Below are 54,737 nucleotides of genomic sequence, written 5' to 3' on the forward strand. Positions count from 1 at the left end.
GAAACGCACACACGAGGAGCCGAAGATGATCACCTGTTTCATCCGCTACGAGATCGATCCCTTCAAGAAAGAGGAGTTCGCCGCCTATTCCCGCAACTGGGGCGAGGCGATCCCGCGCTGCGGCGCCGAGCTGATCGGTTACTTCGGGCCGCACGAAGGCTCGGCAACGACGGCCTACGGCATCTACAATATCGACAGCCTCGCGGCCTACGAGGCTTATCGCGCCCGGCTTGCTGCCGATCCCCTCGGTCGCGAAAACTATGCGTTCGCGCGCAAGGAACGGTTTATCCTGAAGGAGGATCGTATCTTCCTGAAGAACGTTTCGTCATCGGCTGGAAGGGATTGAACTCATGATCGCCGTTATCTTCGAAGTCCTGCCGGCCGAAGGCTGTCGCGAGACCTATCTCGGCATTGCCGCCGACCTGCGCCCGCTGCTCGATGGCATCGACGGGTTCATCTCGATCGAGCGCTTTCAAAGCCTCGCCGATCCGAACAAAGTGCTGTCGCTGTCGTTCTGGCGCGACGAGGCGGCCGTTAAGGAATGGCGCAATGGCGCTGAGCACCGCGCCGCCCAAGACGCAGGCCGCCAAGGCGTCTTTGCCGACTACCGCCTGCGCATCGCCTCGGTGGTGCGTGACTATGGCTTGAACGAGCGACACCAGGCCCCGGTCGACAGTCGCGCCTTCCACGCCGCTTGACGGCCCTCGGCAGGCGAAGCGATTGGCCTCGCATCGTTAATCGGATTTTTTCCTGGCGGCCTTCAGGCTTTGGTAACCATCTTCGGTAACCATACGCTCCATAGTCCGTCCCGAGTAAGCGTATTTGCGAGTTGTCCATGTCATCAGTTGTTTCGCTTGCCGAAGTCTCCCGCGCCGCCCGTCCGTTGGGCTGGCTCGATTCCATCATCAAGGGTGACTGCGTGGCCGCGCTCAATGCGCTTCCCGACAATTCGGTCGATGTCGTTTTCGCCGACCCGCCCTACAATCTTCAGCTTGGCGGCCTGCTGACCCGTCCCGACCAGTCAGTCGTCGACGCCGTCGATGACGAGTGGGACCAGTTCGCGTCCTTCGAAGCCTATGACGCCTTCACTCGCGCCTGGCTGCTGGCCTGCCGCCGCGTGCTGAAGCCGACAGGAACGCTCTGGGTCATCGGCTCCTACCACAACATCTTCCGCGTTGGCGCCATCCTGCAGGACCTGCATTTCTGGATCCTAAACGACATCATCTGGCGCAAGACCAACCCGATGCCGAACTTCAAGGGCCGCCGGTTCCAGAACGCCCACGAGACCCTGATCTGGGCGACGCCGAACGCCAATGCCAAAGGCTATACCTTCAACTACGATGCGATGAAGGCTGCCAATGACGACGTGCAGATGCGTTCCGACTGGCTGTTCCCGATCTGCTCGGGTCACGAGCGCCTCAAGGGCGACGACGGCAAGAAGGTGCATCCGACCCAGAAGCCGGAAGCGCTGCTCGCCCGCATCATGATGGCCTCGACGAAGCCCGGCGACGTGATCCTCGATCCCTTCTTCGGCTCCGGCACGACAGGCGCCGTTGCCAAGCGTCTCGGCCGTCACTTCGTCGGCATCGAGCGCGAGCAGGATTACATCGACGCGGCATCGGCGCGCATCGACGCCGTCGAGCCGCTCGGCAAGGCCATGCTGTCGGTCCTGACCGGCAAGAAGGCAGAGCCGCGCGTGGCCTTCAACACGCTGATCGAAAGCGGATTGATCAAGCCCGGCACCGTGCTCACCGACGCCAAGCGACGCCACAGCGCCATCGTGCGCGCCGACGGCACGCTCGCCTCAGGCGGCGAGGCCGGCTCCATTCATCGCCTGGGCGCCAAGGTCCAGGGTCTCGATGCCTGCAACGGATGGACATTCTGGCACTTCGAAGAAGGGAACACCCTGAAGCCCATCGACGAACTCAGAACCGTCATTCGAAATGACCTGGCAAAACTGAACTGATCAACCAGTTCCGCCAGGTCCTTCGAAAGCGCTCTGACCGGTTTTTGTACCTTCAGTCCCGGAAGGAACGCTTTAAACGCCCGGAATCCGCAAGGCTTCCGGGCGTTTGTATGTTTATCGCCGCCTCAGGGAACTCCGGTTATCCCGGGACGGTCGCCGGTTCGGTGTCAGGGAGCAAATGGTAGATGGCGCGTCGTCCGGTTTCCTCGAAGCCCGCCTCTACGAGAGCAGGACCGACTGTCGCGACGTCTTCGTCATCAAGGTGGAACATGGCCGTGCCGATGACGGGATCGATCGTGTGCACTCTTTGAAGCAGCGAAGCGATCAGCGTCGATAGTTCCGCGCTCCCTGCATCCCGATGGGTGAGCGAGATGCACATTCCGTCGCGCCAGGTAAAGGCATAGGCTTCGGCGGTCAGCCCCTTCGCCCGTAGGAGCGCCTCGGTGTAAAGGCTAGCGTCGCGTCGAGCCATTTCTTCGGCGATCATCGCCTCGTCCCAGATCGTCGTGCAGCCGGCTTCACCGCATTGCTTGACCCCGGCAGCGGTGTAGAACTGCGCATACTGCGACAGCAGGGTATCCGGCAGGGGCGCCCGGACTTGTACGGTGGAAGCCGGGCGGGAGGTCATCCAGGCTGCGCCAGCGATGTCTTGGCGCTTGCCAGATCCCGAACAGATCCTGACGGACCGTGGCCCCGACGTCGGCGGCGATGCGTTCCTGAATGTCGCCCGTGGTCGCCGCCCAGTAGATGCCATCTGCGGCGGAATCCGCCCTTGCCATGAGCAGCAGTTGGGCCAGGCAGGCGGTTTCCTCGTCTGCTGCGTGGAAGGCGACACGCCTGCCAGGCTGCTCGTCTTCCTTACGTCTTTCGCAGATCTGGACCCAGGCGACGATGCCGCCGTTGCGCCGTCCCAGGACGACAGAGCCCTGCTCGAACTGATGCCTGTAGTCTTCAAGTGATACCGCGGCACGGAAATCCGCGTCCGCGGTAGCGTATATTTCCGCAACAAACCGATCGAGCCCATCGTTGTCGCGAACCCATTCCAAGTCGAAATCGACCATGTATCCACCTTCTATGTGTGCAATCAAAGGTGGTATTGGTGCTTTGTGGTGAAATTGGAACGGAGGCGAGCGGATTGTCAGCGCTGGATGCCGTAGGCGGAAAGATCGGCCTTCAGCTTTTCCGGGTCGGTGAAATGCACCGCGTGCCAGCCGGCGAGCCGCGCACCCTCGACATTGGGCATGCTGTCGTCGATGAACAGTGTCGCCGACGGCTCGAGGTCGAAGGCGCGGGCATGGGTCTCGTAGATCGCCACATCCGGCTTGATCAGGCCGACGTCGCCCGACACGGTGACACCGCGCGGCATCGTCAGGAACGGATAGAGCAGCTGTGCCTCGCGAAAAGTGTCGGAGGCGAAGTTGGTCAGCATCGTCACGTCGCGCCCTTCGGCGATCAGGTTCTCCATCAGCGAAACCGTTTCCACATAGGCGTGCGGCACCATCTCCTGCCAATGTTTGCGGAAGGCACGGATATGTTCCTCCCGTTCGGGATGATCCTTGATCAGCAGCGCTTCCGCTTCCTCCCAGGGACGGCCGCGGTCCTGCTCGATGTTCCAGTCGTGGGTGCAGACGTTGGCGAAGAACCACTGCCGCTCGGCTTCGTCGGGAATGATCCGGCTGAAGGGCAGGTTCGGGTCGTAATGGATCAGCACCTTGCCGATGTCGAAGACGATATGGCGGATTTCGATGCTGCTCATGACACTCTTCCTCTTTCGATCTTCTCAGCGCTCGGCCTTGAACGCGTCCGGTATCGCCTGGGCGATCGCTTTTTTCATAACCGTCGGCAATGCCTGGGCTTTCAGCGACGAGACCGGCTCCCACCATCCGTCGTCTCCGGTTTCGGCGCGCGCGACATTGGCCCGGTAGACCGACAGGCGCAACTCGAAATGCGTGAAGACATGGCTAATGGTGCCGCAGTCTTCCCAGGCCGCCGCAAAGGGCTGGGCCGCGACCGATGTGTCGCCGTCTTGGCGCGCGGTCCAGGCGGTGCCGGGCACTTCTGTCATGCCGCCGAGAAGGCCGGTCTCGCCGCGCTTGCGCAGATAGACCGTGTCGCGGGCATCGATCGCCACGAAGGCGGCGCCGAGCCGGAGCGGCTTGTCCTTCTTCTTCGCCTTGCGCGGAAAGGTCTCGGGATCGGCGACGGAAAGCGCCAGACAGTGTGGCCGGAACGGACAGAGCGAACAGGCCGGCCGCTTCGGCGTGCAGATCGTTGCGCCGAGATCCATCATCGCCTGGGCGAAATCGCCGGGTCTGTCGGCGGGCGTCAGGGCAGCGACGAGGCCGCGCATTTCCGGCTTTGCCGCCGGCAGCGGCGTTTCGATCGCATAGAGCCTTGAGACCACGCGCTCGACATTGCCATCGAGCACGGCGCTCTGGCGGTTGAACGCAATGGCGGCAACGGCGGCGGCCGTGTAATCGCCGATGCCGGGCAGGGCCTTCAGTCCTTCCTCCGTGTCGGGGAAATGGCCGCCATGATTGCGCGCCACGGCCTCGGCGCATTTCTTCAGGTTGCGGGCGCGGGCGTAATAACCAAGCCCCGCCCAGGCCTTCATCACGTCCTCATTGTCGGCGGCCGCGAGATCTTCGACCGACGGCCATAGCGCCAGGAACTTCTCGAAATAGGCCTTCACCGCCTGCACGGTCGTCTGTTGCAGCATGACCTCCGACATCCAGATATGGTAGGGATTTGCAACCACACCTTGGCGCGCCATCGACGGCGAAACCCGCCACGGAAGTTCGCGGTGGTGCCGGTCGTACCATTCAAGAAGGAGCGGGGCGGCCTTCGCCGCCGTGATCGTATTGTCCATGATTTGCCGGAGGTTCCTTTTCCGGCTTATACTTGGCGAAGGCGAGCCGGCGCATCAAGGCTCAATCGACATTGCATACAGAAAGTCGCGTTCGTGAGTGAACAGAAGTCCCGCCGGGGTGTGATCCAGATCGCAGAGGTCGCCAACGGGCTGATCGATCCGGTGCTCGCCAAGCGCGCCGGCATCAACACCATGCTGCTCGGCTCCTGGGATGAGATCGCCGGCGCTGATTTTGCCGATTGCACCCGACCGGAAAAGATCGCCTGGCCGCGCCGCGCTTCCGAAATTGCCGGCGAGGGCGGGCACCAGCCTGGCGTTCTGACGGTTGCCTGCGAGGGCGCGCGCGCACTTTTCCTCACCCATGCGCAGGGCGAGTTGATCCAGCGCATCAACGGCTTCTTCGGTTTTTACGCAATCGGCCAGCTACGGATCGTGCAAAAACCGGTCTCGCCGCCGACCAGACGCAATCGCACGCCACGACCGCTCACAGGTGAACCGGCCCGCAAACTCGAAACCATGGTCGAGGGTATCGAGAGCGAGGAGCTGAAGGCGGCGCTGCGGCGGTTGGGCACCGCGGTCATGTCGCCACGCCGACGTTAGGCCGCACCATCAGCCGGTCACAATTCTTTGAATTCTGTTGAGAAGCTGCCTCTTGCCGCCCTGCGCGCGGCAAGATATCGAATCCGCACTGCAAATCCCTCCGAACACGGGTAAAATTCATGTCCGCTTCCGCAATGACCCTTTCCAAACGCCTGCTCAGCGGTGTTGCCATCGCGACCGTCGCTCTCGTGCTTGCCGCCTGCAGCGACGAGAAGAAGGAGCAGGCTTCGGCGACCCCGACCGAAACGACGGAAACGGCTGCCAAGACCGATGTTAAGCCAGCCGACGCGATGACCACCGCTTCGACGACGGCTGCTGCGACCACGTCCACGGAAGCCAAGCCCGCCGCAACCGAAGTCGCCCAGTCGACGGCCGCTCCGGCAGCCAAGGTCGATCTTCCCTCATCGGAAGGTTCCGTCGACACGGCCAAGCTGATGGAGCCAGGTGCCCTGCCGGAAATGGCGATCGGCGATGCCAACGCCCCGGTCACGATCGTCGAATACATGTCGATGACCTGCCCGCATTGCGCCGCCTTCCACAACAACACCTTCGAAACGATCAAGACCAAGTATGTCGACAGCGGCAAGGTTCGTTTCGTTCTGCGCGAATTCCCGTTCGATCCGCGTGCGGCTGCCGCCTTCATGCTGGCGCGTTGCGCGCCTGAGGGTCAGTATTTCCCGATGATCTCGATGCTGTTCAAGCAGCAGCAGCAGTGGGCCGCTGCCCAGAACGGCCGCGATGCCTTGCTGCAGATGTCCAAGCTTGCCGGTTTTACACAGGAGAGCTTCGAGTCCTGCTTGACGAACCAGAAACTTCTGGATGATGTGAACGCAGTTATGCAGAAGGGCGCAAAGGACTTTGGCGTACAATCGACGCCGACCTTCTTCGTCAATGGAGAGCACTATTCTGGGGATATGTCGGTTGACGTTATGTCGGCCCTCATCGACAGCAAGCTCTGATCCTTCGCTTTTCCTGAAAACGGGCGACGGCGGCAGCCGTGCGCCCGTTTTTTATGCCCGACGATCTGCTGACGAGGGGCGTTCGGCGCCAGCGTCGGCCGCATGAAGTTCAACAAGCTTCGCCTGCTCGGTTTCAAATCCTTCGTCGAACCCAGTGAGTTCATTATCGAGCGCGGTCTGACTGGCATCGTCGGCCCGAATGGTTGCGGCAAGTCGAACCTCGTCGAAGCCCTGCGCTGGGTGATGGGAGAAAACTCCTACAAGAACATGCGCGCGTCCGGCATGGACGACGTGATCTTTTCGGGCTCCGGCAATCGTCCTGCGCGCAACACCGCCGAGGTCGGCCTCTTCCTCGACAACAGCGATCGCACCGCGCCTGCCGCGTTCAACGACAGTGACGAAATCCAGGTGACGCGTCGCATCGAGCGCGAGCAGGGCTCCGTCTATCGGATCAACGGCAAGGAAGCGCGCGCCAAGGATGTGCAACTGCTGTTTGCAGACGCCTCCACCGGTGCCCGCTCGCCCTCGATGGTCGGGCAGGGCCGCATCGGCGAACTGATTTCGGCGAAGCCCCAGGCGCGCCGCCAGCTTCTTGAAGAGGCGGCCGGCATTTCCGGCCTGCATTCGCGCCGGCACGAGGCTGAGCTGCGGCTGAAGGCGGCCGAGACCAATCTTGAGCGCCTGGACGACGTCACCTCGCAGCTGGAAAGCCAGATCGAGAGCCTGAAGCGGCAGGCCCGCCAGGCAAATCGCTTCAAGATGCTGTCCGCCGACATCCGCAAGCATGAGGCGATCCTGTTCCACATCCGCTGGGTGCAGGCCAAGGAGGCCGAAGCCGAGGCGACCAGCCAGCTCAACCAGGTGACGGCGCTGGTTGCTGAAAAGGCGCAGGCGCAGATGCAGGCGGCCAAGGATCAGGCGATCTCCAGCCTGAAACTGCCGGAGCTGCGCGAGAACGAGGCAAAACTGGCGGCCGCTTTGCAGCGACTGCAGATCGCCCGCTCTCAACTGGAGGAAGATGCCGGCCGCATCCTGCGCCGCCGCGACGAGTTGCAGCGCCGCCTTGCACAGCTGGCTGAAGATATTGCCCGCGAAGAGCGGCTGGTCGCCGACAATGCCGGCATTCTCGCTCGCCTCGACGAAGAAGACGAGGAACTGCGCGAACTGCTGGCGGAGGCCGACGATCGGGCAAGCGAAGCCCGCGAAAGGCTCGAAGAGGCGAACGAAAAGCTATCGTCAAGCGAAGCCGATCTGAGCCGGTTGACGGCCGAGCGCGCCGAGGCGCAGGCCGGCCGCAACCAGCTCGAACGTGCGCTGCGCGATCTCTCCGAGCGGCAGGCGCGGCTGGCGCGCCAGCTCTCCGATCAGGCCCGTGACCTCGACGAACTAGACCGGCAGATGTCGACGCTGCCGGACCCGCACGAGAAGCAGGGCCAGGTCGAGGTGGCCGAGGCCGCGCTCGAAGAGGCCGAGGCGAATGTCGCCGATATCGAGGAGGCGCTGGCCGAAACCCGCCGCGCCGAGGCCGACGCCCGTCCGCCGGTCGATCGGGCGCGGGCAGTGTTGAACGGTATCGAGACCGAAGCGCGCACGATCCGCCGCATGCTCGAAGCAGCCGGGGGTGGAGACTATCCTGCTGTCGTCGAGGAGATGAAGGTCGATCGCGGCTTCGAGACGGCGCTTGGCGCAGCGCTCGGCGACGATCTTGATTCGCCGCTCGATAGTGCCGCTCCCGCCCATTGGCGCACTCCGGGCGACCATTCCGGCGATGCCGCCCTGCCGCAGGGCGCGCGCTCCTTGATCGAGCATGTTCGCGCACCGCAGGCATTGACACGGGCCTTGAGCCAGATCGGCATCGTCGACAGCGAGGCCGAGGCCGAGCGGCTGATGCCGTTGTTGAAGCCCGGCCAGAGCCTGGTGACGAAGCAGGGTTCCGTCTGGCGGTGGGACGGCCATGTGACCGGGTCCGAAGCGCCGAGCGCTGCGGCGCTGAGGCTCGCCCAGAAGAACCGCCTTGCCGAACTCGATGCTGAAGCCGACGACGCCGGTGAGGCGCTGCGCCGTGCCGAGGCCGATCTTGCCGCCGCCGGTTCGCGCATCCGCGCCGAGGACGAGCGGCTGCGGCTTGCCCGCGACGCGCAACGCATGATCACCCGCCAGCTGGGCGAAGCGCGCGATGCGCTGGCTGCTGCCGAGCGCGCCTCCGGCGATCTCTCGCGCCGCCGCGCCGTCGTTGCCGAAACCAAGAGCCAACTCGAAAGCCAGCTGGAAGAGGTGGCCGGACAGATCGAGACGGCCAACGACGCGCTTGCCGATGCACCCGATCTTTCCGAACTCGAGCTGAAACTGCGCACCCAGACTGCGGATGTCGCAACGGATCGCGCCGCGGTTGCCGAAAGGCGCGCCGCCCACGATGGCCTTGCGCGCGAGAACGAGGCGCGCCAGCGCCGGATCACGGCGATTGCAGGCGAGCGCCAGACCTGGAAGGCGCGGGCAGCCAGCGCCGACGAGCACATCGCCACCCTCAGGGACCGCGAGGCCGAAGCGCGCGAAGAGGTCGAAGACCTGATGGACGCGCCCGACGAGTTCGACGACAAGCGCCGCGCGCTGATGAACGAACTGCAGAAGGCCGAGGCTTCGCGCCGCGAGGCCGCCGATATCCTGGCCGAGGCCGAGGGCCGCCAGCGCGAAGCCGATCGCATGGCCGCCACCGCGCTCTCTGAATTGGCAGAATCGCGCGAAAAGCGCGGCCGCGCCGAGGAGCGGCTGGTCTCGGGCCGCGAGCGCCGCGTCGAGATCGAGGCCCGCATCCAGGAAGCACTTTCCTGCGCCCCGCACGAAGTGATGCGGCTGACCGGACTTGCCGTCGACGAGGCGTTGCCGGACATGCGCAATGTCGAGCGCGAACTTGAACGGCTGAAGATCGAGCGCGAGCGCCTTGGCGCCGTCAACCTGCGCGCAGAAGAGGAGCAGAAGGAGCTTTCCGACCGGCTCGCTCTGCTCCTGAAGGAACGCGACGACGTCATCGAGGCGATCCGCAAGCTGCGCAGCGCCATCCAGAACCTCAACCGCGAGGGCCGCGAGCGGCTGATCGTTGCCTTCGACGTGGTCAACGCCCAGTTCCAGCGGCTTTTCACCCACCTCTTCGGTGGCGGCACGGCCGAACTGCAACTGATCGAGAGCGACGACCCGCTCGAAGCGGGTCTTGAGATTCTCGCCCGCCCGCCGGGCAAGAAGCCACAGACGATGACGTTGCTGTCGGGCGGCGAGCAGGCGCTGACGGCAATGGCACTGATCTTCGCCGTGTTCCTGACCAACCCGGCGCCGATCTGCGTGCTCGACGAAGTCGATGCGCCGCTCGACGACCACAACGTCGAGCGCTATTGCAACCTGATGGACGAGATGGCGGCTTCGACCGAGACCCGCTTCGTCATCATCACCCACAATCCGATCACCATGGCCCGCATGAATCGTCTGTTCGGCGTGACCATGGCGGAGCAGGGCGTCTCCCAGCTTGTTTCCGTCGATCTGCAGACGGCCGAGCGCCTGAGGGAAGTGGTGTAGGTCACTCGAATTCGAGAATGAGACCACCCGTTCCGTCGGTTACCCCTCGTCTCATCCCAAGTGTCGACCTAAGCGGACTTGGTGTCGGCTTTCCCTCGGCGATGCGCGATGGCGTCAGCTTTCAACGCACGCATGCATTTCACGTCATGCTGCTCTTCGAAGCTCGCTGACGCGATGTTCTTCGCGCCAGGACGATGGGCTCTTGCCGGTGACGCGCAGGAACTCGCGGTTGAAGTTGGATTTCGTCAGGAAACCCGCCTCGAAGGCGATCTGCGTGACCGCCTCATTTGTCGTCTGAAGCAGCCGGCAGGCTTCCTCGACCCGGTAGGTGTTGACGTATTGCGAGACGCTGATGCCGTGGATGCGGTTGATGGCGTTGGAAATACGCCGTGCGGGTACGCCGAGCTTGCGCGCGATCCGCGAGAGGTTGAGTTCGAGATCCTTGTAGAGCCCCTTCTTGTGCATCAACTCGTCGATGCTCTGCACGATTTGTGCGTCCTCTTCGCTTGCAGCGCGCTCTTCGGGCAGCGGCTCTTCGTCCTGCCGTTCGCTGTCTGTGGATGTGTCGAAGCTGGCGATAGAGGCGGCGGACCCAAGAATGAGCAGGGCGAGCACGTTGCCAGCCGCGACGATTGCGCCGGAGTAGGCGCCGCCGTTGCGCGTCTGGTCAAAACCGATAGCGACGTCGCTGAGGGCTGACGCGACGAGCGCCCACCCGGTGATCTGCAGCGCACGGTATGATCGAAGCACACCGTCGAGGCGGGACGTGACCAGTGCGTTCGGCCCGAGCCGCGCAAGCCACAGCAAAGCAATGCCGTAGCCGAGAAAGAACAGGATAATCGCGGTGCCGACCGCATCTCGCCAGGCAAACATCATCACCCCGACGATGAACGCGGGCAGAAGATGCCAGCCGATTTGCCTGAGGCGTGGCTGGCTGTCGCTTGCAAGGCTGCTGAAACAAACCCAGGCGAGCGCCGCGTTGAACGTCGCAAGCATCGCCTGAGCCGGGAGGATGGCGCGAATGTCGTAGCCCCACCGGATGCCGATCAGCACGGATTGCAGCGCATAGGCGCACACGAGCAGGAGGAACAGGCGTTGCTCGAACGTCATGGTCTCGTCCCGTTGCGACAGCATGCGGACGATCACGATCGTCAACAGGAGGGAGACGACGAAGGGTAGAGGTATAAAGAGCATGGAGGGATGAATTCTTCGGAGGAGGTGTGGACGCTTCGATGATGCCCTTGATTGCGTTCGTGGTCGACCCGAAACGCGATCGAGGTCGCGGCTGAGGTCGATTTCAGGCGAGCTGTTCCCGTCCGGCGATGGTGCCGGACCAAACGAACGGAGCGTCACATGTCGATCGCACTGCCTGCAATGGTCCTTGCCCCCATCCTTCTCGTCGCCATGGCGAGCACTGCCGAGACATCGGCGACGGACATCGATATCACCGGTGTCACGGCAATTGTCGCGAGCGGCGAGGCAAGCGCAATCGAACTCACCAGCGACGACACCTTGCCCTACAGCGCGTCGGTCGAGAGCCGCCGTTCCGGCTGGTTTGCGCCCTTCTATTCCAGCTGGTTTTACAGCGACTGCGTAGCGCAAACACGGATGCGCGTCGAAGGCGCCACCCTCTACGTCGACGTGGCCGCGCCGTCCTGGCCGGAACTGGAGGAGTGCAAGACCCAGCTTCGCGCCAACCTCAAACAGGGAGCATCGATCTCTATCGATCAACCGGCGTTTCAAGCCAAGCTTGAGGGGGAGTTTTCGAGTGTCGCACTCAGGGGCAAGGCGGCGGATGTTTCGATCGACGGGCACGTCGGACAGGTCAGGCTCGATGTGGACGCCCTGCGGGCGCGGCTGATCTACGAGAAGACCCGGCAGTCAGAGACCGTCGAGATCTCCGGAAAGGCACTCGATGTCCATCTTGGCTTCGATGCGGCAAGTTTCATCGATTATCAGGTGACGGCGACAGCGTCCTGGGTGGACAGTTCGCGAACGGCGATCCCCGGCGCCAGGCCACAGGTTCGCATCAAGGGGGAGATGGTGCGAGTGACGATCCGTTGAGCCGCGGCCTGCGGCGCCTTGCGTCCGGCCGTCGCAAAAATGATGCGCTGCAGCATAAATCTTCGGCGGGTGCATTTCCAGGCCGAAGCATATACTGTAAATCGTCATAAAAGACTGTTTCTGGGTGGAGAGCAGGCATGACGAAATGGGTTTACACCTTCGGTGGAGGCAAGGCCGAAGGGCGGGCGGGTGATCGTGATCGGCTGGGTGGCAAGGGTGCGAACCTTGCCGAAATGTGCAGCCTCGGTCTGCCGGTGCCGCCGGGGCTGACCATTATCACCGAGGCCTGCAACAGCTATTTCGACAATGGCCGCGAAATCCCCGAAGGCTTGCACGATCAGGTGCGCGAAGGCATTCGCCGGATGGAGGAAGTCACTGGGCGGATCTTTGGCGATACCAACCGTCCGCTGCTGCTTTCGGTGCGTTCCGGCGCTCGCGCCTCGATGCCGGGCATGATGGACACTGTTCTCAATCTCGGCCTCAACGATCAGTCGGTGCATGCGCTCGGTCACGACGCCGGCGACGCGCGGTTTGCCTGGGACAGCTACCGCCGTTTCATCCAGATGTATGGCGACGTCGTCATGGGCGTCGACCATGATGTTTTCGAAGAGATCCTCGAAGACGAGAAGGCACGCCTTGGCCACGAGCAGGATACCGAGCTTTCCGCGGTCGAGTGGCAGCATGTCATCAGCCGCTACAAGGAAGCGATCGAGGAAGCGCTCGGTGAGCCATTTCCGCAGGATCCGGAAATCCAGCTCTGGGGCGCCATCGGCGCCGTCTTCTCCAGCTGGATGAACCCGCGCGCCATCACCTACCGCCATCTGCACTCGATCCCCGCGGCCTGGGGCACGGCGGTAAATGTCCAGGCGATGGTCTTCGGCAATCTCGGCAATTCATCGGCGACCGGTGTCGCCTTTACCCGCAACCCGTCGACCGGTGAGAACGAGCTTTACGGCGAGTTCCTCGTCAATGCCCAGGGCGAGGATGTCGTTGCCGGCATCCGCACGCCTCAGAACATCACCGAGGCTGCCCGCATTGCCTCCGGCTCCGACAAGCCGTCGTTGGAAAAGCTGATGCCGGAGGCCTTTGCCGAATTCCGCACCATCTGCGACAAGCTCGAGCGCCACTATCGCGACATGCAGGACCTCGAATTCACCATCGAGCGCGGTACGCTCTGGATGCTGCAGACGCGCTCCGGCAAGCGCACAGCCAAGGCTGCGCTCAAGATTGCCGTCGATATGGCCGAGGAGGGGATGATCTCGAAGAACGAAGCGGTCGCTCGCATCGATCCCGCCTCGCTCGACCAATTGCTGCACCCGACGATCGATCCGCATGCGCGCCGCGATATCATCGGCTCCGGCCTGCCGGCGTCGCCGGGCGCTGCGACAGGCGAAATGGTCTTCACCTCGGAAGAGGCCGTTCAGGCCGACAAGGAAGGCCGCAAGGTCATCCTCGTGCGCATCGAGACCAGCCCGGAAGACATTCACGGCATGCACGCCGCCGAAGGCATTTTGACCACCCGTGGCGGTATGACCAGCCATGCCGCAGTGGTTGCACGCGGCATGGGCACGCCTTGCGTTTCAGGCGCCGGCGGCATCCGCGTCGACCTGCGCAACGAATTGCTGATCACGCCGAGCGTGACGCTGAAGAAGGGCGACATCATCACCATCGACGGCTCTTCCGGCCAGGTGCTCAAAGGCGCGATCGCCATGCTTCAGCCGGAGCTTTCTGGCGATTTTGGCAAGATCATGGCCTGGGCGGATGCCAGCCGCCGCATGACGGTGCGCACCAATGCTGAAACGCCGGCCGATGCGCGCGCTGCCCGCTCCTTCGGCGCCGAGGGCATCGGCCTTTGCCGCACCGAGCACATGTTCTTCGAGGACGACCGCATCAATGTCATGCGTGAGATGATCCTGGCGGAAGACGAGGCCGGCCGACGCCTCGCGCTTGCCAAGCTCTTGCCGATGCAGCGATCGGACTTCGTCGAGCTGTTTTCCATCATGCACGGGCTGCCGGTGACGATCCGCCTGCTCGACCCGCCGCTGCACGAATTCCTGCCGAAGACCGATGAGGAAATCGCCGATGTCGCCGGCGTCCTGTCGCTGGATCCCTCAGCCCTGCGCCAACGTGTCGACCAGCTGCACGAATTCAATCCGATGCTCGGCCATCGTGGTTGTCGTCTGGCCATCTCCTATCCGGAGATTGCCGAGATGCAGGCCCGCGCCATCTTCGAGGCAGCGGTTGAGGCCGCACGCGAAACCGGTGCTCCCGTCGTGCCTGAAATCATGGTGCCGCTCGTCGGCCTGCGTGCCGAACTCGACTACGTCAAGGAGCGCATCGATGCTGTGGCAAAGGCGGTGATCGGCGAAGCCGGCATCGACATCGACTATCTCGTCGGCACAATGATCGAGCTGCCGCGCGCGGCGCTTCGCGCCCATGTGATCGCTGAAGCGGCAGACTTCTTCTCGTTCGGCACCAACGACCTGACCCAGACGACGTTTGGCATTTCGCGCGATGACGCCTCGCAGTTCCTCGCGACCTATCAGCAGAAGGGCATCATCGAGCAGGACCCCTTCGTCTCGCTCGATTTCGACGGTGTCGGCGAACTGATCCAGATCGCGGCCGAGCGCGGACGTAGGACCAAGAACGGCCTGAAGCTTGGCATCTGTGGCGAGCATGGTGGTGATCCAGCCTCGATCCGCTTCTGCGAAGAAACCGGCCTCGACTATGTCTCCTGTTCGCCCTTCCGCGTGCCGATCGCCCGACTCGCCGCCGCACAGGCGGCTATCAACGGCAAGGCGTAGGGCCGTCCGACGCAGCCTACAGGATCGACGCCCCGGAGGTACCTCGGGGCGTCGCCACATGGCTTCTGACTTTAATTCGCCTGCACGATGACCGGGCGCGCAATCACAACAGGGCGGTTCCAGCCCCACATCATCGCATCGTTGTTATAGCGGAAGGCGCGCGACTCGGCGCGGCGGTCAAGCTCGATGCGCTGCAGGCAGGTGGCAAATGCGTCTGTTCCTCGACGGAAGCCGTAGGAGGCGCAGGTATTGCCATCGGCGGCGCGCCGCTCCTGCGGGGTCATCGTCTGGCAGGCCGCAAGCAAAAGCCCGACGGCGCAAAGGGTCAGCAGTTTGGTCTTCATCGTATTCATGCCTCCTGAGCGGATGCAGATCGGCTCGGCGAAAGACCGTCTTTGCTTGTGCGCTGACCTCGTCCTTGTCAGGAGGTCGGACATGCCGCGTCGCTCAGCTCTTTACCGCCGCCTGCAGAACAGAGCTCTGCCGCATGGCGGGCTGTCGTGTCCACCCTGATTTTTTCGGGTATTGCCAAGAAGACCGGCAGGGCGGAGCGTGCAATCGCCGACCGAAACGTCGGCGCAACGCTCGGCCAGACGCCGGCGTTCCGGCATGTGCGCACCACAAGGATTTTGTATTCACGATTCAATCGCATGGAACCATGGTGGGCCTGCCGGCGGACAGCCGTCAATCCGTTTCCGTACGCCTCGATTTTTACATCCGCTCGAGCACGCCGACAAAGGATTCGGCAAAGCTTTTCAGGTCCTGGGTGGCCTCGCCCGGATGCTCGAGCCGAATCGTCGAGCCTTCCTCTTCGAGGCAGACGAACAGGATTGGCGACGTTTCGCCCTCCGTTTCGCCGAGGCGAAGGACCGCGATACTCAGGCAATTCTCGATCAGGCCGGAGGCGGGGAGCGCGAAGAGGAATTCGCCGCCGACATTGTCGGCAACCGTGCGGATGAAGGCGGTGAAATCATCCTTGCTGCCGGAGAATCCGTCGAGGGAAAGCTCAAGCTCCAGCAGCGCCATCGGTATGCCGGTGTCAGCCGGTGAGGGCGGTGCTGCGTGGGTGGCAGTTGCCACGGCTGCTTGCGATGCGACCATGATGTCTCTCCGTCTTGCCGTGCTGGATCACTTCCCAGCCGTCGGCCATTGCCTCCGGTTGACTGTTCCCTGCGGTCTTTGCCGCCGTGGGGCATATTCCTAATGTCTGATAGGTGGTTAACGAGAATGGCGATTTTGCGGCAAGGGTCCTGACGCGCCCACCCCATGCTTCCTTGTCAATTCTATTGCCTGTTTTCACGGCCCCGGCCATGGTCTAAGAATGCGGATCTGTTTCGATGCAGGGGATTGATTCCGTTACATGATGGTCCGGTACGAGCGCCCCTATTCCCATGCCGCCCATTGGGCGCGCCGCTTTGCCCGCATCGCTTTTGCGATCTTCGCCCTGTCCTTGGCTGCGCATCGCTTCGGCCCGTTGACGACGCCGCACTTCCTCGGCCTGGTCGGCCTTTCCGGTGTTTTCGCTCTGCTTGGGGTCCTACTTGCCGTCGTCGGGCTCGCGCGACTTTGGCAGGTCGCCGCGGTCGGCGGGCTCGCCTCGGCTTCCGCCCTTGTCTATGCCGCGCCGACCCTCGGTTTTATCGGCTTTGGTGTCGAACAATACCTGACTCGTCCGGCGATCTATGATGTCAGCACCGATACGGTGACGCCGCCACCCTGGCTGAAAGTACCGCAGACGGAGGAAAGCTGGCTGAAACGCAACCCGACCGTCACTCCCGAAGATCGTGAAGCGCAGATCGTCGCCTATCCCGGCCTGACCGGACGGCGTTACGACGGCGCTCTCGACCGCGTTTTCCAGGGCGTGCGCAACGTCGTCGAGAAAACGCGTGTCGGGATTACCCAGGAACTCGGCGTCGAAAATACCCGCGCCGATCTCGAGGATCTGGCGGTCCGGCCGAATGCCGGGGCGGACGCCGCTGTCGAGCCGGAGAATGTACCCGTGCCGGAATCGCGGCCGGAGATCGCGCTCGAAGGCGCCATTCCGGGACGGCGGTCCAGCGATGTCGTGCTCCAGGGAGAATGGCGCACACTGATCGCCGGTTTTCGTTTCGACGTGCTGATCCGCCTGCGCGAAGAAGCGGAAACGACCTTCGTCGATCTGCGCGTCGCGTCCCGCTACGGCCAGCACGACCTCGGCATCGGCGCTGCCTTCGCCGACCAGTTCTTGCGCGCTCTCGATGCGGAGCTGCTCGGCATTGCCGGCGACTGATCAGGACAGGCCGAACGCCTCAGTCGTGCGCGAGGGCGCCGAGATTATCGGACTTGGGAAGCGTTTCTCTCGCGATCGGCGCTGTCGGCTGGTCCGCTGGCTTGAGCCAGCCGCGATACCGTACGATCAACCCGGTCATCGGACTTTCGACCTCCACATGGAAGTGAAACAGGCCGTCGCGATCCTCCTCGAACGTCCGGCCGCCCGGCGCCAGGAATAGCGGGAGCGGGAGACCGAGGAAGGACCAGCCTCGAACCCTCAGGTGCAGGCGGTTTTCCTCGGGCTCTAGGGCGCAGAGGATGCGAAATGGTCCGAAATGCTCGGCGAGCAATCGTTCCTCGCGGCCTTCCGTTGGCCGCTGTGAGCTGCGCAGAACCTTGTCGCCGAAGCGCCGGGTCCACACCTCGCGACCATCGACGCATGCGAAGCGGATCTCCACTGGGACATCCTCCCCGGCCGCGGGAAAACCGGCGATAGAGGCTGCGAGACGGGCAAATGGCCCCCGGCCGCGTTCGACGACCGCACGTCCCCTGAATGTGGCGTTTCCCTCCGACATCTCGTGCAAGCTGCGGATCGCTGAGGGCAGGCGATCCCAATCCTTGCCGAGAACCTGTCGGTAGAGGCTTTGCCGATGGGCCAGGCTTTCAGCGGCGTTGCTCTTCATGCGATGAAGCGCCCGCGCTCTTCCGCTGTTGGCACCATGCAGGTCTGGCGGCGCCCGGCGATCCGGTAACGGTTTCTCGCAACGAGATCGTAGAGCGGATCGCGAAGGGCGGCTGGCAGGATACGGCAGATGTTTATCAGCGACCACGGCAGGCCAAGACCTGCAAGCGTGCGGATCGATCCGTCGGACTTGAAGCGCGCGATGCCATCCTCGATCAGGATATTGCTCTCATAATTGTGGTCATCGAGGCCATAGTACCGGTAGAGCGCCCCGCCGAGCGGCGACTGCGCCGTCAGGTAACGGTAGCGTGCCTTGTGGTCGTGGCGCAGCATGAAGCGCACCCAGCCCGAGCAGAATATGCACTCGCCGTCAAAGACGATCACCGGACGATCGTCGGGAAAGTCCGGCACCGACGGATCGCTGCGGTAGCCATGGGGTTGCTGCCGCATAGTCAGCCGGTACCTCCGGGCGCCAGCCGATAGTCGCCAAAAAGGGAAGGCGGCCCGTCGGTCTCGACACGCCCCTGTTCTACCAGATCCTCCAGGTGCGCCAGCACGGAGAGGGCGGCCGCGCCATGCAGTCTGACGTCTGTCGTGGCGTAGATCACCTTGACCATGTCGGGGATCTTGCCGTCGCCGGCACGTACGCGCTCTAGCACCGCACGTTCGCGCATTCGGCGGTGGGCGCGCAGGCCCCTGAGAAACGAGGCCGGTTCGATGACGGGGCCGCCGTGCCCGGGCAGATAGAGCCGGTCGTCGCGCTCAAGCAATGTCTCCAGCGAGAGCATGTAGTCCGCCATGGCGCCATCCGGTGGCGCGACGATCGTCGTCGCCCAGGCCATGACGTGATCGGCGGAAAAGACGGTGCCGGTGCCCTCGAGCGCAAAGGCCATGTGGTTGGCGGTGTGGCCCGGGGTGGCGAGCCCTGTCAGCGCCCAGCCGTCGCCTTCGATCCGCCCGCCATCGGCAAGCACGATGTCGGGCGAAAATTCCATGTCGGAACTTTCGGCGAAGGGGTTGATCTCGCCTTCATGCAAGGGGCGGGCGGCCCGATGCGGCCCTTCGCCGACGATCGTTGCGCCCGTCGCGGCCTTGAGGCGCTGTGCCAGCGGCGAGTGATCGCGGTGCGTGTGGCTGACGGCGATGTGGGTCACTTCCCGGCCCGCAAGCGCCGACATCAACGCCCGGAAATGCGCTTCGTCGTCGGGCCCTGGATCGATGACCGCCACCGAGCGTCCGCCGACGATATAGCTGTTGGTGCCGTGAAAGGTGAATGGCCCTGGGTTGTTGACGGTAATGCGTTGGATTCCGTCGGCAACTGTGACGGCCTCTCCATGCGCCGGCTTGAAGTCGAGATCGAAGTCGGGGCCATGCATGCGTCTTTTCCTGGCCTTCACTTGTATTCGATCTCGATGAAGGACATCGGCTCGCTGCCGGCATTGACGACATTATGCGCCATGCCGGCCTCGCGCCGGTAGGCAGCCCCCTTGGCGATATCCACCCGGCGGCTGCCGCCCGCTTCTTCCAGCAGGAACTGGCAATCGGTCATCGGCACGACGACATAGCCGAGCCCATGGACATGGTGACCGGTATCGGCGCCGGGTTCGAAGTCCCATCGGGTAATGCGCACCATCGCGTCGTCGAGAAGAATGCTGGGCACGGCAGGCGGACGGGCGCGAAACTGGCTCATAGAGGTCTCCATTCACGCCGGAGAATAGGAGGGGATGGTGGCGAAGGGAAGGGCGCTTCGGCGTCAGACGCCGGCCTTTCGCCGAAGGCGCGGCGCACGCGCGTGAACAAAGCCGAACAAAACCGCGCAAACCGCAAACTTAATCATTGTGACGCGGCACGAGCTTTGATAATCAGGCGCTCGATTTGGCGAGAATGTTCTCGGCAATTCTGTTGGGGCGTCGCCAAGCGGTAAGGCACCGGTTTTTGGTACCGGCATTCCCAGGTTCGAATCCTGGCGCCCCAGCCACATATTTTTATGCCATATAAATCAATGACTTAGAAGGCGGCGCGTGCCTCGGCTTGTACCGCGTTATGTACCTCAAACTGCGCCTTCCGTCCTCACCATGTCCAGCCGCGAGATCGCAGAGCCGGTCGACACCGACGATGCTAACTTCCTGCATGGATGCCTCCTCGTCCTCTGTTGATGACGTAACGCATCAACATCGTGGCACACTGCGATGCCGGTGGGAGGGGCATCCAACCCATCAGTGGAAATCAACAGACGTGGCAGAGGAGCTGGAGAAGTTCCCACCGTACGAGCTGGACTGATCACCTGTAGTCCCGCATTCTTTCCCTCAAGAGGAACTGGAGCGGAAGACACGCTAGGGAGATTGAACCATGGCAGGCCACACTGCGGAACGTATCGAGCCGGGCAAGGCAACGTGGCGATTCAAACTCGGCATTCTGTTGCTCTGTTTAGTAGGAGCTGCGTGGCTGTTAGTACCAGCACTGGCGTGGGCCGGGGCTTCTGCCGCGACCATCGCGACAGCCACCGGGATAATCTTCATCTGGAACAAGGTGGTCATATTGATGACCGTGGCGGTCATGGGAAAACCGGGGTTTCAGCAGCTCAAGGGGGCGATCTTCGGAGCGTTTCGCCTCCCGCCTGAAAGCATCGTCGGGCCGCTGCGCTACAATATCGGCTTGGTGATGTTCCTCGTCCCACTGATGGCCGCAGTACTCGAACCTTATATTGACGCTGCATGGCCCGCACTTCGTCCCAACCTTTGGCAACTCCAATTGATAGGCGACTTGATCTTCCTGGCAAGCTTCCCAGTGCTTGGTGGGAACTTCTGGGAGAAATTTCGCTCGCTGTTCATCCGAACTGTACAAGTGCTTGATGCGAAGGAGGAGGTTCCGACGATCGCGAGGTGAGCAGTCGACATCCTTTCAGTGCTTAGGGCGACACGCCTAGCAGGACACTTGAGATGAACCAGATCATCAGAATGCTCCGAAGGTCGAGCGCCAAGCTGGTCACGTCTTGCTTGTTGGAGGCGCTCACGCTGCTGCCCTCGATGGCGGTATGGCTGACTCGCCCAGAGCGTGCCTCCTCGATACTTTGTAAGAACTCAGCAACGACTGCGTGCTTCCGCTTGGTCGCCTCTGCTTGGCTGTGAGTGTCGAGAGAACGCTTCAGTCGTGTCCTGCCTATCACCTTGACGAAATCGCGCGGCACCGGGACAGAGACCCGCCAGCCACCGTTATTCATCTGCTCAAGGTAGGTTGGCGCTCTTGTGCGGGTATTTGTCCCTGCCGGAAACGAGCATGGTCGTTTCGGCGGAGTCAGCCCGCGCTGCGCGGGTCGTTCACTCCGCTAGCTGCGCCGAAACACAAAACCCGCCAACGGACGCTGGCGGGTCTGGAATGTCTTCCTTGTGATGCGCTTTACTATCAGCTCGCCGGCGTAGCCGCCTTTTCCTGCTTAGCGCCGCCGAGGAATTCTTCGCACCAGCTTGGGCCGTCGGCGCGCTTGTGGTCGCCGAGGAGGCGGATCGAGCGGATGACGTAGTCGGAAGAGACTGTCAGCTGCACCGAGCAGCTCAGATACTCCGTGCGGGCCGAGGAGATGCGTTTGCCGCGCTTGCCGTCCTTGCCGGTTTCATACTGGGCCGGAACCTTGCGGGTCTTGTAGCCGCCCTTCCAGTTGTAGACGGTGGAGCTGCCGCTTTCGACGTCGGAGAGCGGAGGGCCAAACTGGGCAAAGAAGCCGCCGGCCGGCTGACCGAGCCAGCGGGATTCGACCGCGTTTCTCGAAATCGCCGTCGTCGTGGTGCAGCCTGCGAGCGCAAGCGCGACGCCTGCCACCGTCATCATGCGGAAGTTCATGTTTTCGTCCCTTTGGCTCTCGTTCGGAAATAGGCATGGCGCGCCGGCCTCAATCCCCTGAGTTTGCGCGCTTTCCGCTGAGCCTCTAGCGCCAAAAGCCTGCAAAGAAAATCCGCTGTCTGCATTCTATTTCAGGAAAATGCGAAGCGTTGCAGAAAGGCCCTACTTGGCCTCGCAGCCTCACGGCAAACTGAATGGCTAGAGTGGTTTCCGGCCCCTTCGTCCGCCGCCATGCACATGGGAACGGTTGCGGCAAACCGATTCGAACAGCTCTTCTCGAAAGGTCTGGTGAGCAATGCCCCTGGTGGGGCGTTAACACTCTTTGCGTGCTGCGCGGGCGCGCTCTGCTCCGATGCGTCCGGCGAGGGCAGCTCTGCTGTGCGGCCTATTCGCCGATCAACTTGCAGCCGATCTTGGTAGCGCTCCCGGCAATCGCCTTCAGCGGGCCGTCGTAGACATCGCAGTCGAGCAGGTTGTCCGGGCCGCTGCGACGGGCGGAGTAGACGTTGATGTTGACGAGAGGCTCACCGTCCTTGACCCAATGCAGCTTTGCTTCGATATCGCCCTTGCCCGGAATTGCCACCGTCGCCGGTTCGCCGTCTCGTTCGGTCCTGTCTTCGCCGAGATCGATCATGCCGATCTGGTCGGCGTGCTCTTCGGCGCCCGGCGCCGGCTCGCCGGAGTAATAGGCAGCAATCACGACCCCTTCCTTGAGCGCCTGAAGTTTGCTTGCTGCGGCTTGTGAGAAGGATAGATCCACTTCGAAACCCCAGGGGGCTGCAATATCGGCACCCGCCGTGCCGGGCACGAGGCCGGCAACGACGATCGCGGCAAGCGAAACAGATCGGATCGGCGGCATTGACGTACTCCTTGGCGATGGCGGGCAATCCCCTGAAGCCGGCGCATTAGACAAGCAACGCAGACAATCCCCGTCAAGGGGCGTCTCGCTCGGCAGCGATCGTCGTCGATTGTGGCCGATATTTGGTGTGAAGGCCGTAGCAAAGAGAAGGCGGATCACGGTTCCCGCCTCAGTTTTCCACTGGTCCTAGTCTTTATTGTCGTGACCGAGAATGTTTTTCGCAATAGGCGCTTGTGCAATCCAAATGCCTGTTCTATAGAGGCGCCGCTGGTCACGGAGTGTAGCGCAGTCTGGTAGCGCACCACGTTCGGGACGTGGGGGTCGGAGGTTCGAATCCTCTCACTCCGACCAGCTAAATAAATCCTTTAATTCCCCATTCTGCCCCGGACCGCATTTCGATGCGCGGCAATGCATGCTTTTTCAGGGCACGCAAGTCGTTGCCTTGCAGAAGGCTCGTCTCGCACGCGGATAGGCCCGCTCCAAATTCTGCGCAGGCAGCCCATCCGCTTTCTCACCCGACATTTCCTCCAGGCCATGGAGGAGGGCGCGCACTTTGCAGCCCGATTGCGCCGTTTGTCGAATATCCGTGCGTGACTCGATCTTCGGCTTGTTTCCCCATAACTAAGGGTTGTAGTCTCGGTCGCTACATCATCGTGCTTATCGAAAGGTGGGGGAATGTTGATCAGGCGGGCAATAGCCGCATCGGCGATGGTTCTGGCGAGCCATGGGTTGGCGCAGGCACAGAGTTGCGAAAAGAATTTCAAGGTATCCGGTGTGCCGTTGGTCACGGCCATCAGCTACAAGACCTGGCAGGAATTCGCCAAGCTGAAACCTGAAACCGCTTTGCAGCGATTGGCTCAAGGCGTTGCCGCCGAAGGGTTCTCGGGCATCAAGGTCGATAAATCGTTAGGTACCGTCGACGCATTTCAGGAAACGACCGGTTCCGGCCGCATACAAACGTTGCGGGTCGTCGCTCGCAAGCGCGGCGCCGGCACACGCGTCGATGCCATCTTCGATATTCAGGCCGGGCAGATGACCTCCAAGGACATCGTGCGCGATGGTCTCTGCAACATCATCCGATCGGCGACAGAATAGTCGCGGCTCCCTTCCACAGACGACGTCCGCACACTGATGCTTTCAATCAGGAAAAAAACGGCAGCGATTCCGTGCCGTTTCCGGGGTCGGCGCGTCCAGCCGGGTCGAGTAGCGGGGCCAGTCTGACCGGTGCGGGCAGGTCTGCTGCCGGCTATATCTCAGCCGGATTGCTCAGCCCTGCTTTTCCAGAGCCTTGAGCACGGACTGGCCGATTGCTTGCGCCTGCAGCATCGAGGAAAAGTTGCCTTGCGCCGGATGGGTGACGCCGCGATACTTTACGACAAAGCACCATTTGCCATTCGCGCGCTTTTCGATAGTCACGGCCGTTTCCGGTTTTTTGTCCGTGGTCATCTTCGTCTCCTTGAGATCCTGCGCGTTGTCGCGTCAGACCTGCCTGATATCCGCATGATGCGGCTGATGTCCAGATGCGTCTCGTTTGTGTCGGCTGTCAGGGCGTGATCGGCACGATGTTTGCGGCACGCGGCAGGTCTTTTGACGCGCGCCGAAGCAACCAGGTCTAGCGCCTGGACAGCCCTCATCGCGCCCTACATCGTCACGTTGCTCGGCATCGTCGTGTTCGGTATGGGGCTCACGATTTCGCTCGACGATTTCAAGGAAGTCGCCAAGCGCCCGTACGAGGTCGGCATCGGCTCTGGCACAACATTTCCGGCGCGCTGCTTGCCAATTGCTTTGCACCCGGTACGGAAGACGGGAGTAGCGAGCCGGCGGTCAGCGTCCGCTGATCGGGAAACATGTCTTGAATGACAGGAGAGGGCTCGCAAGGGCCCTTTTTGTCGTGCGATCAATGTCTGGAAGGAGCAGTGGTCAGGCGGACTGTCCCACGACGTTTGGAAACGGTGAAACAGCCCTATCGATCATCATGACCGATGCGGCCAACTTACAAATGCATCGGCATATTTAAACCCTCAAATTTTATGGCCGCTGCTCAAGGTGAAGCAATTGTATTCTGTGTGCTGTTTCGGCACAGGGTGGCCCGGCAGACGTTTGCGGGCGGTTATCCGAGCGATGACATCTTTCGGATCGGCAAGAGGCTGCGATGAAGGCATGCTTCGAGCGCAGAGGCCAGGAACCGCATGCGCACCTCGTGATCGGGCCAGTTGCTGTTCAATTGGAAACGGCCTGTTCACTCGGCGACGTCTTATCGGAGTGAACAACAAGGGCGATATTGCCTTCAAGAATCGTTCTCTCCGTGAGGCTCAGATGTTGAAGGAACCGATATTCACATTCCGCGAGATCGCCATATGGTCTGCCATTCTCGGCAGCGTGGTCGGCTACCAGCTTTGGCAGCACGCCGATCCTGCGCCGCTGACGATGGTTCTTCCGAGCATCGAGCAGCGGTCGTGAATGCCGCATTCCTTAAATCGGAATCGATTGAGGGACGAAAACACGCGGCAATTTTAAAGCATTAGAGCGCAAGTCGATATTATTCCTCCGGCATGCCATTGCGCCGCGCAGCCTGCAGCAACTCGATCTCGCCGGCTGTCGGGCCGAACTGGCCCTGAAGCCGTCTTGTTTCCTCCGCGTCGAGCCGGTACTTCCGCGCGAAAGCCTCGATCGTCACGGCCCGCCCAAGAAAGCCCCGTCGCGGTGCGTCTTCCCGTTCATGGTCCAGCATCATGGCCGCTCCTCCTTCCCGGTCCAGGGAAGGTAGAGCAGCAGTCAATTTCGGGAAGATGCGTTGGCGCAATTCACCGGGGCGTCGTGCAGATCGGTCGAAAAGAAAAGGGCCTCGTGGGCCCTTTTCTGGTCATGGGTGGCTGCCGGTCACCCGTCGATCGTATCGATGATCTCGCTTGCCTTGCCTGCGCTGACGCGGCGAACTTCCGCATCCTCACGCCGAGCCGCAAACAGCTCGGTTGCCATCAACTGGTCGGCAAGATCGGCGGGCAGCGACAGGATTACGCGCGCATCTTCGGTATGAATGCCGCCGAGCGCTGAGCGCTTGGCCGTGATCATGCCGCCGGCCACCGTGTTGTTGGTGTCGGGGTCGATCAGGATGAAGGCGCCCGTCGTCCGGTTTTGCTCGTAAGGGTCGAAGATCGCCTGTTCGTCGAAGGCCAGGTGAACCTTGCCAATGGCGTTCATCGGCAGTTGCTCGGCCGGTTCCCACTTGCCGGTCTTCAGGTCCAGCTGGCTTGCGGGCTGAACCTGGACGCGCTGGCGACGGCTGCCGCTTTTCAGCCAGTAACGCTTGCCCGGCTGGATGCCGTCCGCCTGCAGCGCAACGATCTGGGCGTCGAAGGCAAGGCCGGTCAGCGGCTGGCTGTCGATGGCAACGATCATGTCGCCACGCGAGACATCGACCTGGCGGTCGAGCACCAGCGTGATGGCGTCGCCTGCCACCGCCGCATTGCGCACGAGGTCGAAGGTGACGATCTTGGTGACGTTGGCGACCATGCCCGAAGGCAGGATGACGACGCTGTCGCCCGGCTTCACCGAGCCGCCGGCAACCGTTCCCTGGTAGCCGCGGAAGCTCTCGCCCGGACGGGAGACGCGCTGCACCGGCAGGCGGAAGCCGACCGTCTGGGACGACCGTGTCGTCGCCAGCTCAAGCACTTCGACCAGTGTGGGGCCGTCGTACCAGGGCATGGAGGCTCGACCGTCGTAAACGACGTTTTCGCCCTTCAGCGCCGAAAGCGGAATAGCCGTGACCTGGCGCACGCCCAGCGACAGCGCCAGCTCACGAAACTCGTGGCTGATCTGTTCGAACCGGGCCCGGTCATAGTCCGTAAGGTCGATCTTGTTGACGGCCAGGACGAACTGCTTGATGCCCATCAACGTCGCGATGGTCGCGTGGCGCCGGGTCTGCTCGAGCAGGCCGACGCGGGCATCGACCAAAAGCACTGCGAGATCGGCCGTCGAGGCGCCGGTTGCCATGTTGCGGGTGTACTGCTCGTGGCCGGGCGTGTCGGCGACGATGAAGGAGCGCCGGTCGGTTGAGAAGTAACGATAGGCGACATCGATGGTGATGCCCTGTTCGCGCTCGGCCTGGAGACCGTCGAGCAGCAGCGCGAAGTCCGGCAGGCCTAGATCGTTCTGCTTGCCGCTGGAATCACGCCTGAGAGTCGCCGCCTGGTCTTCCTTGACCGCCTTGGTGTCCCAGAGCAGCCGGCCGATCAGCGTCGATTTCCCATCGTCGACCGAGCCGCAGGTGATGAGGCGAAGGGGCCGGCTGTCGCGCGTGGCGCGTGCCGTTTCGGCGGCCGGAAACGCCAGAACCTGGCCGGCTGCGTCTTCCTGAACGGCATTCGCGGTTGCTGGTGCGGTCATCAGAAATATCCTTCGCGTTTTTTCTTTTCCATCGAGCCGGATTGGTCACGGTCGATGGCGCGGCCCTGACGTTCGGATACGGTCGCGGTTTCAAGTTCGGAGATGATGTCGTCGAGCGAGGTGGCTTCGGAGCGGATGGCGCCGGTCAGCGGGAAGCAGCCGAGCGTGCGGAAGCGGATCACTTCCTCGCGTTTGGTTTCGCCGGGCAGCAGTTCGAGACGCGGATCCTCGGCAAGGATCATCATACCGTCGCGTTCGACGACCGGGCGTTTCTTGGCGAAATAAAGCGGCACGATCGGGATGTCTTCGGCCTGGATGTAGCGCCAGATGTCGACCTCGGTCCAGTTCGACAGCGGGAAGGCGCGTACGCTCTCACCCTTGCGCACCATGCCGTTATAGACGTTCCAGAGCTCGGGACGCTGGTTGCGCGGATCCCAGCGGTGGTCGGGGGTGCGGAACGAGTAGATGCGTTCCTTGGCACGGGAAGCCTCTTCGTCGCGGCGTGCGCCACCGAAGGCGGCATCATACTGGCCGGCGTCGAGCGCTTGGCGCAGGGCTTCGGTCTTCATGATGTCGGTATAGAGCGCCGAACCGTGGCTGAACGGCGTCACGTTTTCCGCAGCACCGCGCGGATTGACGTGCTCGATCAGGTCGAGGTCATAGCGCTTCACGATTTCGTTGCGAAACGCGATCATCTCGGCGAATTTCCAGCCGGTGTTGACGTGCAACAGCGGGAAGGGGACGCGTCCGGGATAGAAGGCCTTGCGCGCCAGGTGCAGCAGCACCGAGGAATCCTTGCCGATCGAATAGAGCATGACAGGACGCTCGAACTCGGCGGCCACTTCGCGGAAGATGTGGATCGCTTCGTTTTCCAGCGCCTTCAGATGCGGGTCAAGCGGCGGCTTGGTGCTCTGCGGGTTGTGCAGTTCCGTTTCCGGATGGGTAAGAGGCATTTCAGTCTCCGGGAGGATCTTGTCTTTTGAGGAGTGCGCCTGCCCTCAGGCGACGTTGCTCGTATTCGGGATGGCAGAAGTGGCTGCCTCGGGGACGTGGAGACCGCATTCGCGCTTCTCGTCGTTTTCCCACCACCAGCGGCCGGCCCGTTCGGGCTCGCCCGGCTTGATGGCGCGGGTACAGGGCTCGCAGCCGATCGAGGGATATCCGCGGGCATGCAGTGGGTTTACCGGAACGCCATTCTCGACAACGTAAGCACGGATGGTTTCGATGTCCCAGTCTGCGAGCGGGTTGATCTTGATGAGGCCGCGCTCATTATCCGCTTCGGCAAACGGCGTCGTTGCCCGATTGCCGGACTGGCCGCGGCGAAGTCCCGTGACCCAGTATCCGGCGCCCTCGAGTGCACGCGCCAGCGGCTTCAGCTTGCGCACGTCGCAGCAGGCATGCCTGGCTTCGACGCTGTCGTAAAAGCCGTTGGCGCCGTACTGCGCGGTATAGGCGTCGACATCGGCACTTTCCGGGTGAAAACGCTTGATAAGGATGCCGTAGGTCTCTTCCGTCTTGTCGATCAGCGCCACGGTTTCATTGAAAAGGCGGCCGGTCTGCAGCGTTGCGACCTCGATGGAAAGGTCGTTCGTGCCGATGGCGGCGGTAATCACCTGATCCTCGATGCCGAGCGATGTGGTAAAGACGGCGCGACCTTCAAGCTCAGCCACGAACGCGAGACGTCCTGCGAGGTCCAGGCCTTCAAGTGCTTCGTTCAAAGCTTTTGCGGTGGCATCGCGGGGTGACGTGGTCATGGCTGCGTCCTGTTCCAACTTAGTCGGAATATCGCAGCCGCGCGTGTGAAGGGACAGAAATAGCGGTTTCTAATGCTGGGCGTTTGGAGCAAATCTGCCTCTCAGATCGAAAAGCAGCGAAAAACGGAAGATAAGCTAGTAATTTACTAGACTTTATACTTGCCTTTGAGCCGTTGACCCGGCCATTACATGAAAAGCGCGGGCCTTTCGGTCCGCGCTCCAATCGGTGACGGGGCATCCTCGCCAACTAGAATTCTGCCCAGCCCTTCCCCTGTTCGGCCGCAGGGCTGCGGTATGCGGCGGCAAGCCGACGGTTGAGCGTGCGCGCTGGCGAAGAGGTTGCCTGTTCGGCGGAGGAAGCCGCCACGAGATGCGCCGGATGCGCCTGGCCGTTGCCGGTCTTGAAGCGCATCAGCAGATCGTTGAGCGCACCGGCCTCGCGGGCGAGGCTATGGCTTGCCGCCGTCGACTGCTCCACCATCGCCGCATTCTGCTGGGTGCCCTGGTCGATCGAGTTGACCGCCGTGTTGATCTGCTGGATACCGGCCGACTGTTCGCGGGCGCTTTCGACGATGGCCGTCACATGCGCGCTGATCTCCTGCACCTCGGCAATGATGCCCTCCAGTGCCATTCCGGTCTCGCGGACCAGGCTGACGCCGGATTTGACCTGGGCGCCGGAGGTGGCAATCAGGACCTTGATCTCCTTGGCAGCCTGGGCCGAGCGTTGGGCCAGTTCGCGCACCTCCTGGGCGACGACCGCAAAGCCCTTGCCGGCCTCGCCGGCACGGGCCGCTTCGACGCCGGCATTCAGCGCCAGAAGGTTCGTCTGGAAGGCGATGTCGTCGATGACGCCGATGATGCTGGAGATTTCTCGAGAAGAGGCCTCGATGCCGCTCATGGCAGTGACGGCATTGCCGACAATTTCGCCGGATTTCTCCGCCGCGCCGCGGGTTCTGGTCACCAGACTTCCGGCTTCTTCAGCGCGCCGGCTTGCGTCGGCGACTGTCGTTGCGATCTGGTCGAGGGCAGCGGCCGTCTCTTCGACGGAGGCTGCCTGCTGTTCTGTTCGTTTCGACAGGTCGCCCGCCGCGGAGCGGATTTCACTGGCGCCGGCATTGATGCTGCGGGCATTGTCGCCGACGGAGCGCAGTGCATCTTCCAGATTGCCGACCGAACTGTTGAAGTTGGTGCGAAGCGCGTCGAGGCGCTCGGCAAGCGCCGTGCGGATGCGATAGGTCAGGTCGCCTTCGGCAAGGCGGCCGAGACCGAAGGCCAGTGCTTCGACGGCCGCCTGCACTTCCTCAGTTTCCCGGGCCTTTTGCGCCTCGCGCTGTTCGCGCTCGCGCTCCGAAAGCGAGCGGTTCGCCTCCGCGTCCTGTTCCAGTCTTTGGCGTTCAAGCGCATTGTCGCGGAACACGCCGACGGCACCTGCCATCTGGCCGATTTCATCCCGTCGCCCTTCACCTGATATCAACGTCTTGAGGTTGCCGGCGGCAAGCTGCCGCATGGCTTCGCGCAGCTTCGATAACGGTCGGAAAAGTCCGGAGATGACGAACCACACCGTTGCTGCGAGTGTGGCGAGTGCGAGGCCAGCTATCACCGCTTGCCAAAGCGTCAGGTCATTCTTTTCAGTGATCGCTGCCCTGAGTTCGTTGTTTGCCTCGGACAGCTGAAGCTTGATCAGTTCGCTGATCGGCACCGCGAGGGGATCGACTGCGGGGTAGAGCCGGGTATCGACGAAGCGCGCGAGTTCCGCCTTGTCCTGGCGATCGAGGATCTGCATGAGCGCGCGGATCGAAGCGTCGCTGGCCGCCCGCGCGTTATCGAAGCTCTCCGTGAGCGTCTTTTCCTTCGGCGTCAGCCTGGTCGCCTCATAGGCGCGCCATTGCGTGTCGATCGTGGAAAGGGCGGCGGTGATCGCTTCCTTGCCGGCGCTCCAGCCGAGAGCGCCGCTGCGCACCTTGTGGGTGGTGTCGACGATCTCGACCGCATACATGTCCGACACTGTCTTCAACTGGTCGACGGGAACCAGTCGATCGGCAACGATGGATTCTGTGCGCTTGGAAATCGATGTCATTGCATTGAATGCCGTGACGATCATGACCAGCATGGCCACGGCGAGCAGCGACAAACAAATAAGCAGGCGTGCTTTGATTGTCATGGGAACGCTCTTGGGTTGCCCGCAAGGCAAATTCGTCCTCGTCCGATGGCTGCGGACGCACCGCTTAGCCATCAGTTGGCGTGCTTGCCTTGGCAAGGGAGATGACGATGGTCCGATGGAGCACGCAAAATCGTTGCAGCCGATTGCCGTCATGGCACATCCGCCAAGCGTTCACTCCGTCTGATATAGACATAACAGGCGGAGATTAAGAATGGCTAAATTTTAAGCTGTTGAACGGCGATCATGCAACCATCAGTTCTTGGTTTGTGACTTGGCCTTCATCGGTCCGCCGAACGCCGCCCCCTTCGCTCAAGAATTATTGAACGACAGATGCTTTCCCATCCGCCGCTTCGGGTTCAATCTCCAGTTCTCCGAGGCAAATGAAGGAGTGGCCGATGTTCGCGTTCTTTCCTCGCCACGTTCTTGCCGGAAGCATGATCACGATGCTTCTGGTCACCAGCGCCTATGCCCATCACGGCTGGTCCTGGGCCGAAGCCGACCAGATCGAGCTCTCAGGCACGATCCGCGAAATCTCGATGGCACCGCCGCACCCGACGCTTCATGTCGAAACCGAAAAGGACGGGCTGTGGCGTGTCGAGCTGGGTAATCCCAGGCAGACGGAGCGGTCCGGTTTTGTCGAAGGTGTCGCCAAGGTCGGCGATCAGATCGTCGTTCTCGGCAATCGCTCGCTCGATCCGAGCGAGAAGCGCCTGAAGGCGGTCCGCGTCAGCGTTGCCGGCAAGTCCTTCGATATCTATCCGGACCGCATCCGGACCGGTGGATGAGCGCGGCCGAGCTGCTTGAGGCGATCGCGGCCTGGCCGCTCGCGTCGGCAATGCGTCGATCCGCGATCCTCTATCTCGTCGTCAACGCCACCCATATCCTGGCGATCGCGCTTCTGGTCGGCGCGATCGTGCCGCTCGATTTGCGGTTGCTTGGCTTCTTCAGCAACACGTCGCTGGACGTGCTTGGCCCCTTCCTCTCGCGCGCGGCGGCGATCGGTCTGGTGTTGGCAGTCGCGACCGGGTTCTGTCTCTTCAGCGTTCGGCCGTCGGCCTATGCGGACAATCCGGCATTCCTGACAAAGCTGGCACTGCTGGCCGTTGGCGCGGTCAATGCCATCCTCCTGCAATCGAGTAATGCCTGGCGGGTGGCTGAAGCTGGCGGCCGGGTTGCCGGGCCTGTCCGCCTGTCTGCCGGCATTTCGCTTTTGGTCTGGCCCGGCGCGCTGCTGGCCGGCCGTTGGATCGGCTTTCTCTGAAGCCGTCGTTCACTGCTTTTGGGCGTGTGAAGCCGCACCAGCCGCGGGTCGGTTGCAGTCGTATTGTCGGAATCGTGGCGGCGATGGCGCTCAGGTGGCGCCATCGAGCAATCCTTATCTGTCGCTGACGGCCCAGCGCGGGTTGATCCAGGGTTCCTGATTGGACCGCGCAAGCGGCTGCTTGCCGAGGATGTGGTCGGCGGCCTTTTCGCCGGTCATGATCGAGGGGCTGTTGAGGTTGCCGTAAGTGACGTGCGGGAAGATCGAGCTATCGGCCACGCGCAGACCGTCGACGCCGATGACGCGCGTCTCCGGGTCGACCACGGCCATCGGGTCGTCCTTGGCGCCCATCCGGCAGGTGCCGCTGGGATGATAGGCGCTTTCCAGATGCTCACGCAGGAAGGCGTCGATCTCGTCGTCCGTCTGCACCTTCTCGCCCGGCTGGATTTCCGGCCCGCGATACTGGTCGAAAGCCTGCTGGCCGAAGATCTCGCGGGTGAGGCGCACGCAGTGGCGGAACTTCTCCCAGTCCTCCGGATGGCTCATATAGTTGAAGCGGATGACCGGATCGGCCATGGGGTCGGAGGAACGCAGGGTGACGTTGCCGCGCGACTTCGACAGGTTGTAGCCGACATGCACCTGGAAGCCATGGCTCTTGGCCGCCGCCTTGCCGTCGTAGCTGATGGCGACCGGAAGGAAATGGTATTGGATATCGGGCTGCCTGACGCCCGGCGCCGAACGCAGGAAGGCGCAGGCCTCGAACTGGTTGGAGGCACCGAGCCCGCCTTTCGACAGCAGCCATTGGGCGCCCGCGACCCCCTGCCAGAACCAGGGCAGCCAGGAATAGAGCGAGACGGGCTTGGTCGAGACCTGCTGGAAATAGAACTCCATATGGTCTTGCAGGTTGGCACCGACGCCGGGGCGATCGACCTTGACCTCGATACCCATGTCCTTCAGGTGCTGCGCCGGACCGATGCCCGACAGCATCAGGAGTTTCGGCGAGTTGAAGGAGGAGGCCGAGACGATCACTTCGCGGTTCGCCCTGACGATCTCGATCTTACCGCCGCGTTCGATCTCGACGCCGGTCGCCCGGCCATTCTCGATCACCACCTTGCGGGCAAAGCAGCGCAGCAGCGAAACGTTCGGCCGCTTCATCGCCGGCCGGAGATAGGCGTTGGCCGCCGACCAGCGGCGGCCCTGCCAGACGGTCTGCTCCATCAGGCCGAAGCCCTCCTGCTTGGAGCCGTTATAGTCGTCGGTGAGCTCGAAGCCCGCCTGCTTGCCGGCTTCGATGAAGGCGTGGAACAGCGGGTTCTTCACCGGCCCGCGCTTGACGTGCAGTGGTCCGTCGGTGCCGCGCCAGCCGGCCTCGCCGCCGTGGGAATGTTCCATGCGCTTGAAGTAGGGAAGCACGTCCGCATAGGCCCAGCCGCGTGCGCCCAGATCCTCCCAGCGATTGAAGTCCTCGGCATGGCCGCGCACGTAGACCAGCCCGTTGATCGAGGAGGAGCCGCCAATGACCTTGCCGCGCGGCGCGGTGATGCGCCTGTTGTTGAGGTTGGGCTCGGGCTCGGAGTGATAACCCCAGTTGTAGCGGTCCATGCTCATCGGCCAGGCAAGCGCTGCCGGCATCTGGATGAACGGCCCGATATCTGAGCCGCCATATTCGAGCACGAGCACTGAATTCTTGCCGTCCTCAGACAGGCGGTAGGCGAGCGCAGAACCGGCAGAGCCGGAGCCGATGATGATGTAATCTGCCTGCATGGTCGTGCTCTTTCTTCTACCTGGCTGTCCGCGGCATGCCCCTCATCGGTGCGGCGAGGGATGCGCCTCTCATCCGCCTGCCGGCACCTTCTCCCCGCGGGCGGGGCGAAGGGACGTTGCCGCACCATTTCGTGCACTCTCGAACGTCTCGTGTGGCAAGTCCCCTCTCCCCGCTTGCGGGGAGAGGGTGAGGGGCAGGCCCTAATTTCAGTACGGCGCCTGCACCGGGCTCATGCCGACATAGACGGTCTTCAACTCGCTGTAGTGATTGAGCGCCGCCACGGAATTCTCGCGTCCGAAGCCGGATTGCTTAGAGCCGCCGAAGGGGATCTCGACCGGGCAGAGATTGTAGGTGTTGATCCAGAGCGTGCCGGCCTCGAGTTGGTCGACCACACGATGGGCGCGGGTAATGTCGGCGGTGAAGACGCCTGCCGAAAGACCGAACTCGGTGGCATTGGCGCGCGCGACGACCTCGGCCTCGTCGTCGAAGTCGAGCACGCACATGACTGGGCCGAAGATTTCCTCGCGCGCGATTGTCATGTCGTCCGTGACGTCGGCAAAGACGGTCGGCTGGATATAGGTGCCCTCGGCGCTCACCGCGTTCGGGATGCCGCCGCCGGTGACGAGACGCGCGCCTTCTGACTTGCCCTTTTCGATATAGGAGAAGACCTTGTCGCGTTGTGCGCCCGACACCATCGGCCCGAGCTGGGTCGCCTCGTCCATCGGGTCGCCGATGATGATGGCTTCGGTGCGGGCCTTGAGGCGGTCGAGGAATGCGTCCTTGATGCTCTTCTGCACGAAGACGCGGGTGCCGTTGGAGCAGACCTGACCGGTCGAATAGAAATTGCCGAGCATGGCGCCGCCGATGGCGCTTTCGAGATCAGCGTCTTCGAAGACGATCAGCGGCGACTTGCCGCCAAGCTCCATCGTCACGTGTTTGAGTTCGGCGGCAGCAGCACCCGCTACTTTCTTGCCCGTCGGCACCGAACCGGTCAGTGACACCTTGGCGACGTCGGGGTGATTGACGAGCAGCGGCCCGGTGGTGCGGTCGCCCTGGATGACGTTGTAGAGGCCCTTCGGTAGGCCGGCCTCAACAAGGATCTCGGCGATCTTCAGCGCGCCGAGCGGAGTGTTTTCCGACGGCTTGAAGACCATGGCGTTGCCGGCAGCAAGCGCCGGTGCTCCCTTCCAGCAGGCGATCTGCTGCGGGTAGTTCCAGGCGCCGATGCCGACGCACACGCCGAGGGGCACGCGCTTGGTATAGGCGAAGTCGCCGCCGAGCGGGATGTAGTCGCCGTTGAGTGCTGTAGCGATGACTCCGCCGAAGAACTCGAAACTGTCGGCGCCCGACGTCGGATCGGCGACGATCGTCTCCTGGATCGGCTTGCCGGTGTCGAGCGTTTCGAGCTCGGAAAGTTCGCGATTGCGCTCGCGCATGATCTCGGCGGCGCGTTTCAGGATGCGGCCGCGCGCGGTCGGGCTCATGGCCGCCCATTCGGGCTGGGCGCGCTTGGCCGCGGCAATCGCCTTTTCAACGATCGCAGGCGTTGCCGCGTGCAGCCGGGCGATCACTTCGCCGGTCGCAGGATAGATGCTCTCGATGACGGTGCCGGCGATGTCCTCGACATATTCTCCGTCGATGAAGTGCGAGGCTTGCGGTTGGGCTTTCATTGTCATTCTCCCCGCGGATAGCGTTTGGATTCCTCAAGATTGTCGAGGTTCATATGGTTGCGCATATAGCGCTCGGATGCCTTCTGCAGCGGCTGGTGGTCCCACGGATAATAGGCGCCATTCCGCAGCGCCTCATAGACAACCCAGCGCCGGGCCTGGCTTTCGCGCACGGCGGCATCGAAGGCCTCCATATCCCAGTGGGCGGCGCGCATGTCCTGGAACGCCTGCAGCGTTGCTGCCTGCACCGGCGTTTCGGGATTGGTGGCCAGGTTCTTCAACTCAAGCGGATCGGCTTCGAGATCATAGAGCTGGTCCGGGTCGAGCGCGCAGTGGATGTATTTCCATTTGCCTTCGCGGATGGCGACCAGCGGCGCATAGGATCCTTCCGCCGCATACTCCATCAGCACCGGCTCGGTGCGCTCCTCGCCGTTGATGACCGGCACCAGACTGATACCATCAGTCCAGGGCTTCACTTCGTCCATCGAGATGCCGGCGAGTTCGCAAAGCGTCGGTGTCACGTCGAGGTTCGATGTCGGAGCGAGGTGCAGCCCGGGCGTCACGCCGGGGCCGGCGGCCATCAGCGGCACGCGGGCCGAGCCCTCGAAGAAGTTCATCTTGAACCACAGGCCTCGCTCGCCGAGCATGTCGCCGTGATCCGAGCAGAACAGGATCAAGGTGTTGTCGAGCATCCGGGTGCGCGTCAGCGTGTCCAGAAGTTCGCCGACCTTCTCGTCAAGATAGGAAATGTTGGCGAAATAGGCGCGTCGCGAGCGGCGGATATTATCTTCCGTCAGGTCGAAATTGACGTAGTCGCAGGAATGCATGATGCGCCTGGAATGCGGGTCCTGATCTTCCTCCGGCAGCATGCCGATCTCGGGCAGAAGATGCGCGCAATCCTCATAGAGATCCCAGAATTTCTTGCGTGCGACATAAGGGTCGTGCGGATGGGTGAAGGAAACGGTCAGGCACCAGGGACGGCGGCCGGCGTCGTCGTTTTCGCGCGACAGTTGGTAGAGCTTCTGGTTGGCGAGGAAGGCGACCTCATCGTCATATTCCATCTGGTTGGTGATCTCGGCGGTGCCGGCACCGGTGACCGAACCGAGATTGTGATACCACCAGTCGATGCGCTCGCCGGGCTTGCGATAGTCCGGCGTCCAGCCGAAATCGGCGGGATAAATGTCAGTCGTCAGGCGTTCTTCGAAACCATGCAGCTGGTCTGGTCCGACGAAGTGCATCTTGCCGGACAAAGCCGTGTAATAGCCGGCGCGCCGCAGATGATGGGCATAGGTCGGGATCGACGACTGGTATTCGGCGGCATTGTCGTAGACACGGGTGCGGCTCGGCAATTGGCCCGCCATGAACGAGGCGCGGGCTGGCGCGCAAAGCGGCGACGAGGTGTAGTTGTTGCGAAAGCGGGCGGAACGGGCGGCAAGGGTCTTCAGGTTCGGCGCATGCAGGAAATCCGCCGGGCCGTCGGGAAAGAACTTTCCGTTCAGCTGGTCGACCATGATGATCAGGATGTTCGGTCTGGCGGTCATTTGGCCCGTCCTTGGCGGTGGAGCTGATCGAGATGCGAGGTGACGTAGTCTTCGGTCAACGCGATCGAGGCTTCGATGCCGATCGGCGCGGAGCGCAGACTCTGGCGGATGTAAAGCCCGTCGATCATCGCAGCTGCGCCTTCCGCAATGCGTTCCGCGTCATCGACGGAGCAAAGCGCCTTGAGGTTTGCCACCAGGTTGGAGCGCAGCCGGCGGGCATAGACGACGAGGAAACGGCGCACGTCCTCCGAGCGCTGCGCTTCGGAATAGAAGGCAAGCCATGCGGCGACGGTGTCGGGCGCAAACTGGCTTGCCTGGAAAGAAACGCGGATCAGCGCGCTCAGTTTTTCGCGCGGCGTTGGCGCCACGTTTAGCGCCGTCACCGTATCGTCGCGCAGCTGCCTTAGAAGGCTGCGCACGGTCTCGATCAGCAATTGCTCCTTGCTGCCGAAATAGTGATGGGCAAGGGCGGGGGAGACGCCGGCACGACGGGCGATGTCGGACATGGTGACGGCAAGCGTGCCCTGGTCGCCGATCACGCGCAGCGCCGCGTCCACCAGCGCCTTGCGGCGCACCGGTTCCATTCCGACCTTGGGCATCCGTCTCTCCCTTGACGATAGCCAGTTTATTTTTGATTGACTCATCAATCAATAAAAATCTGCGATGATTTCTCTTTCTTTTTGCAGAGAAATCCGGCTCAATCCGGTGGTGGCGTTCTGGATAGTCGAAGGACTGGAGGTTGAAATGACCTATGCATTCGATCCGGCTGGCAAGGCGGCGGTTGCCGGCAAATGGGGATGGTTCGTCGCGCTCGGCGTGCTCTTGATCATGTGCGGCGGTCTTGCCTTCGGCAACCTGCTGATGGCGACAGTGGCCTCGGTCTATTACGTCGGACTGATCATGCTGATCGGCGGCCTGTTCAATCTCGCCCATGCCTTTCAGGTCAAGGGCTGGGACAGCGTGCTCTATTGGGTCCTGAGCGGCGCCTGCTACGCCATTGCCGGGCTCTTCGCCTTCATCAATCCGGTGCTGGCCTCGTCGGTGCTCACTTTCCTGATGGCCATAGCGTTGATCGTCGCCGGCTGCTTCCGCATCTGGGTCAGTTTCAAGCTGCGGCCGATCCAGGGCTGGGGATGGGTCGCGCTCGGGGGTCTGGTGACGCTCGTCGCCGGCCTGATCATCGCCGCCGGTTGGCCGGTCAACAGCCTCTGGATTCTCGGCCTGTTCCTGGCGGTCGATCTGGTGATGCAGGGCCTGTCGCTGATCGCCTTTGGGGTTTTGGCGAAGAGCTAAGTCACACCACCCGCGCGCCTTCGCCGCTTTCGAGTGGGATTGAAGGCAGAGCGTGCCGATGGGCTGGCGCATTGCACGGGCGACTGTACAGGGCCGCCCGTGCAACGACGCACCCCAAGGCCGATCGCCATCTCAGCCGTGGCGCTGTCTCCGCCTGGCATGACGCCCGTCCCGCTTGCGTGACGGGCGCGCGATGATGCTTGCGCTTTCCGCGATCCTTTTCCGTCGCGGCATGCGCCCGTTATCGCATTCGACCGAGCCTGCTGCGGCCCATTTTCGCAGTTGCGGAAAATTTGATGAAACTGCTGATTTTATTAGAGAGTTCGACAATGACCAGCACTGGCGAAGCTGTCACATAGCTTTCATCAAAGCTTCATATTGGGGAAAGACTTCGTTGACCGTTGGCCGCCATCCTGCGGCCGTCCGATCGTCCGTTCCCAATCTTCTGGAGCCCGGCATGTCCGCCGCCCCCGCCGAAATTCTCTCGCTTCGCCGGTTCGGCGACGACCAGATCGTAACGCTTGCAAAGCTTGTGATCGAAAGCGCCTTCCAGCCGATTATCGAAGCGGCAACCGGTGCCGTCTTCGGCTATGAGTCGCTGATGCGCGGCTTTCAGAAGCTGGGCTTTACCTCGCCTTTGGAATTGCTCGACAAGGCCGAGGAGGCCGGCCAGTTGCTGGCGCTTGAGCATATGATCAACAGCCGAGCAGTCGCCGCCTTCGCGACGCTGCCGGAGTTTTCCACTCGCACCCTGTTCCTGAATTTCGATTCCCGCCTTGTCGGCGGTGAAAACGCCATCGTCGAGCGCCTCGTCAACCACCTGAAACGCGCCAACATCGCGCCGTCGTCCTTGTGTTTCGAGCTGTCCGAACGTTTCGACAGCGGGAAGATGCCGGATTTTTCGGCGCTGGTGCGCGAACTGCGGCTGGCCGGTTTCAAGCTGGCCATCGATGATTTCGGTGCCGGTTTCAACGGCTTGAAGCTGCTCTGCGATCAACCCGTCGACTACGTGAAGATCGACCGTCATTTCATTTCCGGCATCGACGCCGATGCCCGCAAGCGCCACCTCGTGCGTCACACCGTCAACACCGCCCATGTGCTCGGCACCCGGGTGATTGCCGAGGGTGTCGAGACCGAGGCGGAGTTCCAGACCTGCCGCGATCTCGGCTGCGACCTGGTGCAGGGCTATTTCATCGCCCGGCCGACGACGCATCTGAGTGAATTGCAGCCGGCCTATCCACACCTGGCCTTAAACGGCGGCGGCCACCGGTCGTCGGCGACGCTCGACAGCATCCTCATCCGCAAGCAGATCGAGCAGTTGCCGGCGGTGCGCGAAAGCGACGAGCTCGAATCCGTGTTCGATCTCTTCCGCCTCAATCCACGCCAGGCGTTCTTTCCGGTGCTCAACGCCAATGGCGAGCCGCGCGGCATCCTGCATGAGTACCACGTCAAGGAGATGATCTATCATCCCTTCGGCCGCGACCTCCTGAAGAACCGGCTCTATCAGCGCCGCATCTCGCATTTCGCAAGCCCGGCGCCGATCGCCGATCTCGATACGCCAGCTGACGAGATGCTGAAGATCTTTGCTGGGATGGACGGCAGCGACTGCGTGATCCTGACCGAGAACATGCGCTACGCCGGCATCCTTTCGGCGTCGTCCCTCCTGAAGATCATCAACGAGAAGCAGCTGAAGACGGCGCAGGAGCAGAACCCGCTGACCGGGCTGCCCGGTAACCGCGCCATCCGCGATTACGTTCAGGATGCGATCCTCGACGGTGATCAGCCGCGCTATTTCTGCTACTGCGACTTCGACAATTTCAAGCCGTTCAACGATACCTACGGTTTCCAGAAGGGCGATCTGGCGATCACCCTTTTCGCAGCCCTTCTGCGGCGGCACTTCATCGGCGAGGAAAAATTCCTCGGCCATGTCGGCGGCGACGATTTCTTCGTCGGCATCAGCGGTTGCTCCGTCGATGATCTGCAGACGGTCCTTCACCGCCTGCTGGACGATTTCGCCTCCGATGTGCGCCAGCTTTACCTGCCGGAGCATCAGGCCGAGGGACGCATCAGCGGTCATGGCCGCGATGGCGCGGCCAAGGATTTTCCATTGATGCGTTGTTCGATCGCCGTTCTCGGGCTGCCGGAGGGCTTCGTCTTCTCGGACGGCCAGGCCGTCAGCGCGCGGATCGCAGAGATCAAGTCCCGCGCCAAGGCCAGCGCCAGCGGCCTCGTTCTGGAGGCGCTCGGCGTCTGACCGCCCATCACCCGTCAACGGGCGGGGGGGCGCTAACAGATCCGAGATCGGTCTTCCCGCAGGACGCGTCGAGCGCTAGGTTTGGCGCTTTAAAATCCTTGAGGTATATCCATGTCCCTTCCAGCTGAAATGACCTTCATCGATCTTCCGTCCCCCGGTGGTCCGGAGAACATGCAGCTCAAGACGGGACCGCTGCCGACGCTTAAACCCGGCGACATTCTGCTGCGCGTCGAAGCCGCCGGCATCAATCGGCCCGACGTGCTCCAGCGCAAGGGCGACTATCCGCCGCCGCCGGGAGCAAGCCCGATTCTCGGGTTGGAGGTCGCCGGTGAAGTGGCGGCGCTCGGCGAAGGCGCACAAGGTTTTTCGATCGGCGACAAGGTCTGCGCGCTCGCCAATGGCGGTGGTTATGCCGAATATGCGGCGGTGCCGGCGACGCAGGCGCTTGCCTGGCCGAAGGGGTATGACGCGGTGAAGGCGGCGGCGTTGCCGGAGACGTTCTTTACCGTTTGGGCCAATGTCTTCGATATGGCAGGGCTTAAGGCTGGGGAGACCATCCTCATTCATGGCGGTTCGAGTGGCATCGGCACCACGGCGATCCAGCTGGCAAAAGCATTGGGCGCAGAGGTCTTCGTCACCGCCGGCAGCGCCGACAAGTGCCGGGCCTGCGAGGCGCTCGGCGCGAAACGCGCGATCAATTATCGCGACGAGGACTTCAGGTCGGTGGTGCTTGAGGAAACCGGCGGCCGCGGCGTCGACGTTATTCTCGACATGGTCGGCGGCCGCTACTTCGACCGCAACATCGGCTCGCTTGCCAAGGACGGGCGGCTCTCGATCATCGCCTTTCTTGGCGGAGCCAAAGTCGAGGCCGCCAATATCGCCCCGATCCTGACCAAGCGCCTGCACGTCATGGGCTCGGCACTCCGCCCGCGCACGGCGTCGGAGAAGCAAGTGATCCGCGACGGGCTGCTGGCATCCGCCTGGCCGTTGCTGGAGGCGGGAAAAGTGGCGCCGGTCATCCACGCCGTGCTGCCGTTCGAACAAGTGGCAGACGGACACCGGATGATGGAAGAGGGCGATCACATCGGCAAGATCGTCATGACGATGCGCTGACGTACGACCTTCGTCGATCTTGCAATCCCGCGAAAATCACCTACCTTGGAACGATCGGTAACGAACAGAAAGGAAGGTGATCCAATGTCTAATGAGATTTCGGTCGTCGTGACAGGCATGGGAGAGGTGAACACGTCGAGGCAACCTTCGACCTGATCCCCGCCTTCCTTCGGGTCCCAAACCCGGGCCAGCCACTTGGCCAAAACTCATGGAAAGGGTCGCCTAGCGCGGCCCTTTTCCATTTTTTGCCACCCTGTAGGTGACCGCCCTCAGCCGTTGGCGGCTACCACTTCCGCTTCGCGGATTTGCAGCCAGGCACTCGGTTCGCGATCGACGAATTCCTCTTGAATGTGCCTCAGAACCTTCCGTTGCCCGGCAAAGGGCACCAATCGAACAGCTTCGTCGAAGGTAGGCCACCTGAAATCGCTGTGCTCCGCATTGAGCGTTACGATCGCCGTAGAATGCACGTAGCCGACGAAGACGGGCAGAAGGCTGATGGCATTGCGGTCGGCCTCATAGAATTGCTCGCAAATGTCGGCGGAGTAAAACCGGGTCGGGCGCAGCCCGGTTTCCTCATTGACCTCGCGCAGCGCCGCCTGCCAGGCGGTTTCATCCGCCTCGATCGCGCCGGCGATCTGGCACCATTCTCCTTCGAGCGATCCGTTGCGGCGCAGAAGTAGAACCTCGTGCGTGTCGCCGGCCTGGCGCAGCATGACGACGGAGACGGCGAAGCTTCTGATCGGAATTTCATGCATGGGGAGGTCCTTGTCGCAATGGCGGCGGGACCATGCAATGTCCGATCCAATTCTTCAATTGCATCCCGGTCTGATATTCCTGGGAATGGGTGCCGTCAGATGCCGAAACGCCCGAGTGCCGGGATCTTGATGCCTGGATTGGCAATGTCGAGACCGGCAACGAGGCCGAAGAAATGCAACTCCAGGCCGCTGCGCATGCCCGCCGAAATACCCGCAAGGCCATAGAGCGTCGCATGCAGATCGCGCCCATCGGCGTCGATCTGGAACAGTTTCCCCTCCGGCAGGTAATCTCGCCCAACCGCGTCCGGCGGCAGCACCGCATTGAGCTCCGGTACAGAGCGCAGCACATGGGCAACGAAGGTGTTGGAGTTCGGCCCCGGCCAGATCCGGTAGCCGCCTGCCGATGAATAGGGGTAAGCCGCGATCGCTGCTTCGATCTTCGGGATCAATCTGCGAGCTTCGGCACCGCTTGCGGTCGCAACAAGTCGCGGCTCGTTCGAGTACCAGCGGGCATCCGCCGGATAGGCGTTCTTGCGGATCGGCTTGCCCCAGCCGACCTTGTCGTAACGGTTATAGCCGTCGTCCCCCTGTTCCTTGGTGACGATCCAGGCGTGGCTGGCGACGGCACCTTTCAGGCCGCCCGTGGTGGCGGAGAAGATGTAGACGGCCGCATCCGGGCTTTGTGCCGGCTGCGGCAGAATGCCCGCCGACGACCAATCCGCGTCTCGCCAGCTCTGCGGGCGCTCCTTCATATACCACCATCCGGCCGAGGCGAGCGCCGGCAGGAGATAGATGACCAGAAAGGCGGCAACGAGCCTGCGGACGAATTTCATGTAAGCCCCGGTTTCCTGTTGTTCGATTCCTGCTAAATGCATGCACCAATCTAGGAAATTTGAGGGCAAGGCATGTCGAATCCCGTTCTCGTCGAAGTCACACGCGGCAATCTGGTCGAAAGCCGCCACCGCGGTCTGGTCATTGCCGTGGACGCTGATGGCCGGACGATCTTTTCGCTAGGGGATACCGACAGCGGCGTGTTCCCACGCTCGGCCTGCAAGGCGATGCAGGCGCTGCCGCTGATGGAAAGCGGAGCGGCCGATGCTTACGGCTTCGGCAACAAGGAACTGGCGCTTGCCTGCTCGTCCCATTCGGGCGAGCCGGAGCATGTGGCGCTTGCCACGAAGATGCTGGCGGCAGCGGGGCGGGACGTCTCGGCGCTCGAATGCGGCGCCCATTGGTCGTCCGACCAGAAGACGCTGATCGGTCAAGCCCGTTCGATGGAGGCGCCGAGCGCGCTTCACAACAATTGTTCCGGCAAACATTCCGGCTTCGTCTGTGCCTGCAGCCATTCCGGCACCGAGGTGAAGGGCTATGTCGGCTATGACCATCCGCTGCAGCAGGAAATCCGTGGCGCGATGGAAAGTCTTACAGGCGCGATCCTCGGCCGCGACAATTGCGGCGTCGACGGCTGCTCGATCCCGACCTATGCCGTGCCGCTGAAGGGGCTTGCGCATGGTTTCGCCAAGATGGCGACAGGCGTCGGTCTCGCGCCCGAACGCGCGCGCGCATCGAAGCGGCTGATCGAGGCCTGCATGGCCGAGCCCTTTTACGTCGCCGGCACCAAGCGCGGTTGCACGCGGCTGATGGAAACGGCGCCCGGTCGGATCTTTGCCAAGACCGGTGCCGAAGGCGTGTTCTGCGCCGCGATCCCGGAGAAGGGCATTGCCATCGCCGTCAAATGCGAGGACGGCGCCACCCGCGCGGCAGAGGCGATGGTTACCGCCACGCTTGCCCGCTACTTCCGGGACGAGCCCGAAGTACAGGCCGCGCTGATGGCGCAGGCCAACCACACCATGAAGAACTGGAACGGCATCGCGGTCGGCGACGTCAGGGTGACGGACGCCTTCTCCGCCTGATCCATCGGAAGGATGCGCTGACTGGGATCCCGGTCACGCCTCCTTCGCACAGCTCTCGCGCCGGCCAATATTCCGCCCTCAGGCGGTCAGCAGCGTCACGCCCTTGTCGCGATAGGGCTTGAGGGCATCTTCATTCATGTCTTCCGGCACGATCAGCCCGGCAATGTCTTGGACGTTGGCGACGTGATGTGGCGAGGCCGCGCCGAATTTTTCGGAGGTGGCCACGACGAAGGTCTCCGCCGCCTGGGCGAGGATAGCGCGCTTGACCGCTGCCTCTTCGTAGTCGCCGGTCGAAAACCCGTGGACCGGGTGGATCGCGGTGACGCCGAGGAAGAACATGTCGACGCGGATAGCGGCAATCGCTGCGACCGCGGCTGCACCTGTCGCCACCATCGAGTGCTTGTAGAGCCTGCCGCCGATCAGGATAACGTCTGCGTCGTGCCGTTCGAGTTCGGCCGCGATCGTCGGGCTGTGGGTGACGATCGTCAGCCGCATTTCGCGCGGCAGCGCTCGGGCGATTTCGGCGTTGCTGGTGCCGCCATCGAGAAAGACCGTTTGTCCCGCAGACACAAGTCCGGCCGCCTGGCGGCCGAGCCGGCGTTTGACGTCGCCGGCAATCTCCTGCCGGGCGGCAAAACTGGGCAGGGCAGGCACCAGCGGCAGCGCGCCGCCATGCACCCGCTGCAGCAATCCTTCGGCTGCCATCTCTCGGAGATCGCGGCGGATCGTGTCTTCGGAAAGCTGTAGTTCATCGGCCAGACGCTTGGCGACGAGCTCGCCATCGCGCTCCAGCCGTGCCGAGATCAACGCCCGTCTCTGTGCGGTCAACATACATTTCGCTCCTTGACTCTTCACGATATTGCACGAATTATCATGAATATTCCAGAATAATCTGGATATATCGTGCAAAAGTATGGAGAAAATCATGCTGATCCTGATTGCAGGTCCCTATCGCTCGGGGACAGGCGACGACCCGACCAAGATGGCGGAAAATTTGAAACGGCTGGAGGAACCGTCCTACGCTCTGTTCAAAGCCGGTCACGTGCCAATGATCGGGGAATGGGTGGCGCTGCCGGTCTGGCATGCCGCCGGCGGCGCCAGGATCGGTGACGCCCTTTACGAGGAGATCTTCCATCCCGTCGCCGGGCGGCTGCTGGCGCTCTGCGATGCCGTGCTGCGCCTTCCGGGTGACAGCAAGGGGGCGGACAACGATGTCCGCATCGCTAACGAGCGTGGAATTCCGGTTTACTACAGCCTTGAAGACGTGCCCGGCTGCAGTGAAGCGCGGGTCGCCTGAGTGAAGACGGCCCCGGTGGGCATGGTCTACCGGGGCCTCGATTGCCGGGACGCAAGTCGCAAGCGCGCCTCTCAGCGGCTTGGCCAGGCACGTTCCGTCAGGCGGAAAGGCGTGACTATTCGTGCACGTGCGGCTCGGCGACGAAGGTCAGCGTTGCCGTCAGGCCCTTCTTGTCGGCGGCCGGGTCGCCGTCGACCGGAATGGCGTGGCTGACGGCGAGAATGTTGACGCCGGCATTGCGCAGGGTCACTTCGGCTTCGCCCTTCGCGTCCGTTTTTTCGGATACGAGCTCCGGCAGTCCGGCGTAGTCGATCGTGATTTCCTTGCCTTCGAGCGGCTTGCCGTCAAGCAGCAGGCGGACGCGAAATTTTTCGCCCGGCTTCAGCCCGATCGGATTGTCGAGCGGCACGATCTGCAGCGGCTGGGCCGGGAAGGCCGGCATGTCGCCATGCACATGGACGAGTGCGATGCTGTATTTTACCGAGTGGCTGGCCTGCTTGGCGCCTGGGACCTCGCTCTTCGGCTTGTTGACCCATTTTCCGTCGGCACCCTCGCTCCAGTAGCCGTTGTCGAATTCAAGCGCGAGCAGGGCCGGTTCGCCGTCGAGTTTGAGCAGCGCATGGGTGCCGGCCGGCTCTATCGTGACAGGCAGGGCCTTGCCGTCTTCGCCGAGCGCCGAAACGGATTTCACCTTTGCCGGATCGTAGGCTTCGTCGGCGGGGCCGTGGCCGTATATGACGGCAAGATCACCCCAGCGCTCGCCGATCCAGGCGCCGTGTGCAAATGCCGGCGTGGCCGCGGTGGCCAGCAGGCCGGCAGCAAGCAAGGTGGAAATGAAGGTCTTCATGAGCAACTCCAAAATTATGTTATAACGTTACAATCACGTTCTATTGAAGTCGGATTTGGCTTGTCAACCGGGACGACTTCATTTCTTCTGCGGCCGATAGGCGGCGGCAGGGTCGCCGTTGGATAGCAAGGAGCGTAACGTGCTGAAATTGTTCTACACCCCGGGAACCTGCTCGCTGGCCTCCCACATAGCGCTCGAAGAGACTGGCATCGACTACAGCGCCGTTCCGGTCGATTTTTCCAAGGCGGAGCAGACCAAGCCCGACTATCTCGCAGTCAATCCGAAGGGGCGCGTTCCGGCACTGGTTACCGATCGCGGCACGATTACCGAGACCCCGGCAATCCTGACCTACATTGCCCAGAGTGTTCCACAGGCAAGGCTTGCGCCGCTCGACGATGCCTTTGAATTTGCGCGAATCCAGTCGTTCCTGAGCTACCTCTGCTCCACCGTGCATGTCGCTCATGCCCATGGCCGCCGCGGCTCGCGCTGGGCGGACGACCCGGCGGCGCACGAGGCGATGAGAGCCAAGGTCGCCTCGAACATGACGGATTGCTTCGAACTGATCGAGACCACCATGTTCGCCGGCCCCTTCGTCACCGGCGAAACCTACTCGATCGCCGATCCCTACCTCTTCACCATCGCCGGCTGGCTCGAGCCGGATGGCGTCGACCCGGCGCGGTTTCCGAAAATTGTCGATCACCGCAACCGCATGACGCAACGGCCGGCGGTTGCTCGGGTTCTGGCTTTTCTAAAGGATTAAGGTTCCGGGCTAGCGATTCTTGCGTGCTCCGTCCGCTTGCCGATGCTTATCCTGGGAGGTCACCCGGTTACATCAACATGTAATCCTTCGGTTTCGGCAGCTCGGGTAGGTCGGTTTCTCCAAGCGCCTCGCGCATATTGATCTCGATCGTGTCGGCAAGCGCCACGATTGGCAGGTCGTTCGGCAGCGTGCCGAACGGCTCCTCCAGTTCGTCGCCAAGCGCGTCGAGGCCGAAGAAGGTGTAGGCGACCAGTGCGGTGACGAACGGCGTCGCCCATCCCAGCGCATCGGCAAAGCCGAAGGGCAGCAGGAAGCAGAAGAGATAGGCGGTGCGGTGCAGAAGCAGCGTATAGCCGAAGGGCACCGGCGTGTTGCGAATACGCTCGCAGGCGGCAAGCACCGCCGACATCCGCCCGACCGTGCTGTCGAGCATCATCAACTGAATATCGCTGATCCTGTCGGTGGCGCGCAACCCAGCTAGAATGGCGCCGATTTCGCGCAGCAGCAGATCGGGGGCATTTCGGCTGGCCTTGTAGGCCGGCAAGAGTTCTTGCGGCAGTCTCTTCAACGCCTTGTCAGGCTCGCTGCCGGGCCGCAGATGGCAGACCAATGTCTGCGCAAAGACGATGGCCAGATTGATTAGACGCATGCGGGCGTTGTTCACGCCATCTGCCTCACGCGCGTCGAGGAGCAGCGTCTGGCGGGCAAGATCGCGGGAGACGAAAATCAATTGCCCCCAATCCTTGCGCGCCTCCCACCAGCGGTCGTAGCAGGCATTGTTTCGAAAACCGAGAAACACCGAAAGGGCGATGCCGAGCAGCGCGAACGGTCCGCTGTTGACGCTCGGCACCATCGCCGGAAAGGCCTGGTGCGACCAGACGACGCCGGCAGAGAGTGCAAAGACGAACAGCACCTGCGGGAAGATCCGCTGGATGACCGAACCGCGCAGGATGAAGAAGAGCTTGAGAAGGCTGGGGCGGTCGCGAACGATCATTGACGGGCACCTGTGCGGCAAGGATTGAGCATCGGTATAGCCGGTACGAGAAAATTGGAAGAGCGCGCGATGCCGCTCTTCGCCCGCAACGGCTCCTTGCTGAAGCTTCACGCCTAAACGCGTGGTTTGCCTGCCGCCGCCTTCATCGTCCTTTGTGCTGTTTCGTCGGCCTCCTGAAAAATGCTGAGGCACTGTGTCGGCATTCGGCCACGCCACCCGTCCTTGGTGAGAGGAACGAAGAGGAGGCCGAAATGCGCAAGGTTGTTGCCGGTATGCAAATGAGCATCGATGGCATGATCGATGGTCCCACGGGCTATGCAGACTGGGTGGATTCCTGGTCGGATACGTTTGACCTGTTGCCCGAAATCGATGCCTGCGTGCTCGGAGGCGGCATGTATTCAGGCTACGAGCAATATTGGAGCGCGATCAAGGCCGATCCGCGCAGCCCGCTCGAACTCACCGGCAACCTCCCGACATCGGAGGAGATCGAGTATGCCGATTTTGCCCTGAACACGCCGCATTATGTGCTGTCCAACACGCTCGACGGTGCGCGTTGGGCGAACACGACGGTGCTGCGCGACGCGGGCGACGTCGAGGTTCTACGGCGCAAGCCCGGCAAGACGATCTATGTCGTCGGTGGTGCGCAGACGGTGTCCGGCCTGCTTGACCGGGGCACGATCGATGAATTGCGCCTGACGATTCATCCGCTGGTCGTGGGGGAGGGCAAGGCGCTGTTCGCAACGGTCGCGCAGCGGCATCGTCTGCAGCTCAGCGATGCGAAGTCCCGCCCGGACGGAACGGTCAGCCTCATATACAGCGTCGGCAAATGACCAGTCTGCTCGCTTTGGCTGGAAGGCCAAGCGTTGCGCGTTAGGCCGGAAAGTCGGCTGACAATCGGCGCGGTGCCTTCTCTCGCCAGGCGGCGATCAGCCTTTGGGTGAGGCTGGCGTCGTCGATCGCTTGAAGACGCACCAGCATCGCTGGCCATCCCTTGTAGTGATCGGTTTCGAAGAAGAGGGCCGGTTCGAGTTCGAGCAGCATTTCCTTTTCTTCGAGCGCGCACATGACCACGAGCGTTTCGGCATCCGTCAGGCGCACAAAACTCTTGCCCTTCACCAGCAGAGCCGGCGTGCCATAGGAAGTCCCGAGCGACACCTCCGGCAGGCCGGTGCTTTCGGCGAGCTTCACGACGCGGGCAAACGGCCCGTCAAGGTCCGCGACCGGCGTGCCGTTGTGCGCGGCGGGTCGGTGGCTCATCGACCACCTGTCGGCACGCAATCGCCGCTGCACTCCACAGCCTTCGGCCACGGCCAGCCGGGAAAAGGCAGGTCGCCGAGTTCGCGCCCGTCCATGCGTTCGAGATCGGGATGTCGCAAGGGATCGCGCGCCCAGGAGAGCAAGGCGTCCTGGCGGGTATCGGTCAGAAATCGGGTCGGTTTCAACAAGGAGAAAATCTTCAGCATGGCGGACCATCCTTTCGATGTTTCCAAGCATCCGCCTGTTTGGCCAAAGTTTCAATTGAGATTGCCGAGCGGCAGGTTTAGAAAAACTATATGAAGGAACTGAATGCCATTCATCTGAACGGCTTGCGCGCGGTCGAGGCGGCCGGTCGGCTGGGGTCGCTGGCCGCGGCCGCCGAGGAATTGGCGGTGACACCAGGGGCCGTCAGCCAGCAGATCGCCAAGACCGAGGCGCAGCTCGGACGCATCCTGTTCGAGCGCACGTCGCGCGGGCTGGTCCCCACGGATTTCGGCCGGCTGTTTCTGACGCGGCTGAGCAGTGGTTTTGGCGAGCTCGCCGAGGCTGTTGCCTCGGCACGACGGCGGGATGAATCGGTGTTGACGATTTCCGTTGCTCCGGTCTTCGCTGCCCGCTGGCTGGTCTACCGGCTCAACCGTTTCGCCGAGCGCCATCCTGATATCAGGCTGCGCATCGACGCGACCACGAGGCTGGTCAATCTCGATACTTCGGATGTCGATGTCGGTATCCGCGTCGGCGAAGGGCGCTGGCCCGGGGTCAAATCGGAGTTGTTGCTGGAGCAGGAAGTCTTCCCGGTTTGCTCACCGGCGATGGCCGAAAACCTGCGCGAGCCTGCAGATATTCTAAAGATCCCGGCGGTCATCGACGGCCATTCGATGTTCTCCTGGGAGGTGTGGCTGCGCGAGGTCGGGCTTTCCGGTGCCGAACTGGGGGTGCGCCACACCTTCAACGAGGCCTCGCTGGTACTCGATGCGGCGATCGCCGGCCAGGGTGTTATGCTCGCCTGGCAGACGCTTGCCGGTTTCGCCGTGACCGAAGGCAGCCTCGTCGTTCCCTTTGGCATCCGGGCCAGGACCGGCTACGGCCATTATTTCGTCAGCTCGCCTTCGAGGCGGGAGAGCAAGGCTACGACCGCCTTCAAGCGCTGGGTGCGCGACGAGGTCGAAGAGGGCATGCGACTGCTCGACCTCAAGGCGCCACGTGCCAATTTTGAACCCGTGCCGGCGAAAGGCTGATTTGCCTCGGCACTCCTGAGGCTTGATGCGGAAAGCTACACCGCCTCCTGCGACCGGGCCTCCATCATCGCCTTGAAGGCCGGGCGCGACTGGCAGCGCGCAAGCCATGCCTTGACCCTGGGATGCTGGTCGAACAATTGCGTCTGGCTCATGGCATAGCGGAAGACCTCGGCGACGTTGAGGTCGGCAACGGTGAAGCGGTCTCCGACAACATGGTCACGGCCATCGAGATGCTTTTCGAGAAAGGCGAATGCCTTGCCCAATGCGGCAACAGCCGCCGCGACCTTGGCTTTGCCTTCATCGGTCGTTTCGGTGCCGGCGTCGTAGGTCAGAATGATGCGCACGGCGTGCGGCTCGACTTCGGTGGCCGCCCACATCGTCCAGTTGCCCATCAGAGCTTCTTCTCTAATGTCGGCTGGGGCAAGTGGCCCGCCATACTTGCGGGCGAGATAGAGATTGTTGGCAAGCGATTCCGTCAGGACAAGGCCGTCGTCTTCGATCGCCGGGATCAGGCCCATCGGGTTGACGGCAAGGAAGCTTGCCGATTTGGTGTTGATGGGCGCATCGTCCGCCAGCGGATCGGCCAGCCGATAGGCCTGTTTCACGGGAACGGATTTGAAGGGAATGCCCAGCTCTCCCGCCATCCAGTAATTGCGCGATGCGCGCGAGCGATAGACGCCATAGATCGTCAGCATGTCCGGTTTCCTCCCGCCGATTGCCTGCCCTTGTCATAAGCACTCATGGGTCGAACAAGAAGCGGCATGCGCTGATATCCCGCATGAATTCTTTTGATGAAACGATCGCTGCGGCGCCGCGACCGCTTGTCTTTCAAGTGTTCGCGCTCTAGCAATCCCGGCAACGGTTTTGGGGGCTTGAGTGGCGCGATCGCGGCAAGCGTGGATAAGGATTGACCTGCCAGTGCGCATTTTATGCGCGCTGATGTTCGTCGTTTCCGTCCTCGTCCAGCCACCTGCAGGCGCTGCCATGCCGGTCGCGGCGGGGATGGCGGCTTACGTGTTGCCCGACGGCTCGCTGCCGGATATCTGCCTGACCGGCCACGACGAGCCCGATGGCAAGGGCGGCACCAAGAGCCACGGTTGCCAGTCCTGTTGCCTCGCCGCACCTGTGGCGCTGCCGACGCCGCAGTCGGTTCGGGGCAGGTTCTCTTCGGAAATCTTTGTGCGCTCCTCGCTGGCGGCCGAGCTTCTGCTCGCAAGGCCGGTGCTTTTGGCCGGCCTGGGGCCGCGCGCGCCTCCTCAATCTCCCGCCTGATCTGCGCCTGAGGGGTTGAACACCAGGCCGCCGCACCATCATCGAGAATGTCTCGTTGGGCGCGTTCGTTTCCATGGCCGGTTCAGCCACCATATCCACACATCAGCCAAGGGGAAGTTGCTGGCTCTTCCTGTCGGCCCTTCCCGGGGGACACCCATGACGACTGCATCTCTTTCCGGCTCCGCGCGACTGCCTGATGTCGCCGAGCGCGGCATTTCGCTCTACCGCGCCATATGGCGCTGGCATTTCTTCGCCGGCCTGCTGGTCATTCCCTTCATGATCAGCCTTGCCGTGACCGGCGGACTTTATCTCTTCAACGACGAGATCGACGACACGCTGTTTGCCTACCGCAATATCGTTCCGGTCGGGGAGGCGCCGCTGCAGCCCTCGGCGATCGTTGCCAATGCCGTCGAGGCGGTGCCGGGCAGCGCGGCGGTTGCCTACCGCACGCCTGGTGGCACCGACCGATCGGCACGCGTGACCGTGGGCGTTGGCGCCGGCAGGATGATGGTTTACGTCGATCCCTACACCGCCGACATACTCGACATGGTCGCCCCGAGCGAGGAGTTCAACCGGGTGGTCGAGGACCTGCACAGCCTGGATTTTTTCGGCAAGCGCGTCGAAACGATCATTGAAATCGTCGCCGGCTTTGCGATTCTGCTTGTCTTTACGGGCATCTATCTCTGGTGGCCACGGCAGCAGACCGGGGGCGTGATCACCGTTCGCGGCACGCCGGCGCGACGGGTGTTCTGGCGCGACCTGCATGCGGTTACAGGCATTGTCTCGGCGCTTTTGATCGTCTTTCTCGCCTTCTCCGGACTTCTCTGGTCCGGCTATTGGGGCTCGACGGTCAATGGCAAGCTGACGGCGGCCGGCCTCGGCTACCCCGTCCAGCTCTGGGACGATGTCCCGACCTCGACGAAGGTTTCGACCGACGTGCTCTCCAAGGCCGGGTGGCTGGTGGAAAACGCGCCGGTGCCCCTGTCGACCACGGATGGCGGTTCTGTCCCCTCCATCGGGATCGACAGGGCCGTGGCGATTGCCGACAAGGCCGGCATGCTGCCGGGTTATGAACTGGCCATCCCCGGCGACGAGACCGGCGTCTACACCGCAGCCATTTTTCCGGCCGACCTTTCGCGCGAACGCACGATCCATATCGATCAATACTCCGGCAAGCCGCTGGTCGATATCGCCTTTGGCCAGTACCCGCCGCTCGGCAAGGCGATCGAATGGAGCATCAATGTCCACAAGGGGCAGGAATGGGGGCTGTTCAACCAGCTGCTGATGCTCACGACCTGCCTTGCGATCGTATTCGTATCGCTTTCGGCGGTCGTCATGTGGTGGAAACGACGCCCGGCCGGGCGCATTGGAGTGCCGCCGATGCCGCCGCGCCGCAGCATCTACGCGGGATTGTGGCTGATGGCGCTGCTGTTCGGCCTCGCTTTCCCGCTGACCGGTATCGCGATCGTCGTGATGATCGTTTTGGACCAGGCGCTGATGCTGTTTGCGCCAATGCGCAGGGTCCTGTCCTGATTTGGCATGGGGCGGCTCGCGTCGCCCCATCTTTCCGGCTATGCTGAGTGCCAGATGCAACCTCCGCATGATTTTTCCTGTCTTATTTAGGGAAGGCTAACCTTTGGCCGCCTATCGTGGGTTGGGGAAAGTCTGACGATCTCGACATTGTGCTTCCGGAGGCCTTGCTTGGCGAAGAACACCTCCCGCAATCCGCGTTATGCTGCCCTCAATGCGGGCGGCAACGAGAATACGCGCCGTCTGATGGACGCGAGCACGCGTCTGGCCGACGAGATGAGCCGGATCTTTCCCGCCGACCCTGATATTGCCGACCGGCACTACTGGCTGGAAACCATCATCAATCACGTGCCCGACTATATCTACGCCAAGGACACCGACGGCCGTTTTCTCATTGCCAACCAGGTCACCGTCGCTGACAACGGCTTGGAATCGCTTCGCGACATCATCGGCAAGACCGATTTCGATCTGCATCCGCAGCATTTGGCCATGGCCATCGCCGAGGTCGAGCGCCGGGTGATCGAAACGGGCGAGCCCATCTTTGGGATCGAAGAGCGTGCGATGGTCACAAAGGGCCGTGATCGCTGGCTGATGACCTCCAAGGTGCCGTTGCGCAACAAGAGCGGCAAGATCGTCGGCATCGTCGGCGTATCGCGCGACATCTCCGACCGAAAGGCGGCGGAACGCTTGCTCGAAGGGCAGGCGCATCTGCTGGAGATGATCGCCAATGGTCGGCCGCTCGACGAGTTTTTCCGCGAACTGATCCTGTTGATCGAGGCTCTGGTGCCGCGCATCCGAGGGTCTATCCTCATGCTGTCGAGCGATGGCCGCCGCTTGCTGCATGGTGCAGCGCCGAACCTGGACGAAACCTATTGCGGCATGATCCACGGTGTGGAGATCGGGCCGAAAGCCGGTTCCTGCGGCACGGCCGCCTGGCGCGGAGAACAGGTGATCGTTGCCGATATCTTCGACGATCCGTTGTGGGAGGATTATCGCGAGATCGTCCGGCCCTATGAATTCCGGGCCTGCTGGTCGACGCCGATCCATTCCCGTGAGCGAAAGGTGCTCGGCACCTTTGCGCTGTATTCCGAGGCCGTATGCGTTCCCGACGAGCAGCAGAAGGAACTGATCGCCATGGCCGCCCATCTGGCAGGCATTGCGATCGAGCGCAAGCAGGCTGAAGACCGAATCAGCTTCATGGCTCACCACGACGCGCTGACCGGCT

57 protein-coding genes, 2 tRNA genes and 1 pseudogene (1 of these 60 only partly in view) are annotated in these 54,737 nt (G+C 62.4%); 29 read left to right on the top strand and 31 right to left on the bottom strand.

What is annotated here, in order from left to right:
* Positions 1-25: 25 nt before the first annotated feature.
* The 3 genes from HT585_RS04290 to HT585_RS04300 all read left to right on the top strand — a co-directional run bounded on the left by HT585_RS04290 (position 26) and on the right by HT585_RS04300 (position 1,966).
* Positions 26-346, top strand: a complete 321-nt coding sequence (locus HT585_RS04290) for an NIPSNAP family protein (protein WP_176351749.1) — start codon at positions 26-28, stop codon at positions 344-346.
* Positions 347-350: 4 nt separating this feature from the next.
* Positions 351-698 carry an antibiotic biosynthesis monooxygenase family protein gene (locus HT585_RS04295; RefSeq protein WP_176351750.1) on the top strand — a complete coding sequence of 116 codons (348 nt, stop codon included), beginning with the start codon at positions 351-353 and terminating at the stop codon, positions 696-698.
* Between the two features lie 137 nt (positions 699-835).
* A complete protein-coding gene (locus tag HT585_RS04300) occupies positions 836-1,966 on the top strand; it encodes a site-specific DNA-methyltransferase (protein ID WP_176351751.1) in 1,131 nt (376 codons plus the stop codon).
* Between the two features lie 139 nt (positions 1,967-2,105).
* On the opposite strand, the gene HT585_RS04305 is transcribed toward HT585_RS04300, so the two are convergent.
* On the bottom strand, positions 2,106-2,594 hold the full coding sequence (locus HT585_RS04305) for a hypothetical protein (RefSeq protein ID WP_176351752.1): 489 nt from the start codon (positions 2,592-2,594) through the stop codon (positions 2,106-2,108).
* Between the two features lie 16 nt (positions 2,595-2,610).
* Between HT585_RS04305 and HT585_RS04310 the strand changes: the two genes are divergently transcribed.
* Positions 2,611-2,925, top strand: coding sequence for a hypothetical protein (locus HT585_RS04310; RefSeq protein ID WP_176351753.1), 315 nt, complete (start codon positions 2,611-2,613; stop codon positions 2,923-2,925).
* A gap of 179 nt (positions 2,926-3,104) precedes the next feature.
* On the opposite strand, the gene HT585_RS04315 is transcribed toward HT585_RS04310, so the two are convergent.
* Together HT585_RS04315 and mutY are read right to left on the bottom strand one after the other, a co-directional pair.
* Complete coding sequence (locus HT585_RS04315; RefSeq protein ID WP_176351754.1) at positions 3,105-3,722, bottom strand: HAD family hydrolase; 618 nt, start codon at positions 3,720-3,722, stop codon at positions 3,105-3,107.
* Between the two features lie 24 nt (positions 3,723-3,746).
* Positions 3,747-4,835, bottom strand: coding sequence for an A/G-specific adenine glycosylase (gene mutY, locus HT585_RS04320; RefSeq protein ID WP_176351755.1), 1,089 nt, complete (start codon positions 4,833-4,835; stop codon positions 3,747-3,749).
* Between the two features lie 93 nt (positions 4,836-4,928).
* Between mutY and HT585_RS04325 the strand changes: the two genes are divergently transcribed.
* The 3 genes from HT585_RS04325 to smc all read left to right on the top strand — a co-directional run bounded on the left by HT585_RS04325 (position 4,929) and on the right by smc (position 9,958).
* Complete coding sequence (locus HT585_RS04325) at positions 4,929-5,435, top strand: DciA family protein (protein ID WP_176351756.1); 507 nt, start codon at positions 4,929-4,931, stop codon at positions 5,433-5,435.
* A gap of 119 nt (positions 5,436-5,554) precedes the next feature.
* Positions 5,555-6,394 carry a DsbA family protein gene (locus HT585_RS04330; RefSeq protein WP_176351757.1) on the top strand — a complete coding sequence of 280 codons (840 nt, stop codon included), beginning with the start codon at positions 5,555-5,557 and terminating at the stop codon, positions 6,392-6,394.
* 102 nt (positions 6,395-6,496) lie between these two features.
* Positions 6,497-9,958 carry a chromosome segregation protein SMC gene (gene smc / locus HT585_RS04335; RefSeq protein WP_176351758.1) on the top strand — a complete coding sequence of 1,154 codons (3,462 nt, stop codon included), beginning with the start codon at positions 6,497-6,499 and terminating at the stop codon, positions 9,956-9,958.
* A gap of 144 nt (positions 9,959-10,102) precedes the next feature.
* On the opposite strand, the gene HT585_RS04340 is transcribed toward smc, so the two are convergent.
* Positions 10,103-11,152, bottom strand: coding sequence for a helix-turn-helix domain-containing protein (locus HT585_RS04340; RefSeq protein ID WP_176351759.1), 1,050 nt, complete (start codon positions 11,150-11,152; stop codon positions 10,103-10,105).
* A gap of 159 nt (positions 11,153-11,311) precedes the next feature.
* On the opposite strand from HT585_RS04340, the gene HT585_RS04345 reads away from it, so the two are divergent.
* Both HT585_RS04345 and ppdK read left to right on the top strand, forming a co-directional pair.
* A complete protein-coding gene (locus HT585_RS04345; protein WP_176351760.1) occupies positions 11,312-12,022 on the top strand; it encodes a hypothetical protein in 711 nt (236 codons plus the stop codon).
* A gap of 137 nt (positions 12,023-12,159) precedes the next feature.
* Positions 12,160-14,826 (top strand): pyruvate, phosphate dikinase, encoded by a 2,667-nt coding sequence (ppdK, locus tag HT585_RS04350; RefSeq protein ID WP_176351761.1) that lies wholly within the window; start codon positions 12,160-12,162, stop codon positions 14,824-14,826.
* A 71-nt stretch (positions 14,827-14,897) separates the two neighbouring features.
* Here the strand turns inward: ppdK and HT585_RS04355 are convergent, their stop codons facing one another.
* Together HT585_RS04355 and HT585_RS04360 are read right to left on the bottom strand one after the other, a co-directional pair.
* Positions 14,898-15,179, bottom strand: coding sequence for a hypothetical protein (locus tag HT585_RS04355; RefSeq protein ID WP_176351762.1), 282 nt, complete (start codon positions 15,177-15,179; stop codon positions 14,898-14,900).
* A gap of 358 nt (positions 15,180-15,537) precedes the next feature.
* Positions 15,538-15,927: a hypothetical protein gene (locus HT585_RS04360; protein ID WP_176351763.1), complete on the bottom strand. Its 390-nt coding sequence runs from the start codon at positions 15,925-15,927 to the stop codon at positions 15,538-15,540.
* Positions 15,928-16,186: 259 nt separating this feature from the next.
* Here HT585_RS04360 and HT585_RS04365 point away from each other — a divergent pair, with 259 nt between their 5' ends.
* Positions 16,187-17,095, top strand: a complete 909-nt coding sequence (locus HT585_RS04365; protein ID WP_176351764.1) for a DUF1499 domain-containing protein — start codon at positions 16,187-16,189, stop codon at positions 17,093-17,095.
* A gap of 19 nt (positions 17,096-17,114) precedes the next feature.
* Here the strand turns inward: HT585_RS04365 and HT585_RS04370 are convergent, their stop codons facing one another.
* Genes HT585_RS04370 through HT585_RS04385 form a run of 4 tightly spaced genes read right to left on the bottom strand, consistent with a single transcriptional unit; the run spans position 17,115 to position 19,448 of the window.
* Positions 17,115-17,759 (bottom strand): DUF4166 domain-containing protein, encoded by a 645-nt coding sequence (locus HT585_RS04370; RefSeq protein ID WP_176351765.1) that lies wholly within the window; start codon positions 17,757-17,759, stop codon positions 17,115-17,117.
* The gene (locus HT585_RS04375; RefSeq protein WP_176351766.1) at positions 17,756-18,208 is read right to left on the bottom strand and encodes a thiol-disulfide oxidoreductase DCC family protein; all 453 of its coding nucleotides are present in this window, start codon (positions 18,206-18,208) and stop codon (positions 17,756-17,758) included. Before HT585_RS04375 ends, HT585_RS04370 begins: the two co-directional genes overlap by 4 nt.
* Before the next feature lie 2 nt (positions 18,209-18,210).
* Positions 18,211-19,134, bottom strand: coding sequence for an MBL fold metallo-hydrolase (locus tag HT585_RS04380; RefSeq protein ID WP_176351767.1), 924 nt, complete (start codon positions 19,132-19,134; stop codon positions 18,211-18,213).
* Positions 19,135-19,151: 17 nt separating this feature from the next.
* Positions 19,152-19,448, bottom strand: a complete 297-nt coding sequence (locus HT585_RS04385; protein ID WP_176351768.1) for a cupin domain-containing protein — start codon at positions 19,446-19,448, stop codon at positions 19,152-19,154.
* A 213-nt stretch (positions 19,449-19,661) separates the two neighbouring features.
* Between HT585_RS04385 and HT585_RS04390 the strand changes: the two genes are divergently transcribed.
* Positions 19,662-19,736: transfer RNA gene (locus HT585_RS04390), tRNA-Gln, on the top strand.
* Between the two features lie 371 nt (positions 19,737-20,107).
* Positions 20,108-20,644: a transporter suffix domain-containing protein gene (locus tag HT585_RS04395; RefSeq protein ID WP_176351769.1), complete on the top strand. Its 537-nt coding sequence runs from the start codon at positions 20,108-20,110 to the stop codon at positions 20,642-20,644.
* Between the two features lie 22 nt (positions 20,645-20,666).
* On the opposite strand, the gene HT585_RS32225 is transcribed toward HT585_RS04395, so the two are convergent.
* The 3 genes from HT585_RS32225 to HT585_RS04405 form a co-directional block, all read right to left on the bottom strand.
* Complete coding sequence (locus HT585_RS32225) at positions 20,667-20,978, bottom strand: DUF6538 domain-containing protein (protein WP_425513714.1); 312 nt, start codon at positions 20,976-20,978, stop codon at positions 20,667-20,669.
* 182 nt (positions 20,979-21,160) lie between these two features.
* Positions 21,161-21,595, bottom strand: coding sequence for a hypothetical protein (locus HT585_RS04400; RefSeq protein ID WP_176351770.1), 435 nt, complete (start codon positions 21,593-21,595; stop codon positions 21,161-21,163).
* 385 nt (positions 21,596-21,980) lie between these two features.
* The gene (locus HT585_RS04405; protein WP_176351771.1) at positions 21,981-22,454 is read right to left on the bottom strand and encodes a hypothetical protein; all 474 of its coding nucleotides are present in this window, start codon (positions 22,452-22,454) and stop codon (positions 21,981-21,983) included.
* A gap of 274 nt (positions 22,455-22,728) precedes the next feature.
* On the opposite strand from HT585_RS04405, the gene HT585_RS04410 reads away from it, so the two are divergent.
* Together HT585_RS04410 and HT585_RS04415 are read left to right on the top strand one after the other, a co-directional pair.
* Positions 22,729-22,805 (top strand) — tRNA-Pro (locus HT585_RS04410).
* A gap of 324 nt (positions 22,806-23,129) precedes the next feature.
* The gene (locus HT585_RS04415; protein ID WP_176351772.1) at positions 23,130-23,549 is read left to right on the top strand and encodes a hypothetical protein; all 420 of its coding nucleotides are present in this window, start codon (positions 23,130-23,132) and stop codon (positions 23,547-23,549) included.
* Positions 23,550-23,720: 171 nt separating this feature from the next.
* On the opposite strand, the gene HT585_RS04420 is transcribed toward HT585_RS04415, so the two are convergent.
* Positions 23,721-23,900, bottom strand: a complete 180-nt coding sequence (locus HT585_RS04420) for a hypothetical protein (RefSeq protein WP_176351773.1) — start codon at positions 23,898-23,900, stop codon at positions 23,721-23,723.
* A gap of 180 nt (positions 23,901-24,080) precedes the next feature.
* Here HT585_RS04420 and HT585_RS04425 point away from each other — a divergent pair.
* Both HT585_RS04425 and HT585_RS04430 read left to right on the top strand, forming a co-directional pair.
* Positions 24,081-24,200, top strand: a pseudogene (locus tag HT585_RS04425) (bile acid:sodium symporter family protein); the annotation flags it as partial.
* 570 nt (positions 24,201-24,770) lie between these two features.
* Entirely contained in the window at positions 24,771-24,914 is a 144-nt protein-coding gene (locus HT585_RS04430; RefSeq protein ID WP_173419267.1) for a hypothetical protein, read from the top strand.
* Between the two features lie 79 nt (positions 24,915-24,993).
* Here HT585_RS04430 and HT585_RS04435 read toward each other — a convergent pair whose 3' ends face one another.
* The 5 genes from HT585_RS04435 to HT585_RS04455 form a co-directional block, all read right to left on the bottom strand.
* Complete coding sequence (locus tag HT585_RS04435) at positions 24,994-25,188, bottom strand: hypothetical protein (RefSeq protein WP_173419268.1); 195 nt, start codon at positions 25,186-25,188, stop codon at positions 24,994-24,996.
* Between the two features lie 146 nt (positions 25,189-25,334).
* Positions 25,335-26,840, bottom strand: coding sequence for a sulfate adenylyltransferase subunit CysN (gene cysN / locus HT585_RS04440; protein ID WP_176351774.1), 1,506 nt, complete (start codon positions 26,838-26,840; stop codon positions 25,335-25,337).
* Complete coding sequence (cysD, locus tag HT585_RS04445) at positions 26,840-27,793, bottom strand: sulfate adenylyltransferase subunit CysD (protein ID WP_176351775.1); 954 nt, start codon at positions 27,791-27,793, stop codon at positions 26,840-26,842. The genes cysN and cysD overlap by 1 nt, the downstream gene beginning before the upstream one ends.
* A gap of 45 nt (positions 27,794-27,838) precedes the next feature.
* On the bottom strand, positions 27,839-28,594 hold the full coding sequence (locus HT585_RS04450) for a phosphoadenylyl-sulfate reductase (protein WP_176351776.1): 756 nt from the start codon (positions 28,592-28,594) through the stop codon (positions 27,839-27,841).
* A 247-nt stretch (positions 28,595-28,841) separates the two neighbouring features.
* Positions 28,842-30,755 carry a HAMP domain-containing methyl-accepting chemotaxis protein gene (locus tag HT585_RS04455; protein ID WP_281410661.1) on the bottom strand — a complete coding sequence of 638 codons (1,914 nt, stop codon included), beginning with the start codon at positions 30,753-30,755 and terminating at the stop codon, positions 28,842-28,844.
* Positions 30,756-31,150: 395 nt separating this feature from the next.
* Here HT585_RS04455 and HT585_RS04460 point away from each other — a divergent pair, with 395 nt between their 5' ends.
* Positions 31,151-31,540: a DUF6152 family protein gene (locus HT585_RS04460; RefSeq protein ID WP_176351778.1), complete on the top strand. Its 390-nt coding sequence runs from the start codon at positions 31,151-31,153 to the stop codon at positions 31,538-31,540.
* Positions 31,537-32,016 carry a DUF2214 domain-containing protein gene (locus HT585_RS04465; RefSeq protein WP_176351779.1) on the top strand — a complete coding sequence of 160 codons (480 nt, stop codon included), beginning with the start codon at positions 31,537-31,539 and terminating at the stop codon, positions 32,014-32,016. Before HT585_RS04460 ends, HT585_RS04465 begins: the two co-directional genes overlap by 4 nt.
* A gap of 114 nt (positions 32,017-32,130) precedes the next feature.
* On the opposite strand, the gene betA is transcribed toward HT585_RS04465, so the two are convergent.
* The 4 genes from betA to betI form a co-directional block, all read right to left on the bottom strand.
* Positions 32,131-33,780: a choline dehydrogenase gene (gene betA, locus HT585_RS04470; protein WP_176351780.1), complete on the bottom strand. Its 1,650-nt coding sequence runs from the start codon at positions 33,778-33,780 to the stop codon at positions 32,131-32,133.
* Between the two features lie 207 nt (positions 33,781-33,987).
* Entirely contained in the window at positions 33,988-35,451 is a 1,464-nt protein-coding gene (gene betB / locus HT585_RS04475; RefSeq protein ID WP_176351781.1) for a betaine-aldehyde dehydrogenase, read from the bottom strand.
* 2 nt (positions 35,452-35,453) lie between these two features.
* Entirely contained in the window at positions 35,454-36,989 is a 1,536-nt protein-coding gene (gene betC / locus HT585_RS04480) for a choline-sulfatase (protein WP_176351782.1), read from the bottom strand.
* Complete coding sequence (gene betI, locus HT585_RS04485) at positions 36,986-37,588, bottom strand: transcriptional regulator BetI (protein ID WP_176351783.1); 603 nt, start codon at positions 37,586-37,588, stop codon at positions 36,986-36,988. Before betI ends, betC begins: the two co-directional genes overlap by 4 nt.
* Before the next feature lie 145 nt (positions 37,589-37,733).
* Here betI and HT585_RS04490 point away from each other — a divergent pair, with 145 nt between their 5' ends.
* The 3 genes from HT585_RS04490 to HT585_RS04500 all read left to right on the top strand — a co-directional run bounded on the left by HT585_RS04490 (position 37,734) and on the right by HT585_RS04500 (position 41,649).
* The gene (locus HT585_RS04490; protein WP_176351784.1) at positions 37,734-38,282 is read left to right on the top strand and encodes an HdeD family acid-resistance protein; all 549 of its coding nucleotides are present in this window, start codon (positions 37,734-37,736) and stop codon (positions 38,280-38,282) included.
* 457 nt (positions 38,283-38,739) lie between these two features.
* Entirely contained in the window at positions 38,740-40,536 is a 1,797-nt protein-coding gene (locus tag HT585_RS04495; protein WP_176351785.1) for a GGDEF domain-containing protein, read from the top strand.
* Between the two features lie 111 nt (positions 40,537-40,647).
* The gene (locus HT585_RS04500) at positions 40,648-41,649 is read left to right on the top strand and encodes an NAD(P)H-quinone oxidoreductase (protein WP_176351786.1); all 1,002 of its coding nucleotides are present in this window, start codon (positions 40,648-40,650) and stop codon (positions 41,647-41,649) included.
* A 269-nt stretch (positions 41,650-41,918) separates the two neighbouring features.
* Here HT585_RS04500 and HT585_RS04505 read toward each other — a convergent pair whose 3' ends face one another.
* Positions 41,919-42,404 (bottom strand): NUDIX hydrolase, encoded by a 486-nt coding sequence (locus HT585_RS04505; protein WP_176351787.1) that lies wholly within the window; start codon positions 42,402-42,404, stop codon positions 41,919-41,921.
* A 95-nt stretch (positions 42,405-42,499) separates the two neighbouring features.
* Positions 42,500-43,237: a DUF3750 domain-containing protein gene (locus tag HT585_RS04510; RefSeq protein WP_176351788.1), complete on the bottom strand. Its 738-nt coding sequence runs from the start codon at positions 43,235-43,237 to the stop codon at positions 42,500-42,502.
* A gap of 72 nt (positions 43,238-43,309) precedes the next feature.
* Here HT585_RS04510 and HT585_RS04515 point away from each other — a divergent pair, with 72 nt between their 5' ends.
* A complete protein-coding gene (locus HT585_RS04515; protein WP_176351789.1) occupies positions 43,310-44,317 on the top strand; it encodes an asparaginase in 1,008 nt (335 codons plus the stop codon).
* A gap of 78 nt (positions 44,318-44,395) precedes the next feature.
* On the opposite strand, the gene HT585_RS04520 is transcribed toward HT585_RS04515, so the two are convergent.
* Entirely contained in the window at positions 44,396-45,148 is a 753-nt protein-coding gene (locus tag HT585_RS04520; RefSeq protein WP_176351790.1) for a DeoR/GlpR family DNA-binding transcription regulator, read from the bottom strand.
* Between the two features lie 94 nt (positions 45,149-45,242).
* Between HT585_RS04520 and HT585_RS04525 the strand changes: the two genes are divergently transcribed.
* Positions 45,243-45,614, top strand: coding sequence for a DUF4406 domain-containing protein (locus tag HT585_RS04525; RefSeq protein WP_176351791.1), 372 nt, complete (start codon positions 45,243-45,245; stop codon positions 45,612-45,614).
* 115 nt (positions 45,615-45,729) lie between these two features.
* Here HT585_RS04525 and HT585_RS04530 read toward each other — a convergent pair whose 3' ends face one another.
* The gene (locus HT585_RS04530) at positions 45,730-46,461 is read right to left on the bottom strand and encodes a DUF4198 domain-containing protein (protein WP_176351792.1); all 732 of its coding nucleotides are present in this window, start codon (positions 46,459-46,461) and stop codon (positions 45,730-45,732) included.
* Positions 46,462-46,600: 139 nt separating this feature from the next.
* Between HT585_RS04530 and HT585_RS04535 the strand changes: the two genes are divergently transcribed.
* Entirely contained in the window at positions 46,601-47,221 is a 621-nt protein-coding gene (locus tag HT585_RS04535; protein WP_176351793.1) for a glutathione S-transferase N-terminal domain-containing protein, read from the top strand.
* 67 nt (positions 47,222-47,288) lie between these two features.
* On the opposite strand, the gene HT585_RS04540 is transcribed toward HT585_RS04535, so the two are convergent.
* Positions 47,289-48,215: a bestrophin family protein gene (locus HT585_RS04540; RefSeq protein WP_176351794.1), complete on the bottom strand. Its 927-nt coding sequence runs from the start codon at positions 48,213-48,215 to the stop codon at positions 47,289-47,291.
* A gap of 251 nt (positions 48,216-48,466) precedes the next feature.
* On the opposite strand from HT585_RS04540, the gene HT585_RS04545 reads away from it, so the two are divergent.
* A complete protein-coding gene (locus HT585_RS04545) occupies positions 48,467-49,045 on the top strand; it encodes a dihydrofolate reductase family protein (protein WP_176351795.1) in 579 nt (192 codons plus the stop codon).
* 40 nt (positions 49,046-49,085) lie between these two features.
* Here HT585_RS04545 and HT585_RS04550 read toward each other — a convergent pair whose 3' ends face one another.
* Entirely contained in the window at positions 49,086-49,472 is a 387-nt protein-coding gene (locus HT585_RS04550) for an MmcQ/YjbR family DNA-binding protein (protein ID WP_176351796.1), read from the bottom strand.
* Entirely contained in the window at positions 49,469-49,678 is a 210-nt protein-coding gene (locus HT585_RS04555) for a hypothetical protein (RefSeq protein ID WP_176351797.1), read from the bottom strand. Before HT585_RS04555 ends, HT585_RS04550 begins: the two co-directional genes overlap by 4 nt.
* A gap of 90 nt (positions 49,679-49,768) precedes the next feature.
* Here HT585_RS04555 and HT585_RS04560 point away from each other — a divergent pair, with 90 nt between their 5' ends.
* The gene (locus tag HT585_RS04560) at positions 49,769-50,710 is read left to right on the top strand and encodes a LysR substrate-binding domain-containing protein (RefSeq protein ID WP_176351798.1); all 942 of its coding nucleotides are present in this window, start codon (positions 49,769-49,771) and stop codon (positions 50,708-50,710) included.
* 35 nt (positions 50,711-50,745) lie between these two features.
* Here the strand turns inward: HT585_RS04560 and HT585_RS04565 are convergent, their stop codons facing one another.
* Entirely contained in the window at positions 50,746-51,405 is a 660-nt protein-coding gene (locus tag HT585_RS04565; RefSeq protein ID WP_176351799.1) for a glutathione S-transferase family protein, read from the bottom strand.
* A gap of 223 nt (positions 51,406-51,628) precedes the next feature.
* Between HT585_RS04565 and HT585_RS04570 the strand changes: the two genes are divergently transcribed.
* The 3 genes from HT585_RS04570 to HT585_RS04580 form a co-directional block, all read left to right on the top strand.
* Complete coding sequence (locus HT585_RS04570) at positions 51,629-51,982, top strand: hypothetical protein (protein ID WP_176351800.1); 354 nt, start codon at positions 51,629-51,631, stop codon at positions 51,980-51,982.
* Positions 51,983-52,138: 156 nt separating this feature from the next.
* Positions 52,139-53,515, top strand: a complete 1,377-nt coding sequence (locus HT585_RS04575; RefSeq protein WP_176351801.1) for a PepSY-associated TM helix domain-containing protein — start codon at positions 52,139-52,141, stop codon at positions 53,513-53,515.
* A 168-nt stretch (positions 53,516-53,683) separates the two neighbouring features.
* On the top strand, positions 53,684-54,737 hold the 5' end (the start) of the coding sequence (locus HT585_RS04580) for a putative bifunctional diguanylate cyclase/phosphodiesterase (RefSeq protein WP_176351802.1). 1,280 nt of this gene lie beyond the right edge of the window; only the first 1,054 of its 2,334 coding nucleotides appear in the window; it begins with the start codon at positions 53,684-53,686; its stop codon lies off the right edge, out of view.

The sequence above is a fragment of the Ensifer oleiphilus genome (assembly GCF_013371465.1).
Taxonomy (GTDB): Bacteria; Pseudomonadota; Alphaproteobacteria; order Rhizobiales; family Rhizobiaceae; genus Ensifer; species Ensifer oleiphilus.

Bases quoted from the DNA above. Each gene is read 5' to 3' on its own strand.
- HT585_RS04290 (WP_176351749.1), top strand. From the start codon at position 26: ATGATCACCTGTTTCATCCGCTACGAGATCGATCCCTTCAAGAAAGAG.
- HT585_RS04295 (WP_176351750.1), top strand. From the start codon at position 351: ATGATCGCCGTTATCTTCGAAGTCCTGCCGGCCGAAGGCTGTCGCGAG.
- HT585_RS04300 (WP_176351751.1), top strand. From the start codon at position 836: ATGTCATCAGTTGTTTCGCTTGCCGAAGTCTCCCGCGCCGCCCGTCCG.
- HT585_RS04305 (WP_176351752.1), bottom strand. From the start codon at position 2,594: ATGACCTCCCGCCCGGCTTCCACCGTACAAGTCCGGGCGCCCCTGCCG.
- HT585_RS04310 (WP_176351753.1), top strand. From the start codon at position 2,611: ATGTCTTGGCGCTTGCCAGATCCCGAACAGATCCTGACGGACCGTGGC.
- HT585_RS04315 (WP_176351754.1), bottom strand. From the start codon at position 3,722: ATGAGCAGCATCGAAATCCGCCATATCGTCTTCGACATCGGCAAGGTG.
- mutY (WP_176351755.1), bottom strand. From the start codon at position 4,835: ATGGACAATACGATCACGGCGGCGAAGGCCGCCCCGCTCCTTCTTGAA.
- HT585_RS04330 (WP_176351757.1), top strand. From the start codon at position 5,555: ATGTCCGCTTCCGCAATGACCCTTTCCAAACGCCTGCTCAGCGGTGTT.
- smc (WP_176351758.1), top strand. From the start codon at position 6,497: ATGAAGTTCAACAAGCTTCGCCTGCTCGGTTTCAAATCCTTCGTCGAA.
- HT585_RS04340 (WP_176351759.1), bottom strand. From the start codon at position 11,152: ATGCTCTTTATACCTCTACCCTTCGTCGTCTCCCTCCTGTTGACGATC.
- HT585_RS04345 (WP_176351760.1), top strand. From the start codon at position 11,312: ATGTCGATCGCACTGCCTGCAATGGTCCTTGCCCCCATCCTTCTCGTC.
- ppdK (WP_176351761.1), top strand. From the start codon at position 12,160: ATGACGAAATGGGTTTACACCTTCGGTGGAGGCAAGGCCGAAGGGCGG.
- HT585_RS04355 (WP_176351762.1), bottom strand. From the start codon at position 15,179: ATGAATACGATGAAGACCAAACTGCTGACCCTTTGCGCCGTCGGGCTT.
- HT585_RS04360 (WP_176351763.1), bottom strand. From the start codon at position 15,927: ATGGTCGCATCGCAAGCAGCCGTGGCAACTGCCACCCACGCAGCACCG.
- HT585_RS04365 (WP_176351764.1), top strand. From the start codon at position 16,187: ATGATGGTCCGGTACGAGCGCCCCTATTCCCATGCCGCCCATTGGGCG.
- HT585_RS04370 (WP_176351765.1), bottom strand. From the start codon at position 17,759: ATGAAGAGCAACGCCGCTGAAAGCCTGGCCCATCGGCAAAGCCTCTAC.
- HT585_RS04375 (WP_176351766.1), bottom strand. From the start codon at position 18,208: ATGCGGCAGCAACCCCATGGCTACCGCAGCGATCCGTCGGTGCCGGAC.
- HT585_RS04380 (WP_176351767.1), bottom strand. From the start codon at position 19,134: ATGCATGGCCCCGACTTCGATCTCGACTTCAAGCCGGCGCATGGAGAG.
- HT585_RS04385 (WP_176351768.1), bottom strand. From the start codon at position 19,448: ATGAGCCAGTTTCGCGCCCGTCCGCCTGCCGTGCCCAGCATTCTTCTC.
- HT585_RS04395 (WP_176351769.1), top strand. From the start codon at position 20,108: ATGGCAGGCCACACTGCGGAACGTATCGAGCCGGGCAAGGCAACGTGG.
- HT585_RS32225 (WP_425513714.1), bottom strand. From the start codon at position 20,978: ATGAATAACGGTGGCTGGCGGGTCTCTGTCCCGGTGCCGCGCGATTTC.
- HT585_RS04400 (WP_176351770.1), bottom strand. From the start codon at position 21,595: ATGAACTTCCGCATGATGACGGTGGCAGGCGTCGCGCTTGCGCTCGCA.
- HT585_RS04405 (WP_176351771.1), bottom strand. From the start codon at position 22,454: ATGCCGCCGATCCGATCTGTTTCGCTTGCCGCGATCGTCGTTGCCGGC.
- HT585_RS04415 (WP_176351772.1), top strand. From the start codon at position 23,130: ATGTTGATCAGGCGGGCAATAGCCGCATCGGCGATGGTTCTGGCGAGC.
- HT585_RS04420 (WP_176351773.1), bottom strand. From the start codon at position 23,900: ATGACCACGGACAAAAAACCGGAAACGGCCGTGACTATCGAAAAGCGC.
- HT585_RS04430 (WP_173419267.1), top strand. From the start codon at position 24,771: ATGTTGAAGGAACCGATATTCACATTCCGCGAGATCGCCATATGGTCT.
- HT585_RS04435 (WP_173419268.1), bottom strand. From the start codon at position 25,188: ATGATGCTGGACCATGAACGGGAAGACGCACCGCGACGGGGCTTTCTT.
- cysN (WP_176351774.1), bottom strand. From the start codon at position 26,840: ATGACCGCACCAGCAACCGCGAATGCCGTTCAGGAAGACGCAGCCGGC.
- cysD (WP_176351775.1), bottom strand. From the start codon at position 27,793: ATGCCTCTTACCCATCCGGAAACGGAACTGCACAACCCGCAGAGCACC.
- HT585_RS04450 (WP_176351776.1), bottom strand. From the start codon at position 28,594: ATGACCACGTCACCCCGCGATGCCACCGCAAAAGCTTTGAACGAAGCA.
- HT585_RS04455 (WP_281410661.1), bottom strand. From the start codon at position 30,755: ATGACAATCAAAGCACGCCTGCTTATTTGTTTGTCGCTGCTCGCCGTG.
- HT585_RS04460 (WP_176351778.1), top strand. From the start codon at position 31,151: ATGTTCGCGTTCTTTCCTCGCCACGTTCTTGCCGGAAGCATGATCACG.
- HT585_RS04465 (WP_176351779.1), top strand. From the start codon at position 31,537: ATGAGCGCGGCCGAGCTGCTTGAGGCGATCGCGGCCTGGCCGCTCGCG.
- betA (WP_176351780.1), bottom strand. From the start codon at position 33,780: ATGCAGGCAGATTACATCATCATCGGCTCCGGCTCTGCCGGTTCTGCG.
- betB (WP_176351781.1), bottom strand. From the start codon at position 35,451: ATGAAAGCCCAACCGCAAGCCTCGCACTTCATCGACGGAGAATATGTC.
- betC (WP_176351782.1), bottom strand. From the start codon at position 36,989: ATGACCGCCAGACCGAACATCCTGATCATCATGGTCGACCAGCTGAAC.
- betI (WP_176351783.1), bottom strand. From the start codon at position 37,588: ATGCCCAAGGTCGGAATGGAACCGGTGCGCCGCAAGGCGCTGGTGGAC.
- HT585_RS04490 (WP_176351784.1), top strand. From the start codon at position 37,734: ATGACCTATGCATTCGATCCGGCTGGCAAGGCGGCGGTTGCCGGCAAA.
- HT585_RS04495 (WP_176351785.1), top strand. From the start codon at position 38,740: ATGTCCGCCGCCCCCGCCGAAATTCTCTCGCTTCGCCGGTTCGGCGAC.
- HT585_RS04500 (WP_176351786.1), top strand. From the start codon at position 40,648: ATGTCCCTTCCAGCTGAAATGACCTTCATCGATCTTCCGTCCCCCGGT.
- HT585_RS04505 (WP_176351787.1), bottom strand. From the start codon at position 42,404: ATGCATGAAATTCCGATCAGAAGCTTCGCCGTCTCCGTCGTCATGCTG.
- HT585_RS04510 (WP_176351788.1), bottom strand. From the start codon at position 43,237: ATGAAATTCGTCCGCAGGCTCGTTGCCGCCTTTCTGGTCATCTATCTC.
- HT585_RS04515 (WP_176351789.1), top strand. From the start codon at position 43,310: ATGTCGAATCCCGTTCTCGTCGAAGTCACACGCGGCAATCTGGTCGAA.
- HT585_RS04520 (WP_176351790.1), bottom strand. From the start codon at position 45,148: ATGTTGACCGCACAGAGACGGGCGTTGATCTCGGCACGGCTGGAGCGC.
- HT585_RS04525 (WP_176351791.1), top strand. From the start codon at position 45,243: ATGCTGATCCTGATTGCAGGTCCCTATCGCTCGGGGACAGGCGACGAC.
- HT585_RS04530 (WP_176351792.1), bottom strand. From the start codon at position 46,461: ATGAAGACCTTCATTTCCACCTTGCTTGCTGCCGGCCTGCTGGCCACC.
- HT585_RS04540 (WP_176351794.1), bottom strand. From the start codon at position 48,215: ATGATCGTTCGCGACCGCCCCAGCCTTCTCAAGCTCTTCTTCATCCTG.
- HT585_RS04545 (WP_176351795.1), top strand. From the start codon at position 48,467: ATGCGCAAGGTTGTTGCCGGTATGCAAATGAGCATCGATGGCATGATC.
- HT585_RS04550 (WP_176351796.1), bottom strand. From the start codon at position 49,472: ATGAGCCACCGACCCGCCGCGCACAACGGCACGCCGGTCGCGGACCTT.
- HT585_RS04555 (WP_176351797.1), bottom strand. From the start codon at position 49,678: ATGCTGAAGATTTTCTCCTTGTTGAAACCGACCCGATTTCTGACCGAT.
- HT585_RS04560 (WP_176351798.1), top strand. From the start codon at position 49,769: ATGAAGGAACTGAATGCCATTCATCTGAACGGCTTGCGCGCGGTCGAG.
- HT585_RS04565 (WP_176351799.1), bottom strand. From the start codon at position 51,405: ATGCTGACGATCTATGGCGTCTATCGCTCGCGCGCATCGCGCAATTAC.
- HT585_RS04575 (WP_176351801.1), top strand. From the start codon at position 52,139: ATGACGACTGCATCTCTTTCCGGCTCCGCGCGACTGCCTGATGTCGCC.